General features: G+C 71.5%; 50 protein-coding genes and 1 pseudogene (2 of these 51 only partly in view). 24 read left to right on the top strand and 27 right to left on the bottom strand.

What is annotated here, in order from left to right; translation table 11 throughout:
* Together KU893_RS14455 and KU893_RS14450 are read left to right on the top strand one after the other, a co-directional pair.
* Positions 1 to 227, top strand: the final stretch of a protein-coding gene (locus KU893_RS14455; RefSeq protein WP_218235062.1) for a DUF4194 domain-containing protein. 493 nt of this gene lie to the left of the window's left edge; only the last 227 of its 720 coding nucleotides appear in the window; its start codon lies off the left edge, out of view; its stop codon occupies positions 225 to 227.
* Positions 227 to 3,730, top strand: coding sequence for an ATP-binding protein (locus tag KU893_RS14450; protein ID WP_218235061.1), 3,504 nt, complete (start codon positions 227 to 229; stop codon positions 3,728 to 3,730). Before KU893_RS14455 ends, KU893_RS14450 begins: the two co-directional genes overlap by 1 nt.
* A gap of 12 nt (positions 3,731 to 3,742) precedes the next feature.
* Here KU893_RS14450 and KU893_RS14445 read toward each other — a convergent pair whose 3' ends face one another.
* Entirely contained in the window at positions 3,743 to 4,375 is a 633-nt protein-coding gene (locus KU893_RS14445) for a hypothetical protein (protein ID WP_218235060.1), read from the bottom strand.
* A gap of 124 nt (positions 4,376 to 4,499) precedes the next feature.
* Positions 4,500 to 5,945 (bottom strand): aminobutyraldehyde dehydrogenase, encoded by a 1,446-nt coding sequence (locus KU893_RS14440; protein ID WP_218235059.1) that lies wholly within the window; start codon positions 5,943 to 5,945, stop codon positions 4,500 to 4,502.
* A gap of 124 nt (positions 5,946 to 6,069) precedes the next feature.
* Between KU893_RS14440 and KU893_RS14435 the strand changes: the two genes are divergently transcribed.
* A complete protein-coding gene (locus KU893_RS14435) occupies positions 6,070 to 7,464 on the top strand; it encodes an aspartate aminotransferase family protein (protein ID WP_372449707.1) in 1,395 nt (464 codons plus the stop codon).
* Between the two features lie 244 nt (positions 7,465 to 7,708).
* Here the strand turns inward: KU893_RS14435 and KU893_RS14430 are convergent, their stop codons facing one another.
* Genes KU893_RS14430 through KU893_RS14415 form a run of 4 tightly spaced genes read right to left on the bottom strand, consistent with a single transcriptional unit; the run spans position 7,709 to position 11,651 of the window.
* Positions 7,709 to 8,524 carry an ABC transporter permease gene (locus KU893_RS14430; RefSeq protein ID WP_246592647.1) on the bottom strand — a complete coding sequence of 272 codons (816 nt, stop codon included), beginning with the start codon at positions 8,522 to 8,524 and terminating at the stop codon, positions 7,709 to 7,711.
* A complete protein-coding gene (locus KU893_RS14425) occupies positions 8,521 to 9,369 on the bottom strand; it encodes an ABC transporter permease (RefSeq protein WP_218235057.1) in 849 nt (282 codons plus the stop codon). Before KU893_RS14425 ends, KU893_RS14430 begins: the two co-directional genes overlap by 4 nt.
* 4 nt (positions 9,370 to 9,373) lie before the next feature.
* On the bottom strand, positions 9,374 to 10,516 hold the full coding sequence (locus KU893_RS14420) for an ABC transporter ATP-binding protein (RefSeq protein ID WP_218235056.1): 1,143 nt from the start codon (positions 10,514 to 10,516) through the stop codon (positions 9,374 to 9,376).
* Positions 10,500 to 11,651, bottom strand: coding sequence for a polyamine ABC transporter substrate-binding protein (locus tag KU893_RS14415; protein WP_218235055.1), 1,152 nt, complete (start codon positions 11,649 to 11,651; stop codon positions 10,500 to 10,502). The genes KU893_RS14420 and KU893_RS14415 overlap by 17 nt, the downstream gene beginning before the upstream one ends.
* 159 nt (positions 11,652 to 11,810) lie before the next feature.
* On the opposite strand from KU893_RS14415, the gene KU893_RS14410 reads away from it, so the two are divergent.
* Positions 11,811 to 12,275 (top strand): Lrp/AsnC family transcriptional regulator, encoded by a 465-nt coding sequence (locus KU893_RS14410; protein WP_257441250.1) that lies wholly within the window; start codon positions 11,811 to 11,813, stop codon positions 12,273 to 12,275.
* Between the two features lie 89 nt (positions 12,276 to 12,364).
* Entirely contained in the window at positions 12,365 to 13,549 is a 1,185-nt protein-coding gene (locus KU893_RS14405; RefSeq protein WP_218235054.1) for an Ig-like domain repeat protein, read from the top strand.
* Here KU893_RS14405 and KU893_RS14400 read toward each other — a convergent pair.
* Complete coding sequence (locus KU893_RS14400; protein WP_218235053.1) at positions 13,440 to 14,096, bottom strand: hypothetical protein; 657 nt, start codon at positions 14,094 to 14,096, stop codon at positions 13,440 to 13,442. The two genes, KU893_RS14405 and KU893_RS14400, sit on opposite strands and share 110 nt — an antisense overlap.
* Positions 14,097 to 14,168: 72 nt before the next feature.
* On the opposite strand from KU893_RS14400, the gene KU893_RS14395 reads away from it, so the two are divergent.
* The 3 genes from KU893_RS14395 to KU893_RS14385 are packed head-to-tail and all read left to right on the top strand — an operon-like array spanning position 14,169 to position 16,988.
* The gene (locus KU893_RS14395; protein ID WP_218235052.1) at positions 14,169 to 14,510 is read left to right on the top strand and encodes a DUF1801 domain-containing protein; all 342 of its coding nucleotides are present in this window, start codon (positions 14,169 to 14,171) and stop codon (positions 14,508 to 14,510) included.
* 2 nt (positions 14,511 to 14,512) lie between these two features.
* Positions 14,513 to 16,264, top strand: a complete 1,752-nt coding sequence (locus tag KU893_RS14390; protein WP_218235051.1) for a DUF429 domain-containing protein — start codon at positions 14,513 to 14,515, stop codon at positions 16,262 to 16,264.
* A 1-nt stretch (position 16,265) separates the two neighbouring features.
* Positions 16,266 to 16,988 carry a spermidine synthase gene (locus KU893_RS14385; RefSeq protein WP_218235050.1) on the top strand — a complete coding sequence of 241 codons (723 nt, stop codon included), beginning with the start codon at positions 16,266 to 16,268 and terminating at the stop codon, positions 16,986 to 16,988.
* On the opposite strand, the gene KU893_RS14380 is transcribed toward KU893_RS14385, so the two are convergent.
* From KU893_RS14380 to KU893_RS14370, 3 genes are all read right to left on the bottom strand, one after another.
* Positions 16,966 to 17,520 (bottom strand): hemerythrin domain-containing protein, encoded by a 555-nt coding sequence (locus KU893_RS14380; RefSeq protein WP_218235049.1) that lies wholly within the window; start codon positions 17,518 to 17,520, stop codon positions 16,966 to 16,968. The genes KU893_RS14385 and KU893_RS14380 overlap by 23 nt on opposite strands.
* Positions 17,521 to 17,652: 132 nt before the next feature.
* Positions 17,653 to 18,255, bottom strand: coding sequence for a hypothetical protein (locus KU893_RS14375; RefSeq protein WP_218235048.1), 603 nt, complete (start codon positions 18,253 to 18,255; stop codon positions 17,653 to 17,655).
* Positions 18,256 to 18,358: 103 nt separating this feature from the next.
* On the bottom strand, positions 18,359 to 19,027 hold the full coding sequence (locus tag KU893_RS14370) for a lysophospholipid acyltransferase family protein (RefSeq protein ID WP_218235047.1): 669 nt from the start codon (positions 19,025 to 19,027) through the stop codon (positions 18,359 to 18,361).
* A gap of 176 nt (positions 19,028 to 19,203) precedes the next feature.
* Here KU893_RS14370 and KU893_RS14365 point away from each other — a divergent pair, with 176 nt between their 5' ends.
* Entirely contained in the window at positions 19,204 to 20,544 is a 1,341-nt protein-coding gene (locus KU893_RS14365) for an FAD-binding oxidoreductase (protein WP_218235046.1), read from the top strand.
* 16 nt (positions 20,545 to 20,560) lie between these two features.
* Complete coding sequence (locus KU893_RS14360) at positions 20,561 to 20,914, top strand: cupin domain-containing protein (RefSeq protein WP_218235045.1); 354 nt, start codon at positions 20,561 to 20,563, stop codon at positions 20,912 to 20,914.
* A gap of 17 nt (positions 20,915 to 20,931) precedes the next feature.
* Here KU893_RS14360 and KU893_RS14355 read toward each other — a convergent pair whose 3' ends face one another.
* From KU893_RS14355 to KU893_RS14340, 4 genes are read right to left on the bottom strand one after another with little or no spacing between them, the layout of a single operon-like run.
* The gene (locus KU893_RS14355) at positions 20,932 to 22,182 is read right to left on the bottom strand and encodes an NRAMP family divalent metal transporter (protein ID WP_218235044.1); all 1,251 of its coding nucleotides are present in this window, start codon (positions 22,180 to 22,182) and stop codon (positions 20,932 to 20,934) included.
* Between the two features lie 12 nt (positions 22,183 to 22,194).
* Positions 22,195 to 23,043 carry a hypothetical protein gene (locus tag KU893_RS14350; protein ID WP_218235043.1) on the bottom strand — a complete coding sequence of 283 codons (849 nt, stop codon included), beginning with the start codon at positions 23,041 to 23,043 and terminating at the stop codon, positions 22,195 to 22,197.
* A complete protein-coding gene (locus KU893_RS14345) occupies positions 23,040 to 24,155 on the bottom strand; it encodes an acetate/propionate family kinase (protein ID WP_218235042.1) in 1,116 nt (371 codons plus the stop codon). The genes KU893_RS14350 and KU893_RS14345 overlap by 4 nt, the downstream gene beginning before the upstream one ends.
* Before the next feature lie 4 nt (positions 24,156 to 24,159).
* Positions 24,160 to 26,598: a phosphoketolase family protein gene (locus tag KU893_RS14340; RefSeq protein ID WP_218235041.1), complete on the bottom strand. Its 2,439-nt coding sequence runs from the start codon at positions 26,596 to 26,598 to the stop codon at positions 24,160 to 24,162.
* Between the two features lie 227 nt (positions 26,599 to 26,825).
* Here KU893_RS14340 and KU893_RS14335 point away from each other — a divergent pair, with 227 nt between their 5' ends.
* Entirely contained in the window at positions 26,826 to 27,356 is a 531-nt protein-coding gene (locus KU893_RS14335; RefSeq protein ID WP_218235040.1) for a hypothetical protein, read from the top strand.
* Here KU893_RS14335 and arsA read toward each other — a convergent pair.
* The 4 genes from arsA to KU893_RS14315 form a co-directional block, all read right to left on the bottom strand.
* Complete coding sequence (gene arsA / locus KU893_RS14330; protein WP_218235039.1) at positions 27,340 to 29,139, bottom strand: arsenical pump-driving ATPase; 1,800 nt, start codon at positions 29,137 to 29,139, stop codon at positions 27,340 to 27,342. The genes KU893_RS14335 and arsA overlap by 17 nt on opposite strands.
* Positions 29,140 to 29,284: 145 nt before the next feature.
* The gene (locus KU893_RS14325) at positions 29,285 to 31,612 is read right to left on the bottom strand and encodes a heavy metal translocating P-type ATPase (protein ID WP_218235038.1); all 2,328 of its coding nucleotides are present in this window, start codon (positions 31,610 to 31,612) and stop codon (positions 29,285 to 29,287) included.
* 90 nt (positions 31,613 to 31,702) lie between these two features.
* A complete protein-coding gene (locus KU893_RS14320) occupies positions 31,703 to 33,706 on the bottom strand; it encodes a fatty acid desaturase (RefSeq protein WP_218235037.1) in 2,004 nt (667 codons plus the stop codon).
* A 79-nt stretch (positions 33,707 to 33,785) separates the two neighbouring features.
* The gene (locus tag KU893_RS14315) at positions 33,786 to 35,030 is read right to left on the bottom strand and encodes an RsbRD N-terminal domain-containing protein (protein WP_218235036.1); all 1,245 of its coding nucleotides are present in this window, start codon (positions 35,028 to 35,030) and stop codon (positions 33,786 to 33,788) included.
* 169 nt (positions 35,031 to 35,199) lie between these two features.
* Here KU893_RS14315 and KU893_RS14310 point away from each other — a divergent pair, with 169 nt between their 5' ends.
* The gene (locus KU893_RS14310) at positions 35,200 to 35,478 is read left to right on the top strand and encodes a hypothetical protein (RefSeq protein ID WP_218235035.1); all 279 of its coding nucleotides are present in this window, start codon (positions 35,200 to 35,202) and stop codon (positions 35,476 to 35,478) included.
* A 10-nt stretch (positions 35,479 to 35,488) separates the two neighbouring features.
* On the top strand, positions 35,489 to 36,553 hold the full coding sequence (locus KU893_RS14305) for a class I fructose-bisphosphate aldolase (RefSeq protein WP_257441240.1): 1,065 nt from the start codon (positions 35,489 to 35,491) through the stop codon (positions 36,551 to 36,553).
* 41 nt (positions 36,554 to 36,594) lie between these two features.
* Here the strand turns inward: KU893_RS14305 and KU893_RS23640 are convergent, their stop codons facing one another.
* Positions 36,595 to 37,791, bottom strand: coding sequence for a helix-turn-helix domain-containing protein (locus KU893_RS23640; protein WP_218235034.1), 1,197 nt, complete (start codon positions 37,789 to 37,791; stop codon positions 36,595 to 36,597).
* Between the two features lie 147 nt (positions 37,792 to 37,938).
* Between KU893_RS23640 and KU893_RS14295 the strand changes: the two genes are divergently transcribed.
* From KU893_RS14295 to KU893_RS14270, 6 genes are all read left to right on the top strand, one after another.
* Complete coding sequence (locus KU893_RS14295; RefSeq protein ID WP_218235033.1) at positions 37,939 to 39,336, top strand: flavin-containing monooxygenase; 1,398 nt, start codon at positions 37,939 to 37,941, stop codon at positions 39,334 to 39,336.
* Entirely contained in the window at positions 39,333 to 40,187 is an 855-nt protein-coding gene (locus KU893_RS14290) for an SDR family NAD(P)-dependent oxidoreductase (RefSeq protein ID WP_218235032.1), read from the top strand. The genes KU893_RS14295 and KU893_RS14290 overlap by 4 nt, the downstream gene beginning before the upstream one ends.
* A complete protein-coding gene (locus KU893_RS14285) occupies positions 40,184 to 41,581 on the top strand; it encodes an MFS transporter (protein WP_218235031.1) in 1,398 nt (465 codons plus the stop codon). Before KU893_RS14290 ends, KU893_RS14285 begins: the two co-directional genes overlap by 4 nt.
* Positions 41,571 to 42,287, top strand: a complete 717-nt coding sequence (locus KU893_RS14280) for a TSUP family transporter (RefSeq protein WP_218235030.1) — start codon at positions 41,571 to 41,573, stop codon at positions 42,285 to 42,287. Before KU893_RS14285 ends, KU893_RS14280 begins: the two co-directional genes overlap by 11 nt.
* A 337-nt stretch (positions 42,288 to 42,624) precedes the next feature.
* On the top strand, positions 42,625 to 43,830 hold the full coding sequence (locus tag KU893_RS14275) for a cytochrome P450 (RefSeq protein ID WP_246592646.1): 1,206 nt from the start codon (positions 42,625 to 42,627) through the stop codon (positions 43,828 to 43,830).
* A 177-nt stretch (positions 43,831 to 44,007) separates the two neighbouring features.
* Positions 44,008 to 45,096, top strand: a complete 1,089-nt coding sequence (locus KU893_RS14270) for a tellurite resistance/C4-dicarboxylate transporter family protein (protein ID WP_257441236.1) — start codon at positions 44,008 to 44,010, stop codon at positions 45,094 to 45,096.
* On the opposite strand, the gene KU893_RS14265 is transcribed toward KU893_RS14270, so the two are convergent.
* From KU893_RS14265 to KU893_RS14255, 3 genes are read right to left on the bottom strand one after another with little or no spacing between them, the layout of a single operon-like run.
* Positions 45,086 to 47,794: a multicopper oxidase domain-containing protein gene (locus KU893_RS14265; RefSeq protein WP_218235029.1), complete on the bottom strand. Its 2,709-nt coding sequence runs from the start codon at positions 47,792 to 47,794 to the stop codon at positions 45,086 to 45,088. The two genes, KU893_RS14270 and KU893_RS14265, sit on opposite strands and share 11 nt — an antisense overlap.
* Complete coding sequence (locus tag KU893_RS14260; RefSeq protein ID WP_246592645.1) at positions 47,791 to 48,936, bottom strand: DUF8744 domain-containing protein; 1,146 nt, start codon at positions 48,934 to 48,936, stop codon at positions 47,791 to 47,793. Before KU893_RS14260 ends, KU893_RS14265 begins: the two co-directional genes overlap by 4 nt.
* Entirely contained in the window at positions 48,933 to 49,655 is a 723-nt protein-coding gene (locus tag KU893_RS14255) for a helix-turn-helix transcriptional regulator (protein WP_257441233.1), read from the bottom strand. Before KU893_RS14255 ends, KU893_RS14260 begins: the two co-directional genes overlap by 4 nt.
* A gap of 56 nt (positions 49,656 to 49,711) precedes the next feature.
* On the opposite strand from KU893_RS14255, the pseudogene KU893_RS23805 reads away from it, so the two are divergent.
* Together KU893_RS23805 and KU893_RS23800 are read left to right on the top strand one after the other, a co-directional pair.
* Positions 49,712 to 50,125 (top strand): annotated as a pseudogene (locus KU893_RS23805) (hemerythrin domain-containing protein); the annotation flags it as partial.
* Positions 50,126 to 50,188: 63 nt separating this feature from the next.
* Positions 50,189 to 50,512 (top strand): DUF2249 domain-containing protein, encoded by a 324-nt coding sequence (locus KU893_RS23800; RefSeq protein ID WP_372449710.1) that lies wholly within the window; start codon positions 50,189 to 50,191, stop codon positions 50,510 to 50,512.
* Positions 50,513 to 50,624: 112 nt separating this feature from the next.
* On the opposite strand, the gene KU893_RS14245 is transcribed toward KU893_RS23800, so the two are convergent.
* A complete protein-coding gene (locus tag KU893_RS14245; protein ID WP_257441230.1) occupies positions 50,625 to 51,113 on the bottom strand; it encodes a PaaI family thioesterase in 489 nt (162 codons plus the stop codon).
* 431 nt (positions 51,114 to 51,544) lie between these two features.
* Between KU893_RS14245 and KU893_RS14240 the strand changes: the two genes are divergently transcribed.
* Together KU893_RS14240 and KU893_RS14235 are read left to right on the top strand one after the other, a co-directional pair.
* Positions 51,545 to 52,153: a TetR/AcrR family transcriptional regulator gene (locus tag KU893_RS14240; RefSeq protein WP_218235027.1), complete on the top strand. Its 609-nt coding sequence runs from the start codon at positions 51,545 to 51,547 to the stop codon at positions 52,151 to 52,153.
* Between the two features lie 38 nt (positions 52,154 to 52,191).
* Positions 52,192 to 54,537 (top strand): MMPL family transporter, encoded by a 2,346-nt coding sequence (locus KU893_RS14235; RefSeq protein WP_218235026.1) that lies wholly within the window; start codon positions 52,192 to 52,194, stop codon positions 54,535 to 54,537.
* A gap of 191 nt (positions 54,538 to 54,728) precedes the next feature.
* Here the strand turns inward: KU893_RS14235 and KU893_RS14230 are convergent, their stop codons facing one another.
* Entirely contained in the window at positions 54,729 to 54,941 is a 213-nt protein-coding gene (locus KU893_RS14230) for an MMPL family transporter (protein WP_257441226.1), read from the bottom strand.
* 20 nt (positions 54,942 to 54,961) lie between these two features.
* Between KU893_RS14230 and KU893_RS14225 the strand changes: the two genes are divergently transcribed.
* The gene (locus KU893_RS14225; RefSeq protein WP_218235025.1) at positions 54,962 to 55,246 is read left to right on the top strand and encodes a hypothetical protein; all 285 of its coding nucleotides are present in this window, start codon (positions 54,962 to 54,964) and stop codon (positions 55,244 to 55,246) included.
* Positions 55,247 to 55,294: 48 nt separating this feature from the next.
* On the opposite strand, the gene KU893_RS14220 is transcribed toward KU893_RS14225, so the two are convergent.
* The 3 genes from KU893_RS14220 to KU893_RS14210 form a co-directional block, all read right to left on the bottom strand.
* The gene (locus KU893_RS14220; RefSeq protein WP_218235024.1) at positions 55,295 to 55,435 is read right to left on the bottom strand and encodes a hypothetical protein; all 141 of its coding nucleotides are present in this window, start codon (positions 55,433 to 55,435) and stop codon (positions 55,295 to 55,297) included.
* 114 nt (positions 55,436 to 55,549) lie between these two features.
* Complete coding sequence (locus KU893_RS14215) at positions 55,550 to 56,116, bottom strand: hypothetical protein (protein ID WP_218235023.1); 567 nt, start codon at positions 56,114 to 56,116, stop codon at positions 55,550 to 55,552.
* Positions 56,117 to 56,127: 11 nt separating this feature from the next.
* Positions 56,128 to 56,764 carry the 3' portion of a cytochrome P450 gene (locus tag KU893_RS14210; protein ID WP_218235022.1) on the bottom strand. It continues 572 nt past the right edge of the window, so the window shows 637 of its 1,209 coding nt (coding positions 573-1,209); its start codon lies beyond the right edge, outside the window; its stop codon occupies positions 56,128 to 56,130.

Here is a 56,764-nt window from a genome sequence, read left to right as displayed (position 1 = left end):
GCGACGAGAAGCGGGCCCGCAATGCCGTGGTCAGCATCGTGAAGGCCGGCCTGCTCATCGGCTCGGCCGCCGACGACCGCTACGAGATCAGCGAGGCCGTCGAGCCGCTGCTGCCGCTCGAGCTGCTCCAGGAGCTGCTCGAGGCGCTGCAGAAGGCCAACGGCTCCGAGGCGGAGCCCGCCGCGACCGAGACGCAGGACGACCTGTTCGAGGAGGAGGACGCCTGATGTCCGTCGACGAGCGTCTCGATACGCCCTCGCCCGGGGGCTCGGGCTACTCGACGAGCGAGGAGACCGCCGACGGCCTCTTCGACAAGCAGGTCGTCGCGACCCCCGCCGACGACACCGTCCAGTGGCGCGCGGCGCTGCTGCAGCTGGTCAACTGGGGCGGCTTCGGCGGCCTCACCACGGTCCCGCTGCGCGGCGACGCGACGATGATCTCCGGCGCCTCGGGTGTCGGCAAGAGCACCATCCTCGACGCCTACACGGCGCTGATGATGCCGTCCGACACCAAGTTCAACGGCGCCTCCAACGACGCCGTCGCGGGCCGCGCCCGCAGCGCCGGGCAGCGCAACCTGCTGTCCTACCTGCGCGGCGCCGTCGACGTCGTCGACAACCCGAAGACCGGCCGGCCCGAGGAGAAGCTCCTGCGCGGCAAGGGCTCCGACACCTGGGGCGCGGTCGCGATGACCTTCGTCAACGACCAGGGCGGCCGGTTCACCGCGCTGCGCACCTACTACGTCCCGCGCCGGGCCGCGCGCTCCGGCGACGTGCAGATGCAGCTCGCCACCCACGAGGGTGCCCTGTCGCTCGAGACGCTCGAGGTCGCCGTACCCGAGCGCTTCCACGCCAACACCCTCAAGAAGCTGTACCCCGGCATCCGGGTGCATCGCACGTACGCCGAGTTCGCCGCCGTGCTGCACGCCCGGCTCGGCATCGGCGCCAACGGTGACGGGTCCAAGGCGCTGCGCCTGCTGGCCCGGATCCAGGCGGGCAACCAGGTCCGCAGTGTCGACGACCTCTACAAGGACATGGTCCTCGAGCGGCCCGCCACCTACGCCGCTGCCGACCGGGCGATCGAGCACTTCGACGACCTCGACGCCTCCTACACCGCGATGCGCACCGAGGAGCAGAAGCTCGAGCTGCTCGAGCCGATCACCGAGCTCCAGGAGCGCAAGGTGGCCGCGGCGAAGCGGCTCGCCGAGCTCGACTCGTACGGCGTCACGCTGCCCGGCGACACCCCGCTGCGGCTGTGGCTGCTGCGCACCCACCTGCGGCTGATCGAGACCGCCGTCGCCGGCAACCGCGACTCGCGGCAGGGCACGGTCGAGGCGCTCACCGCCACCCGGTCCGCGGAGACCACGCTCGCCGGCGACCTGGAGGCGGCCAAGGAGGCGCACCGCGCCGCCGGCGGTGGCGACCTGCAGGCGCTCGCCGCGCAGGCCGAGCACGAGCGGGTGATCCGTGAGGAGCGGGCCAACCGGCTCGCCGAGCTCGAGGAGCGCGTCTACCCGCTGGTGGGGCTGACCGACGCCGACGCCCCCGACCTCGAGTCCGCGCTCGACTCGGCGACCGCGTTCGCCGAGCTGCAGCTGCTGGCCCGCAAGCGGCTCTCGGCCGGCGAGGCCGAGCAGGCCACGCTGCGCGCCGAGCGCGACCGGGTCCGCGACGGGCTGGTGCCGCTGAAGAACGAGCAGGCGGTGCTCAAGCGCGAGCGGGCCTCGATGGAGAACCGCAACGGCCGGGTGCCGTCGTACCTCCACGACCTGCGGGCCGCCGTCGCCGACGCGAGCGGCCTGTCCGTCGAGGCGCTGCCGTTCGTCGCCGAGCTGATCGACATCGCCCCGGAGGAGGCGCGCTGGCGCACGGCGATCGAGACCGTCCTCGGCGGCACGGCCCGGATGATGCTCGTCCCGCTCGACCGCCTGGCGGAGTTCTCCGGCGCCATCGACGGGCTCAAGCTGCCCGGCCGGCTGACCTTCCAGGGCGTCGAGCTCGACCTGCCCGAGACCGGTCCGGCCGACCCCGAGCGGGTCGCCGGCAAGCTGCTGTTCAAGGACTCGCCGTTCTCCGGCTGGGTCCAGCAGCACGTCGAGGAGCCGTCGCGCAACGCGTTCTGCGTCGAGAGCGCGGCCGAGCTCGACGGACCCGGGTTCCGGGTGACCGCCGCGGGCCAGACCCGCAACGGCGACCGCGGCACCCACGGGCGCGGCGACCACCGCAACATCATCGGCTTCTCCAACGAGGACGCGATCGCCGAGATCGACGGCCAGCTCGAGGAGCTCGAGCGCCGTCTCGAACAGGTCGACGCCCAGCTCGCCGACCTCGACCGCCGCGGCCGGCTGCTGGAGCAGCAGCGCAAGGCGTACGACGCGATCGCGATGGTCCGCTTCGACGACGTCGACGTCGCCGGCAGCGACCGCCGGATCACCGAGCTCGAGCAGCGCCGTACCGACATCCTCACCTCCGACGACCAGCTCAAGGTCCTCCAGGCCCAGATCGACGACCTCGTCCACCGGCTCGACGACGCCCGCCAGGAGCGGTTCGCCCTCGAGCAGAAGCAGCGCGAGCTCAACTCCGGGCACAGCGAGCTCGTCGACTCCGAGGACCTGGTCAAGGACCGCCTCGAGGCGATGGAGAAGAGCGGTGCCGTCGAGCTCAGCGAGGAGCAGGAGGCCGCGCTGGCCGCCGACTTCGCCGCGGCCGCCGCGCCCGCCGACCCCGAGGACCTCGACCGGTTCGCCGACAACTCCCACCGGCTGGGGGAGCGGCTGCGCACCGCCGTCGCCGACGCCGACTCCGAGATCCGGCGCTGCGACGACGACCTGGCGCTCATCTTCAAGCACTACAAGTTCCAGTGGGACTCGCCCAACCTGGGCGCGACCGCCGACTCGTACGCCGACTATGCCCGGATCCTCGAGGAGATCCGCGGCACCGGCCTCGCCGAGCGGCGCGCGGAGTGGCGCCGCCGGCTCACCGAGTGGAGCGGCCAGGACCTGGTGCCCCTGCTCGGCGCGATGTCGTCCTCGGTCGAGGAGATCGAGGACCGGCTCGAGCCGATCAACGCCATCCTGCGGCGCCTGGAGTTCGGTGGCGCCTCGGGCGACCGGCTCCGGATCCGGCTGCGCCGGCTCGCGCCCGCCCACGTGCAGGTCTTCCTCAAGGACCTGCGCACCCTGTCCTCCGGTGCCAGCGGCGAGCTCGACGAGGCCGCGCTCGAGAAGAGGTTCACCGACCTCAGCCGGTTCATGCAGCAGCTGCGCAAGCCCGCCCAGTCGGGCGACGGGCCGGCCGTCACGACCGACCGCGACCGCCTGCTCGACGTACGCCGGCACGTCGAGATCAGCGCCGAGCGCTACGACCACCTCACCGGCGAGCTGCGGGCGACGTACCGGACCCTGGGGGAGAAGTCCGGTGGCGAGAGCCAGGAGCTGGTGGCGTTCATCGTCGGCTCCGCGCTGCGCTTCCGGCTCGGCGACGAGATGCGCTCGCGACCGCGGTTCGCCCCGGTGTTCCTCGACGAGGGCTTCGTGAAGGCCGACTCGGAGTTCGCCGGGCGTGCCGTGCAGGCGTGGAAGGGCCTCGGGTTCCAGCTGATCATCGGCGTCCCGCTCGACAAGGTGACCGGCCTCGAGCCCCACATGGACGAGCTGCTGGCGATCACCAAGAACACCACGACCCACCAGTCGTGGATCACTCCGATCACCAACGCCGAGACCGCCGACGCCTGACCTCGGCCACTCTCAGGGCTCGTTGCCCTGCAGGTCGGTGGCGTGGACGCCGTCCGCCGCGGTGACGGTGATCCACGCGCCGTGGTCGCCGGGCAGCGGGCGGCCGACGACGGCGGTGCACAGGGCGGGCTGGCTGCCGCACAGACGCCCGACCACGGCACCGTCGAGGTCGCCGAGGTCGAACGGCCTGCGGGCGGACCCCGCCTTCCCGGCGGGCGTCATCGACTCGCCGTCCCACAGCAGGTGGTGCGAGCCGTGGTCGCCGCGAACGGTGAGCAGCGCGTGGGACGCGAACAGGATCACCTCGAGCACCTGCGGCGAACCGGTCTCCGCGACCAGCGCGTCGGTCATCGCCGTCGTACCGGCCGTCGTGAACAGCTCGCTGCCCGTGCCGTCGACCCGGATCTCGGTGTGGGTCGTGGTCGTGGTGGTGGTCGTCGTCGTCGAGGTGGCGTTGCCGTTGTCGGAGATCGCGTCGATCACGGTCGCCACGCCCCCGAGGAGCACGATCGCGCCGACCAGCAGCCCGAACCGGCCGCGCCGCCACGCGCCGCCGGCGTCGTACTCGGGGTAGGTGGTCGCCTCGTCGGGCGCGGGCGGCGGATCGTCCCCGGGGGCGTCGTACGGACGCCACTGCTCCGTCACGGCGCGGCGCCCACCGCCAGGCGCCGGGCGAGCATCGTCATGCGCAGAGTCCCCTCTTTGCTGGGACGCTACGGCTCCCCGACCGGACGCGGGCCTCGTTCGCGGGAACCTTTACCTTGTCGGCTCACGTGCCGGTGTAGGACATCACGTGCTTGATCCGGGTGTAGTCCTCGAGCCCGTACATCGACAGGTCCTTGCCGTAGCCGGAGTGCTTGAAGCCGCCGTGCGGCATCTCGGAGACGAACGGGATGTGGGTGTTGATCCACACGACCCCGAAGTCGAGGTGCTTGGACATCCGCATCGCGCGGCCGTGGTCCTTGGTCCACACCGAGGAGGAGAGGCCGTACTGCACGTCGTTGGCGAAGTGCACCGCCTCGGCCTCGTCGGCGAACGACTGCACGGTGATGACCGGGCCGAAGATCTCGTTCTGGACCACCTCGTCGTCCTGGCGCAGGCCGGAGACGACGGTGGCGTCGTAGAAGTAGCCGCCCTCGCCGCCCGCGACCGTGGGCCGCGTGCCGCCGGCCTCGATCCGCGCGTGGTCGGGGAGCCGGTCGACCATGCCGGCGACCCGGGCGAGCTGGTCGGGGTTGTTGAGGGCGCCGTACGCGACCTCCGGGTCGTCGGGCAGGCCGGTGCGCGTCCTGCGGGCGTGCTCGGCGAGCGCGGCGACCAGCTCGTCGTGGATGCCGGCCCCGGCGAGGACCCGGGTGGCGGCGGTGCAGTCCTGGCCGGCGTTGAAGTAGCCCGCACCGGCGATCGCCTCGGCGGCGGCCTCGACGTCGGCGTCGTCGAAGACCACGACCGGCGCCTTGCCGCCGAGCTCGAGGTGGACCCGCTTGAGGTCGGTCGCCGCGGAGGCGGCGACCTCCATGCCGGCGCGCACCGAACCGGTGATCGCCACGAGCTGCGGCGTCTTGTGCTCGACCAGGGCGCGGCCGGTGGTGCGGTCGCCGCAGACGACGTTGAGCACGCCCGCGGGCAGGAACTCGGCGGCGACCTCGGCGAGCAGCACCGTGCTGGCCGGCGTCGTGTCACTCGGCTTGAGCACGATGGTGTTGCCGGCCGCGAGGGCGGGGGCGATCTTCCAGATCGCCATCATCAGCGGGTAGTTCCACGGCGTCACCTGGGCGACGACACCGATCGGCTCGCGGCGGATCCACGAGGTGTGGTCCTTGAGGTACTCGCCGGCGCTGCGGCCCTCGAGGACCCGGGCGGCGCCGGCGAAGAAGCGGAACTCGTCGACGCTGGGCGGCATCTCCTCCTCGGCGGTCACGCCGATCGGCTTGCCGGTGTTCTCGCACTCGGCGCGGACGAACTCGTCGGCCCGGTCCTCGATCGCCTGCGCGATGCGCAGCAGCGCCTCCTGCCGCTCCTTCGGGGTGGTCTCGCCCCAGGCCTCGGCCTCGAAGGCCCGCTCGGCGGCCCGCATCGCGCGGTCGACGTCCTCGGCGTCGCTGGCCGGGGCGGTGGTGTACGCCTGGCCGGTGGCGGGGTTGACGACGTCGTAGGTGGCTCCGGAGGCGGCGTCGACGCTGGCGCCGTCGATGAAGTTGCGCAGGGCGGTCATGAGGCGCGAGCGTAGCCAGCATCTCCGTCGTACGGAAGCCTCGTGCCTACGAAATCCGTTGCGAACGAACCAAATGGCCACGGATTCACTTGCCGTTTTCGATGGTGAGAGTCAAGATGGTCGAGTGGTAGACGTAACGGCGCACGACGCCCTCCAGAAGTCCGCGCGGGATCACCTGTGGATGCACTTCACCCGCATGTCCTCCTACGACACGGCCGACGTGCCGATCATCGTCCGCGGTGACGGCGCCTACGTGTGGGACGCCCAGGGCCGCAAGTACCTCGACGCCCTCGGCGGGCTGTTCGTGAGCCAGCTCGGCCACGGGCGCACCGACCTCGCCGAGGTGGCGGCCAAGCAGGCCTCCGAGCTCGCCTTCTTCCCGCTGTGGTCCTACGCCCACCCGACCGCGATCGAGCTCGCCGCGAAGATCGCGAGCTACGCGCCGGGCGACCTCAACCGGGTGTTCTTCACCTCCGGCGGCGGCGAGGCCGTCGAGTCGGCCTGGAAGCTCGCCAAGAACTACTTCAAGCTCGTCGGCAAGCCGATGAAGCACAAGGTGATCAGCCGCGCCATCGCCTATCACGGCACCACCCAGGGCGCCCTGTCGATCACCGGCCTGCCGGGCCTCAAGGCCCCGTTCGAGCCGCTGGTCCCGTCGACCTTCCGGGTGCCCAACACCAACGCCTACCGCGCCTCGGAGATCACCGGCGGCTTCCTCGACGGCTCCGACCCGGAGGCCTTCGGGCGCTGGGCCGCCGACCAGATCGCCGTCGCCATCGAGAACGAGGGCGCCGAGACGGTCGCCGCGGTGTTCCTCGAGCCGGTCCAGAACGCCGGCGGCTGCTTCCCGCCGCCCCCGGGCTACTTCCAGCGGGTGCGCGAGATCTGCGACCAGTACGACGTCCTGCTGGTCTCCGACGAGGTGATCTGCGCCTACGGCCGGCTGGGCCACATGTTCGGTGCCGAGCGCTACGGCTACCAGCCCGACATCATCACCTCCGCCAAGGGGCTGACCTCCGGCTACTCGCCGCTCGGCGCGATGATCGCCAGCGACCGGATCTACGAGCCGTTCGCCCACGGCACCGAGACCTTCCTGCACGGCTACACCTTCGGCGGCCACCCGGTCTCCACCGCGGTCGCGCTGAAGAACCTGGAGATCTTCGAGGACGAGAAGATCAACGAGGGCGTCCGGGACCGCGAGGGCGCCTTCCGCGCCACCCTGGAGAAGCTGCTCGACCTGCCGATCGTCGGCGACGTCCGCGGCGACGGCTTCTTCTACGGCATCGAGCTGGTCAAGGACAAGGCCACCAAGGAGACCTTCGACGAGGACGAGTCGGAGCGCCTGCTGCGCGGCTTCCTCTCCAAGGCCCTCTACGACGCCGGGCTCTACTGCCGCGCCGACGACCGCGGCGACCCGGTCATCCAGCTCTCGCCCCCGCTCATCTGCGGCCAGGAGCACTTCGACGAGATCGAGCAGAAGCTCCGCGCGGTCCTCACCGAGGCGGCCGACCTGCTGTAGCCACCCGGGGACGCACAGCAGCACTGCCACCGACGAAGCGGCGGTCGGGACGATGAGTCCGGGCCGCCGCTTCGTCGTTGAGTCGTCACGAACTTCGGTTGACTCGTCACGAACTCCGGTTGAGTCGTCACGAACTCCGGCTGACTCGCCGGATCCTCGATTCAGAGCTCGTCGTCGGCGATGAGGAGGTGACGACTCGACTGGAGAAAGTGACGACTCAACCGGAGAAAGTGACGACTCAACGTCAGACGGCAGCCTTCTTGCGGGTGACGAGCATGTTGGTGAGCACCAGGAACAGCGAGATCAGGAACATGACGGTTCCGACGACGTTGACCTGCATCGGGATGCCACGCTGCGCGACGCCCCACACGAACATCGGGAAGGTGACGGTCTGGCCGGCGTTGAGGTTCGTGATGATGAAGTCGTCGAAGGACAGCGAGAAGCTCAGCAGGGCGGCGGCCGCGATGCCGGGGAAGACGAGCGGGAAGGTGACCCGCCAGAACGTCGTCCACTCGCTGGCGTAGAGGTCCATCGCGGCCTGCTCGAGGTTCCCGTCGAGCCCGGACAGACGTGCCTTCACGGTGACGATCACGAAGGACAGGCAGAACATCACGTGGGCGATGAAGATCGTCACGAAGCCGAGCTGGCCGCCGAAGCCACCCGCGACAAAGAGCGCGAGCAGCGAGGAGCCCATTACGATCTCGGGGGAGGCCATCGGCAAGAAGATCACCGTGTTGGCGACCGAGCGGCCGACGAAGTCGTGACGGACCAGGGCGAAGGCGGCCAGGGTGCCGAGCAGCGTGGCCACGAGGGTGGCGAGCAGGCCGATCTCGATGCTGCGGACCACGGCGTCGCACATGCCGTCGGGGCGACACGGGTGGGCCCAGTTGCTCCAGGTGAAGTCGCGGAACGCGTAGACGTTGCGGGACTTGCTGTTGTCGTTGAAGCTCATCAGCATCACGACGGCGATCGGCACGAACATGTAGACCAGGACGAGCAGTCCGGCGGCCATCACCAGGTGGTCGCCGATCCAGCGTCCGGCTCGCTGCAGGCCCGTCATACGAGCTCCTCCGTCCCGGCGGTGCGGATGTAGACCATGACCATCGCGACGATGATGGCCATCAGGATCACCGACAGGGCGCCCGCGGTCGCGTAGTCGCCGGTGCTGGTGAACAGGTTCTGGATGACGTTGCCGACCATGCGCTGGTTGGGGCTGCCGAGCAGCGAGGCGTTGATGTAGTCACCGGCCGCCGGGATGAAGGTGAGCAGCGTGCCCGCCACGACGCCCGGCTTGGACAGCGGCAGGGTCACCTTGAGGAAGCCGCGCGTGGGGGAGGCGTAGAGGTCGCTGGCCGCCTCGACCAGTCGGGTGTCGATCTTCTCGAGGCTGGCGTAGAGCGGCAGCACCATGAACGGCAGGAAGTTGTAGACCAGGCCCGCGATCACCGCCACGGGCGTCGCGAGCAGCCGGCCGTCCTCGCCGAGCAGGTGCAGGAACTGCAGCGTGTCCACGACGAACCCGTCGTCAGCCAGGATCAGCTTCCAGGACAGGGTGCGCACCAGGAAGCTGGTGAAGAACGGCGCGATGACCAGCACCAGCAGGAAGTTGCGCCACCGGCCGCCCTTGAACGCGATCGCGTAGGCCAGCACGTAGCCGAGCACCAGGCAGATCGCGGTCGCCACGGCGGCGTACCACAGCGAGCGGAACAGCGGCTCCCAGAACTGGTCGAGGGCGTCGACGAAGTTCGCGAAGCGGTAGTCGACGTCGTAGCCGGTGAGGACCGAGCCCTCCGGATCGAACAGGCTGGTCGCGAGCAGCGAGTAGAACGGGATGACGAAGAAGAGCGCGAGCCACAGGGCGGCCGGCGCCATCAGCCAGTAGCCGGTGAAGCGTCCCCGGCGCATCGCCCTAGACCTCCTCGTGGACGCCGGCGTTGACGTCCTGGCTCGAGGGCAGCAGGAACGCGAACTCGGGTCGCCACGACACGTCGACCTTGGTTCCCTTGTCCAGTACGGCGCGCCGCCCGGTGTTCTGCTCGAAGGACATCAGCTCCTGGCCCCAGGGCATCATCACCAGGTACTGCGTGCTGACGCCGACGAAGCTGACGTCGGTGATGATGCCGCCGGTCATGTGGTTGCCGGGGGCGTCGATCGGCTCGCCCGCGGGGGCGATGAGCACCTTCTCGGGCCGGATGCCGACCCAGCCGTCGCCGCTGCGGGTGTGGGAGCGGTCGATCGGGATGGAGACCTGGGTGCCGTGCATGTCGACCCGGACGACGTCGGCGTCCACAGCGGCGACGGAGCCGGCGATCAGGTTGGACTGGCCGAGGAAGTTGGCGACGAAGGTGGTGCGCGGGTTCTCGTAGAGCTCGGCGGGGGAGCCCATCTGCTCGATGACGCCCCCGTTCATGACCGCGATCGTGTCGGCCATCGTCATCGCCTCCTCCTGGTCGTGCGTGACGTGCACGAAGGTGAGGCCGACCTCGGTCTGGATCCGCTTCAGCTCGATCTGCATCGAGCGGCGCAGCTTGAGGTCGAGGGCGCCGAGCGGCTCGTCGAGCAGCAGCACCTCGGGCCGGTTGATCAGTGCCCGGGCGAGGGCGACGCGCTGCTGCTGGCCGCCCGACATCTGCGGCGGCTTCTTGCTCGCCTGCGACTCGAGCTCGACCAGCGCGAGCATCTCCTTGACCTGCTGGTCGACGTCCTTGACCTTGCGGCGGCGCAGGCCGAAGGCGACGTTCTCGTGGATGTCGAGGTGCGGGAAGAGCGCGTAGTTCTGGAAGACCGTGTTGACCGGTCGCCGGTACGGCTTCTCGTAGGTGATCTCGTCGTCGCCGAGGTGGATGGTGCCCGAGGTCGGCACCTCCAGCCCGGCGACCATCCGCAGGGTCGTCGTCTTGCCGCAGCCGGAGGGGCCGAGCAGGGCGAAGAAGCTGCCGGCGGGCACTTCGAGGTCGAGGGAGCGCACGGCGGTGAAGGTCGTGAACTCCTTGGTGAGCGCGGTGAGCCGGAGACTCCGGGCCTCGGATGCGCGGTCAGCCGCCAATGACATCGGCGAAATCTCCTTCGTAGGCACGGATCTGGAACTCCTCGAGGGCCATGAACGAGTGCATCGTCTTCAGGGACTCGGCGGACGGGAAGATCAGCTGGTTCTCGACGAGGCTCGGGTCGACCTTCTCCATCGCCTCCTGGGCGCCCTTGACCGGGCAGATGTACCAGACGTACGCCGCGAGCTTCGCGGCCACCTCGGGCTCGTAGTAGTAGTTGATCCACTCCTCGGCGTTGCCCTGGTGGGTGGCGAGGTTGGGCACGAGCATGTTGTCGGACCAGATCATCTGGCCCTCCTCGGGCGAGACGAACACGAGGTTCTCGTCCTCGGCCGCGGCCACGTCGCCCGACCACGCCTCGCAGGCCAAGATGTTGCCGGCGGAGAGGTCCTGGATGTAGTCGTTGCCGGTGAAGGCCCGGACCTGGCCGTCGTTGCGGGCCTTGCGCAGCCGCTCGATCGCGTTGTCCCAGTCGCCCTGGGTGAAGTTCGCGGGGTCCTTGCCCTGGCTGAGCATGATCAGGCCCATGGTGTCGCGCATCTCGGTGAGCAGCGAGATCCGGCCGCGCAGGTCGGAGCGGGTGAGCAGCTCCTCGAAGGAGCGCACCTCCTTGACCTTCGACTTGTTGTAGGCGATGCCGGTCAGGCCGCTCTGCCACGGGGCGGAGTAGGTGCGGTCCGGGTCCCAGCCGACGCCCCGGAGCGAGTCGATCAGGTTGGCGTCGACGTTGGGGATCTTCGCCTTGTCCAGCGGCTGGATCCAGCCGACCTGGATCATCCGGGCGGCCATCCAGTCGGTGAGCATGAACATGTCGCGCTTGGAGGACTGGCACGAGCCGAGCTGGTTGACGACCTTCGCGAAGAACTCGAGGTTGTCGTTGACGTCGGCGGTGTAGCTGACCTTGATGCCGGTGCGCTTCTCGAACTCGGTGAGCGTCGAGACGTAGTCGCCGTCGTCCTCGTCGATGTAGCCGGGCCAGTTCGACACGACCAGCCGACGGTCGGAGGCGGACACGTCCTGCACCCGGCACTCGGCCGGATCCTGCTTGCGATCCGGCGTCCCGAACAGCGGGAGCACGCCGAGGCTGGCGCCGCCGAGCAGGAGTCCGGCACCCCCACGCAGCGCCGTCCTGCGACTCATACGGGCATTGACCAACGGTTGCCACCTCCCCAGAACACGTGCCGATCGTGGCATGACCCGCGTCACATGACAAGGGATTCCGTAGCCAGTTCACGTGATTGCAACGGAATCCGTACTTCACTGTTGCATCGCGGGGCCGTGGCCTGTGAGGATCGGGGGGTGTCCAAGCCCAAGCCGATGCCGCTCGACGAGGTCTCGAAGGCGATCATCGCCGAGCTCCAGGAGGACGGCCGGCGCTCGTACGCCGCCATCGGCAAGGCGGTGGGCCTCTCCGAGGCGGCGGTCCGCCAGCGGGTCCAGCGCCTGGTCGACAGCGGGGTGATGCAGGTCGTCGCGGTCACCGACCCGACCGAGATCGGCTTCGCTCGCCAGGCGATGATCGGGATCCGTGCCACCGGCGAGCTCGAGCCGGTCGCCGACGCCCTCGCCGAGCTGGAGGAGGTCGACTACGTCGTCATCACGGCCGGCTCCTTCGACCTCCTCGCGGAGGTCGTGGCCGAGAGCGACGAGCACCTGCTCGAGATCATCTCCCGCCGGATCCGCACCATCCCCGGCGTGACCAGCACCGAGACGCTGCTCTACCTCAAGCTGCGCAAGCAGACGTACTCGTGGGGCGTGCGCTGAGCCTCCTGGTGTGAGCCGCGAGAGGGCCGGATGAACCGATCCGGCCCCTCGCCGGCACAACCCGACCGACACCACGGAAGGGATGCACCATGCGTCAGCACATCAGGGCCGGCCTCCTCTGCGCCGCGCTCGCCGGATCCACCCTCGCGCTCACCCCGGCGGCCCACGCCGAGGGCGCCGCCCGCGACTACACGCTCACCGACTGCGACATCCAGGTCGAGGTGACGCAGTGGACCCCGGACCGCACCGTCACGAAGTCCACCGCTGAGATCGCGAGCTGGACCACGCGGATCTCGCTCGACCTGCCGAACCCGCTGCCGGCCGGCGAGTGGGCGGAGGTCGACTACGACCTCGGCCCGATCGAGACCGACTTCCTGCCCTTCGACCTCGCCAGCAGCGTCACGGCCGAGTACGGCATCGCCCTGGTCGACCACGACGGCGCGGCCGTGCTGCCCCTGGCGGGCGACGACGAGTACGCCGCGATCGCCGACGACTCCACGCTGGACTTCGCGCCGCACGCCTCCACCGTCCAGGCTCAGGCAGGCGCCCGGGAGCTGCGGCCCCGCGAGGTCACCTTCGCCTTCGCGGGCGCCGACGAGACCGGCCAGAAGTGGGCCGAGGTGCGCGGTGCCTGCGACCCGCTCGTCAGCGCGCCGGCCCTGATGACCCAGTACGTCTACGACCTCGACGCGCCCACCGACCTCGTCACGAGCACCCCCACCCCCGTGCCGGGCCGCGAGCTGGCCTTCACCGCCTACAACCTGCTCCAGGCCGCGCCGTCGACGGCCGGGGAGAGGATCCCCGCGACGGTCACGCTCGGCGGTCGGCCGATGGGCACCTTCCCGCTCGACGCCTCCGGCACGGTGACGGGTGCGTTCACCGTCCCCTGCTGCCTGTACGGCGCCCAGGAGCTGCGCGTCGTCAACGGCTCGCGGGTCGCGTCGACGAGCGTCGTCCTCCCCGAGAGCGACGCCAGCGGCCCGACGGGGCCCCAGGTCAGCCTGCGCGAGACGTTCCCCGCGCGGGTCGCGAAGGGCAAGCGGGCCACCGGCACCGTCAAGGTGAGCACCCCGCGGGGCTTCAGTGGCACCGTGCAGGTCCTCGAGGGCACGAAGCTGCTCGGCACCGCCAAGGTCGTCGCCGGCACGTCGCGACGGGTCACGCTCAAGAAGCTGGCGCGCGGACGGCACCGGCTGACCCTGGTGTGGACCGGCTCCGACCGCTACCCCGGCTACCAGCCGACGACCCGCTCGTTCGTCGTCCTCCAGCGGTGAGCCGCACCGGCAGCGGGTCGCGGCGCCGGCCGAGCCGGTAGAGCGCGAACCCGGTCGCCAGGAGCAGGCCGAGCAGGACCGCGATCCGCTGGCCGAACTGTGCCGGGTGGGCGGCGTCGAGGGCGGCGTAGACAGCCAGGTCGTCGCCGACGTACCAGAGCAGGTACGCCGTCGGCGGGACCAGCCACGACAGCGGGTGCCACCAGCGCACGTGGTGGTGGTTGCGGCCGACGAGCACGAAGTCGAGCACCACCAGCGACGGCGTGACGACGTGCTCGAGCAGCGACCAGGCGTGCCACAGGTTGCCGTTCTGCATCGGCACGTAGGCCAGGCCGACCAGCACCATGAGCGTGGTCAGCGCGCCGCGCAGCCAGGGGGAGCGGGGCTCACGGACGGCCACGACGAGGAAGCAGGCCGCCACGGCCAGGTTGGAGAGCTGGGAGAGCGCGGTCCACCACACGTCGTACTCCCGCGCGGCGAGGACCACCCCGGTCGCGGCGCTGGCCGCGACGAGGAGGCGCCAGAGCGCGACGGGGACCGTGTTCACCGGGGCATGGTCCCACGTTCACCTCCCGTTCACCCAGCGAACGCGGGCGGCCCGGATCGGTAGGGTCGTCGCATGAGCGCTGACTGGCGGGCCGACACCGTCGAGAAGATCCGGTCCCTGATCGTGGCGGCGGAGCCGGCCGTCGTCGAGGAGGCCAAGTGGAAGAAGGCGTCCAACCCCGCTGGTGTGCCGACCTTCTCCGCCGACGGCCTGGTCGCCACCGTCGAGACCTACAAGGACAAGGTGAAGGTCACCTTCGCGAAGGGTGCCTCGCTCGAGGACCCGACCGGCATCTTCAACGCCAGCCTCGACGCCGGCACCCGCCGCGCGGTCGACGTCGCCGAGGGCGAGACCCTCGACGACGACGCCTTCGTCGCGCTGGTCCGGGAAGCCGTCGCGCTCAACCGCGCCTGAGCATGCACTTCGTCGGGATCGACCTCGCCTGGGGCGATCGCAGCCCCACCGGTCTCGCCGTCATCGACGGCGACGGCGCCCTGGTGGCGGTCACCGCGGTCCAGGACGACGACGCGATCGTGGCCGCGCTCGCGCCGTACGTCGAGGGGGAGTGCCTGGTCGCGATCGACGCGCCGATCGTCGTCCCCAACGCCACTGGCAACCGCCGCGCGGAGGCTGCGCTCAACAAGGACTTCGCCCGCTTCGACGCCGGCGCCCACCCCGCCAACACGGGCAAGCCGGAGTTCCGCGAGCAGCCGCGTGCGGCCCGGGTGGCCGCCCGGCTCGGGCTGGACATCAACCCGCGCTCGCGCCGGCCGCGCCGGGCGATCGAGGTCTACCCGCACCCCGCGACCGTCGTGCTGTTCCGGCTCGGCCGGACCCTGAAGTACAAGGACAAGGCGGGCCGCGACCTCGAGCAGCTGCGCGCCGAGCTGGTCGTGCTGATCGGTCTGGTCGAGGGGCTGGCCGCGGCCGAGCCGCCGCTGCGTGTCGCCTCTCTTCCGGCCTGGCAGGAGCTGCGCGCGGCCGCGGAGACCGCGACCCGCAAGAGCGAGCTGCGCGTCGTCGAGGACCAGGTCGACGCCGTCGTGTGCGCCTACGTCGCGCTGTTCGCCGAGTGCCGCCCGGAGGCCACCACGACGTACGGCGACCTGGAGTCCGGCTACATCGTGACGCCCACGCTGCCTGCGGACCTCGAGCCCACGCCGCGTGCGCGCCGCGGCGCCCCGCCGCTCGACGTCGGCTCCGCCGTACGCCGCTACGCCGAGCTGCAGCCGGGCCTGCGGGCGGTGACCGACGGCTTCGTGGCGCTGGTGACCTCGATCCTCGACGAGGCCGGCATCAACTACCTGACCGTCACCGGCCGCACGAAGTCGGTGACCTCCTTCGCCGCCAAGGCTGCCGCGCGCACCGTCGAGGGCCGCCCCGTCTACACCGACCCGCTCAACGAGATCACCGACCAGGTCGGCGTCCGCGTGATCACCTACGTGCACAGCGACGTGCAGGCCGTGGTCGACCTCCTCGACGACCAGGTCGTCGTCCACGACGACCGCGACCTCGGGCAGGAGACCGCCAGCGAGGGCAGGTTCGGCTACTCCAGTCGACATCTGCTCGTCGGTCTCGAGCCGGGCGCCGACAGCGTGCTGCAGGGGCACCAGGCCGCCATCCAGATCCGTACCGTCCTGCAGCACGCCTGGGCGGAGTTCGAGCACGACATCCGCTACAAGGGCAGCGTCCCGCCCGAGCACGTCCTCGAGCTCGACCGGCGCTTCACCCTCGCCGCCGGCCTCCTCGAGCTCGCCGACCGCGAGTTCTCGACCATCCGCGACCTGCTGCAGGGGCCGGTCGCCCCGGCCGGCGCCGGGGATGAGGACCTCGACGAGGACGATCCGCGGATCAGCCCGCGCGAGCTCGCGGCCTTCCTCGCCGGCCAGTACGCCGACGCCGGCTGGTCGCGCACCGACCACTACGCGTGGATCTCGGCGCTCGTGCTCGAGCTCGGCATCACCTCGCTCGGCGCGCTCGGCGAGGCCCTGCGCTCGGTCGACGACGAGGCGCTGCGCGCGCGGATGGGCTACCGCTACCCGCCGGGCGCCGTACGCCGTCTCGACGACGCGCTCCTGTGGGTGTACGGCGAGCGGTACGTCGAGCTGCGCGGCAACGCCCACCGGGCCCCGGCCCTGCGCGCGCGGTGGGCCAGGATGCAGGACTGAGATGGCCGCGGAGCTCTACGTCCTCGAGATGGACGACATGCAGCAGTCGGCCGTGGACCTCGCCGACCCGACGCGGTTGGTCTTCGACTACGTCCGTCGCATCGGCGACCTGGTCGACGCGATGCCGGAGGGGCCGCTGCGGGTGCTGCACGTCGGCGGCGCCGCGATGACCCTGCCCCGCTACGTGGCCGCGACCCGGCCCCGTTCGCCCCAGATCGTCCTGGAGCCGGCGGCCGAGGTCGTCGAGCGGGTGCGCGCGGAGGCGCCGCTGCCGCCGCGCAGCGGGATCAAGGTGCGACCGGTCCCCGGTGAGAGCGGCATCCTCGCCGTGCGCGACGCCTCCCAGGACGTCGTCATCCTCGACGCGTTCGACGGCGGACGGGTGCCGTCGTCCCTGACCTCGCCCGCATTCGTCGCGCAGGTGCGTCGGGTGCTGACGCCGTCGGGGATGTTCGTCGCCAACCTGGTCGACCGGCCGCCCTATCCGCTGGTACGCGCGTTCGTCGCCGCGGCCCGCGACCTCGGGTCGCTCGTGGTCGGTGCGGAGCCGGCCACCGTGAAGGGTCGTCGGTCCGGCAACCTGGTGATCGCCTGCGGCGCGGTCCCAGCCGGTGCCTTCGGGGATCCCTCGCCGCTGGAGTACCGCGTGTTCCGGGGGCAGGCGGTGGCCGACAGCTTCGGCGCAGCCCGGGCGGGCCGCGTCAGGACTCCGCCGCGTCCTTGAGCGTCTGCTTCAGCTCGTCCTTGCCCATCGACGACGCGCCGGTGACCCCGGCGTTCGCCGCCTGCTGGTCGAGCTCGGCCTTGGTGATGTCGGCCGGTTGGTCGCCGAGGTGCTCCTGGCGAGCTGCGAGGAACGCCTCGCCGAGCTCGGCGCGCCGGGCCTCGTCGATCCGCTCCCGCATGCCGGGCAGGACCGTCGTCTCCTCCTCCTCGACGTGGTGGCGGACCGCGTCGACCAGCTGCTGCAGTGCGGTGGTGAAGTCGGGCGAAGCGGGATCGGTCCGGGAGAGGGCGAGCGCGAGCTGGTCGGCCTCGAGGTGCTCCTTCTGGCTGTGCTCGACGTCGTCCTCACCGCCCGCCTCCCGCGCCGCCGGGTAGACCTCGGACTCCTCCGCGCGGCTGTGGGCGGTCAGGAGCGTGGTCATCACCGGGACCAGCGCGGCGCGCTTGTCCGGCTCGTTGAGGAGCGAGTCGAAGAGACGCTCCAGCTCGCGGTGGTCGCCCATGATGAGGTCGACGACGTCATTTCCCATGTGGCCTGCTCCTCGCCTGTGTCTGCGTGCCGGGCCCGGGACCGGACCCGGGGGAGCCGTACCCAGGCGCGGGGCGGGGATACGGCTCCCGGGGCCGGCTGCTTCGCGTCCGGCCGCGCGCCTCCGGCGTCCTCAGGCCATCTCGGGGACGTGCAGGTGGGCGTAGGCCAGATCGAACTCGTGGACCTCGACGACCTCGCCCGACGCCTCCTGCGCCGTCCGGTCGCGCATCTGCTCGGCCGCCGCCCGGCTGGCGAGCATCGCCTCACGCGACGCCCAGGTCGTCGTCGCGCAGCCCAGTCCGGTCGACCGGTCCACGAGCAGGCTCGCGCTGCAGAAGCCCTCCATCTCGTCGAGCTGGGGCAGCAGCGCGACCCGGAACGTCTCGGACATCGTGTCGAGGTCGCCCTCCAGCCAGCTGACCCGACAGCATGCGCCGTGCTCGTTGCGGTGCATGGCGACGATCTCCCAGGTGTCGACCTGCATCGTGGCGCCGAGGACGTCGCGACCGCGGTCACGGATCGGCCGCAGCATCAGGTCGCTGGCGATCATGGCCTCCTCGCTCTCCCAGGCACTGGTGGCGATGCAGTAGCCGGTCTCGCGATCGACGAGCAGGGAGAGCCCGACGCACCCCTCGGTGCTGTCGAGCATCGGACCTGCTTCCTCCTCGACGAACCTGATCCCCGCGTCGATGTTGGCGGGCTTGCCGTGGAACGTGCTCGAGCGTGCGTACACGACCCACTCCTCTCAGGGGCAGGGCGACGCCCGACCGGCATCGCCGGTAGACACCTGCCTACTCCTCCGGCGTCGTCGACGCCATCCCCCAGAAGGGAGGTGCTCAGGCCTCGACGGGGAGCTCGTTGTAGGTGTCGGCGGCCTCCTGGCCGCTGAGCGCCCGGATCGCCGCCATGATCTCGTCGGTGGCCTCCCGGCGTGCCCGGCCGGGGGCGGTCCCCTCGAAGCGGCCGGTGAAGTCGATCGGCCTGCCGAACCGCACGCTCACCTTCGCCCGCCGGGGGAAGCGGGCATCGACCGGCTGCAGCTCGTCGGTTCCGGTCAGCCCGACCGGCACCACGGGTACGCCGGCCGTCAGGGCCAGCTGCGCCACACCGGTCCGGCCGCGGTACAGCCGCCCGTCGCGGGACCGGGTGCCCTCGGGGTAGATGCCGAACGCCTCGCCCCGCCCGAGCACCTCCAGCGCGACGTCGAGGGAGTTGAGCGCCGCGCGGGTGTCGTTGCGGTCGACCGGCACCATGCCGAGGCCCTCGAACCACGCCTTGCTGAGCCGCCCCTTGATCCCGGGGCCGGTGAAGTACTCCGCCTTCGCCAGGAACACCACCTTGCGGGGCGCCACGATCGGGATCACGACGCTGTCGGCGAAGCTGAGGTGGTTGCTCGCGAACAGCACCGGACCGGTCGCCGGCACGTTCTCCACGCCCTCGATCGTCGGACGCCACACCGCGCGAGCCAGCGGCGGGACGACGGCGTGGAGGACCTCGTAGAGCACGGCACCAGCCTAGAGCCGCTCCGATCCGGCCCGGCCCCGTCCCCACTCCGCGGGATGCCGCGGACGCCCCCGGCGCGCCTGCCGCTGATGGGGTTTTCCCCCGTTCACGGGATGCCGCCGCCGCGGGTACCGGCCATCGTGGAGGCGATGGGGAGGGGCCAGGAGGCCAGGAGCACATGACGACGTGGATCGGACCCGACACCGAGGGGTACGACGACCAGCGCGCGCTGTTCAACGCGATGATCGACAAGCGGCCGCGGTTGATCGCAGGCTGCGCGAGCGCCGCCGACGTCCGGGAGGCGCTCGACCGCGCGGCGCGTGACGGGCTCGCCGTCGCCGTGCGCTCGGCCGGGCACTCGGTCGCCGGACAGTCCAGCAACGACGACGGCCTCGTGGTCGACGTACGCCCGATGACGGGGATCGAGGTCGACGTGGCCGCCCGCCGGGCACGGGTCGGGGGCGGCTGCACCTGGGGCGAGCTCGACGCCGCCACCCAGCAGCACGGCCTCGCCACCACCGGCGGCCGGGTCTCCAGCACCGGCGTCACCGGGCTCACCCTCGGCGGCGGCTCCGGATGGCTGGAGCGCCAGCACGGCCTCGCCTGCGACAACCTGCTCGCCGTCGAGCTGGTGACCGCCGACGGCCGGGAGATCCGCGCCGACGAGTCCCAGCACCAGGACCTGCTGTGGGCGAGCCGGGGCGGGGGCGGCAACTTCGGCGTCGTCACCGCGCTCGAGCTGCGGCTGCACCCGGTCGGCCCGACCATCCTGGGCGGCCTCCTGCTGTGGCCCTTCGACCGCGGCGCCGAGGTGGCCCGCGCCTTCCGGGACTGGGCGGACGCCGCACCCGACGAGCTCGGCACCGGGCTCGTCGTGATCAGCGGTCCGCCGGAGGAGTTCGTCCCGGCGCACCTGCAGGGGCAGCCCGTGGTGGCGGTCGTGGTGTGCTGGAACGGCGACCACGCCAAGGGGCAGGAGCTGGTCCAGGTCATGCGTGACCTGGCGCCGGAGGTTGACCTGGTCGGCCCGATGCCGTACGTCCAGCTGCAGTCCATGCTCGACGACCCGCCCGGCCTGCGCCAGTACTGGAGTGCCGACTACCACGACAGCTTCCCGGACGGGGCCCTCGACGTCTTCCTCGAAGCGGGCGCCCGTCGTCCCTCGCCGATGACCCAGCACCTGCTCCTCCCGTGGGGCGGCGCGCTCGCGCGCGTCGACGTCGACGCCACCCCGCTGAGCCAACGGTCCGCCCGGTGGGTCAGCCACCCCTTCGCCACCTGGGAGGACGCCGCCGCCGACGACGCCAACATCGCCTGGGTCCGCGAGTACCGCCGGGCGAATGCTCCCTTCACCACCGGCGGCGTCTACCTCAACTTCATCGGCGACGAGGGCGACGAGCGGATCAAGGCCGCCTTCGGCGCCGAGAAGTACGAGCGCCTCAGCCAGATCAAGGGCGAGTACGACCCGGGCAACGTGTTCGTCGGCAACCAGAACATCCGCCCCCGTGCCACCGTCTGACCCCAGGAGAACAGCCATGTCCGACAAGCAGAGCATCGACAGCCCCCACGAGCGTCGCCCGTTCCAGGCCCACGGCCACATGGACGTCGTCACCCTCGGCGGCTTCACCCTCGGCCGCGGCACCTTCGAGCCCGGCTGGCGCTGGTCCGACGACGTCAGGCCCATCGCCGGCACCGACTCCTGCCAGGTGCACCACACGGGCCTGTGCCTGTCCGGACGGATGACGATCAAGCCCGACGACGGCGACGAGTTCGAGATCGGGCCCGGCGACGTCATCGACCTCGACCCCGGCCACGACGCCTGGACCGTCGGCGACGAGGCGTGCATCATCCTCGACACCGGCGTGGCGGCGTACGCCAAGCCGAGCTGAGCTGCTGCCGGCGCGGGTCAAGCGACCGTGAGCACCAGGAGGGCCGCGACGCACAAGGTGATCAGGCCGATCGCGACGAGGTAGACGACCGCCTCGGTCCGGCTGGCCCGGTGCTCACCCATCTGCTCAGGGTCGCGGGCCAGGCCGTACATGAAGAACAGCAGCGGGACCAGGAGCACCGCGTTGAGGACCTGGGTCAGCACCAGCAGCGGGACCAGCGGCACGCTCGGGATCAGCACCAGCGCCGCGGCGGCCGCGGTGACCAGCAGGAAGGTCGAGTAGAAGAGCGGGGCACCGCGGAAGCCGTCGTCCAGGGCGCCTTCGTGGCCGGTGAACTCGCACACCGAGTAGGCCGTGGAGAGCGGCAGGATCGCCGCCGCCAGCAGTGCCGCGCCGATCAGCCCGATGCCGAACAGGGCGCTGGCTCCCTGTCCGGCCAGCGGCTCCAGGGCGCCGGCGGCGTCGGCGGCGGAGTCGATGCTCACGCCGCTCGCGTGCAGGGTCTCGGCGCAGGTCACGACGACGAACAGCCCGATCACGCCGGTGAGCACCGATCCGGTGATGACGTCGATGCGCTCGTAGGGCAGCTGGGCGGCGGTGAGCTTCTTGTCGACCGCGTAGGACTGGATGAAGCTCAGCCCCCAGGGGGCCAGCGTCGTGCCGACGGTCGCGACGATGACGACCAGGGCGTCGCGGTTCAGGGGAGCGGAGGGGACGACCAGGCCCGCCGCCACCTCGCCCCAGTCGGGGCCGACGACGAAGCCGGCGGCGAGATAGGCGACGAAGACGGCGGCGAGCGCCATCAACAGGTGCTCGACGCGGTGGAAGCTGCCGCGCAGGACCAGCACGGAGACGAGACCGGCGGCGAGGGGCACCGACACCTCCCGGGAGACCCCGAACAGCTCGAAGCCGGCCGCGACGCCCGCGAACTCGGCGCACGCGGTGCCGAGGTTCGCGGCCAGCAGCAGGACCAGCGCCAGGCTGCCGAGCCGTACGCCGTACCGGTCCCGGACCAGACCGATCAGGCCCTGGCCGGTGGCGACGCCCATCCGGGCGCCCAGGCTGTGGAAGAGCACGAGGGCGACCGTCGAGAGCAGCAGGACCCACAGCAGCTGGTAGCCGTAGTCGGCGCCGACGACGGAGTAGGTCGTGATGCCGGCCGGATCGTCGTCGGAGAGCCCGGCGAGCAGCCCCGGGCCGAGCACGGCGACGAGCACCGCGAGCCGGGTCCGTCGTGCTGCGGGCGCGGGGGCGGTCTGGGAATCCATGGCGGCCACGGCTCAGCCCTTCGGTGGTCGGCGCAGCCGCCAGCCGGCGGTGCGCAGGAAACGGCGGCGCTGGATCGCCGAGGTGGGGCGACCGAGCTCCTCGATCGTCGCGGCGTCGGTGGCGGCCGCCTCCCGCATCAGTCGTTGCCGCTCGTCGCTGCCCAGGGCGCGCACGAGGCGGCGGCCGGTGTGGGGGTGACTGCGGCGCAGGGCGGCGGCGGCGCGGGCCGGGGCGACCGCGTGCAGGACGTCGGCGGCCTTGCGGGTGCTCAGCCGGGCGAGCAGCTCGGCCAGGCCGCGGGCGTCGAGTCGGCGGAAGCTCGCCGCATCGGTGCTGAGCTGGACCAGGTGTCCACGTCGGGACGTCAGGTGGAGGTCGGTCCAGGCGACGGCGACCGGTGGGTAGCGGAGCATCAGGCGGCCCGGACCGATGCGTCGCAGCAACGCGGCGGTGCCCAGGTCGACGGCCACCACCTCGGGGGTGAGACCTTCCTCGCCCAGGAGCACCTCGGAGACCCGGGAGAGGCGCTGTCCGTGCAGGTCGACGACCTGGGTGTCCATCACGTCGCGTGCCAGCAGGAGCTCGTCGGTCTCCAGGGGCGGCCGCGCCGGGTGCACGGGGAGGAGGTGGGCGTCGGCGCGCAGCACGACCTCGGTGGGCGTGCTCCGCGCGACGTCGGCCCACCCGACCAGGTAGCCCGTCGAGCGCCCGGACCGGACGAGCAGGTGGTCGACCTGGGGCCGGGCCGGGCCGAGGCGCACGGTCAGGTCCGCGACGCGGCCCAGGCGCCGCCCGGACGCCGAGCGGACCGGACGTCCCAGCTGGTCGGACAGCAGCGGGGGCACGGGTGCGCGCCTCATCCCGGCCTCCTCAGGTCATCGAGCCGCTCGCGCGTCTGGCGGGCGATCTCGACGTCCTCCGCGGCGGTGACCACGACCGTGCGGACGGCGGCCCCCGGTGCGGACAGCTCGCCCTCGACGACGGCGTCGTTGCGGTCCGCCCGGATCGCGACCCCGAGGTGCCCGAGCCGGGCGGCGACGCCCGCGCGAACGTCGGGGGAGTGCTCGCCGACGCCCCCGGTGAACACGAGCACGTCGAGCCCGCCCGCGCTGGCAGCCATCGCGCCGATCTCACGGACCAGACGGTGCACGTACACGTCGAAGGCCAGCGCCGCGTCCGGGTCGCCCGCCGCGCGGGCGGCGAGGACCTCGCGCAGGTCGCCGGAGGTGCCGGACAGGCCCTTGAGCCCGGACTCGTGCTCGAGGACCCGGGTCAGGTCGGCGAGGTCGGCGCCCGCGTGCTGCAGCAGCCACAGCAGGAGACCCGGGTCGATGCTGCCCGATCGGGTCTGCATCACCAGGCCTGCGAGAGGGGTGAAGCCCATCGTGGTGTCGACCGAACGTCCCTCGCGCACCGCCGCCAGCGAGCCGCCGGCTCCGAGGTGGCAGGAGACGATCCGCAGGTCCTCGACGGGGCGGCCGACGAGAGCGGCGGCACGGCGTACGGCGTAGCCGTGGGACAGGCCGTGGAAGCCGTAGCGGCGCAGTGCGAACCGGGTGTTCCACTCGCGGGGCAGCGCGTAGGTGCGGGCGGCGGCGGGCAGGCCGGCGTGGAAGGCGGTGTCGAAGGCCGCCACGGCCGGCAGGTCCGGCAGCAGCCGGCGCACGGCCCGGATGCCGGCGACGGCGCGGGGGTTGTGCAGCGGAGCGAGGTCGCTGATCGACTCGAGGTCGGTGACCACGTCGTCGTCGATCAGCGTCGCGCCGGCGTACCGCGGCCCACCGTGGACGACGCGGTGGCCGATCGCCTCGATGTCGGCGACGCCGTCGAGATCGGCGAGGAACTCCTCGATCGGCTCGAGGTGGTCGGCGCCCGTCCAGGCCTCGACCGTGCGGGTGGCGAGGCGGTGCTCGGGGTCGAGCAGGGCGAGCTTCAGGCTGCTGGAGCCGGCGTTGACGACGAGGACGCGCACCCGCTCAGCCCTCGGGGGTCCGGGTGCTGGGCTGCTCGGTCGTCAGACGGGGGCCGGCCCCCTGCTGCCACTGCCAGTGCCGCACCTCCGGGAGGTCCTCGCCGTGCTCGCGGATGTAGCGGCGGTGCTCGATGAGCCGGTTGCGCAGCCACTCGCGGGCCTGGCCGGCGTGCGCCTGCAGCCCCGGCACCCGGTCGATGACGTCGATGGCCAGGTCGAAGCGATCGACCTGGTTGAGCACCGTCATGTCGAACGGCGTGGTGGTGGTGCCCTCCTCCTTGTAGCCGCGCACGTGCATGTTGTCGTGGTTGGTGCGGCGATAGGTCAGCCGGTGGATCAGCCAGGGGTAGCCGTGGTAGGCGAAGATCACGGGCCGGTCGCGGGTAAACAGGGCGTCGAAGTCGGCGTCGGAGAGCCCGTGCGGATGCTCGCGATGGTCCTGCAGCCGCATCAGGTCGACCACGTTGACCACCCTGATCCTCAGGTCGGGGAAGAAGCCATGCAGCAGGTCGACGGCCGCCAGGGTCTCCATCGTGGGCACGTCGCCGGCACAGGCCATCACGACGTCGGGCTCCTCGTTGCCGTCGCTGCTGGCCCAGTCCCAGATCCCGATGCCCTTGGTGCAGTGCTCGACCGCGCTGTCCATGTCGAGGTACTGCAGGGCCGGCTGCTTGCCGGCGACGATCACGTTGACGTACTGGCGGCTGCGCAGGCAGTGGTCGGCCACCGAGAGCAGGCAGTTCGCGTCGGGCGGCAGGTAGACGCGGATGACGTCGGACTTCTTGTTGACCACGTGGTCGATGAAGCCCGGGTCCTGGTGGGAGAAGCCGTTGTGGTCCTGGCGCCACACGTGCGAGGTCAGCAGGTAGTTCAGCGACGCGATCGGGCGGCGCCAGGGAATCTGGTTGGTGGTCTTGAGCCACTTCGCGTGCTGGTTGAACATCGAGTCGATGACGTGGACGAAGGCCTCGTAGCAGGAGAAGAGGCCGTGACGTCCGGTCAGCAGGTAGCCCTCGAGCCATCCCTCGCAGGTGTGCTCCGACAGGATCTCCATCACCCGGCCGTCGGGAGCGAGATGGTCGTCGTACGGCAGCGTCTCGGCGTTCCACGCGCGGTCGGTGACCTCCAGGACGTCCTGGAGCCGGTTCGAGTTGTTCTCGTCGGGTGAGAACAGCCGGAAGCGGTCGGCGTTGCGGGCCATGACGTCGCGCAGGAAGGTGCCGAGCACCCGGGTCGCCTCCACCGCTCCCGTGCCGGGTGTCTCGACCGGTACGGCGTAGGCCGTGAAGTCCGGCAGCTCCAGGTCGCGCAGCAGCAGGCCGCCGTTGGCGTGCGGGATCGCGCTCATCCGGCGCCCGCCGGCCGGGTGCAGGTCCCGGATGGCGGGCACGGGCGCCCCGGCCCCGTCGAAGAGCTCCTCGGGCCGGTAGCCGCGCAGCCAGTCCTCGAGGATGCGTCGATGGCTCTCGTTGCCCCGGGCGTCGGCGAACGGGACCTGGTGGGAGCGCCAGTAGCCCTCGATGCGCTGCCCGTCGACCTCCTGGGGTCCGGTCCACCCCTTGGGGGTGCGGAGCACGATCATCGGCCAGGGGCGGCGCTCGACGCGACCGCCGCCGCGGGCCTCCTGCTGGATGTCGCGGATCTCGTCGAGGCAGCGCTCGAGGGTCGCCGCGAACGCCTGGTGCATCTCGGCGGGGTCGTCCCCCGCCACGACGTACGGCGTGTGCCCGTAGCCGCGCAGCAGGGAGAGCAGCTCGGTCTCGGGGATGCGCGCCAGCACCGTCGGGTTGGCGATCTTGTAGCCGTTGAGGTGCAGCACGGGGAGCACGGCGCCGTCGCGTCGCGGGTCGAGGAACTTGTTGCTGTGCCAGCTGGTCGCCAGGGGGCCGGTCTCGGCCTCGCCGTCGCCGACCACGCAGGCGACCACCAGGTCGGGGTTGTCGAACGCGGCGCCGTATGCGTGCGAGAGGGCGTAGCCGAGCTCCCCGCCCTCGTGGATCGACCCGGGCGTCTCGGGCGCCACGTGGCTCGGGATCCCGCCCGGGAAGGAGAACTGCCGGAACAGGCGACGCAGGCCGTCCTCGTCCTGGGCGATCTCGGGATAGGTCTCGGTGTAGGTGCCGTCGAGATAGGCCGCGGCGACGATGCCGGGTCCGCCGTGGCCCGGCCCGATGACGTACATCATGCTCAGGTCGCGGTCGCGGATGGCCCGGTTGAGGTGGGCGTAGACGAAGGTCAGGCCCGGCGTCGTCCCCCAGTGTCCGAGCAGCCGGGGCTTGACGTGCTCGGGACGCAGCGGCTCGCGCAGCAGCGGGTTGTCCATCAGGTAGATCTGCCCGACCGAGAGGTAGTTGGCGGCGCGCCACCACGCGTCGATGCGGTCGAGCTCGTCCGGGGCCAACGGTCCGAGCACGCGTGTGCCGACGGGCTGTACGGGCTTCATGGTGACCGTCTCCTGCTCGGCTCGACCGACCTGGCAGGTCCCACCCTAGGGGGAGTCGCGTCGCCCGGGTGGGGACCTTCGGCCGGTCCGAGGTGTCTCTCGGCCCTCCCCGGGCCCGCCGGTACGAGCGACGCTGGGGGAGACGGGGGGCGACGCCGGTGCCGGCGAGAGGCATCGACGCCTGGACGAGAAGGCCTGGGAGAAGGCCTCGGACAGAAGGAGGAGCCGTGGAACGGATCATGTGGCTGGTCCTGGGCGGCGTGGTCCTCGTGGCCGCGGTGCGCGCGGGCCGCCATGCCCGTGCCCTCCTCGTGGCCCGATGGGCGCTCGGTCTGCTCTTCGTCGTCTTCGGCGCCCTGGTCAACGCGCTCTACCTCGTGCTCGACCCGGACTACTACACCGACTTCGCCGAGCCGTCGCCGTTCGGCTTCGTCCGGGACACCTGGGACTCGCTGGTCGTGCCCCACCTGGGGCTGTTCATCACGATCCTGATCGTGGCGGAGGCCGTTGCCGGGGCGTTGATCCTCAGCGGGGGCCGACGCGCCCAGGCAGGTCTGATCGCCCTCATCGCCTTCCATGTCGGCCAGCTCGCGTTCGGCGGGGTGCTGTGGGTCTGGGCTCCCCTCATGCTGGTGGCGCTCGGCCTGCTCCTGCGGGCCGAGCGCCGGGCCACGGCCTCCGGAACCCCCACGCGGCGCGACGGGCGGGCTCGGTGGGCCTGGACCGCACGTCGCAGGGTGCTCAGGAGGTCGTCGTGACCGCGCCGTGCACCAGCGAGGCCAGACGGTCGTGCCCGACGGGCTCGCTCGCGAGCATCGGCAGCACCACCACCCGATCGGCGAGCGCCTCGACCCGGTCCAGCTGACGCTGCTCGGCGGCGGCGCGGAGCCGGAGCAGGGGAGAGGCGGGTCGTGCGGCTGCCAGGGAGGCGTTGACCACCCAGGCCCAGGGCGTGATGCCGGCGCGGACCAGGTCGCTGTGCAGGGCGGCGGCCTCGCTGACCGGGGTCTGCTCCGGCGTGGCCACGATGACGGCGTGGGTCAGGGTGGGGTCCTGGAGCATCATCAGCGGGGTCCGGTACCCGGTCTTGTCGGGACCGAGCAGGCGGACCATGTCGCGGTGGTAGGAGCCGGTCGCGTCGAGCAGCAGCAGGGTGTGGCCGGTCGGGGCGGTGTCGAGGACGACGAAGCCCCGGCGAGCCTCTCGGATGACCTGGGCGAACTGGTTGAAGACGGCGACCTCGTCGTTGCACGGCGAGCGGAGGTCCTCGGCCAGCGCGGCGCGCTCCGCGTCGCTGGCGTCCCTTCCCTTGGTCGCCATCACGTGCTCGCGGTAGGTCGCGATCGCCGCGGCCGGATCGATCCGGCTCACCGTGAGCAGCGGCACCGCCTCCGGGAGCGTCGAGGTCAGGTGGGCGGCCGGATCCGTCGTACTCAGGTGGACCGGATGTCCGCGGTCGGCCAGCGCGACCGCGATCGCGGCAGCGACGGTCGTCTTGCCCACCCCTCCCTTGCCCATGCACAGCACCAGCCCGTGGCCGGCCGCCTCGAGGTCGTCGACCAGCGCGGCCAGGTCCGTCGTCCCGCGAGACGTGGCGGTGTCGTCGCCGGCCGGCTCGGGCTCGGTGGACAGTGGTTCGGCCCGGTGCTCGGCCAGCAGGCTGCGCAGGGCGGGAACGCCGACGGGTGCGGGGAAGCAGAAGGCGACCTCGTCGCGCACGAGGGCGTCCAGGGACGACGGCCGGCTCGCCAGCGCTGCCTGCTCCCGCGACCGGGTCGCCTCGTAGAGTGGGTCGCTCTGGTCGGCCGGCGAGGCGGGGAGCAGTCCGTTGACGACCAGGTGGCTCGGCCGGATGCCGGTCTCCTCGAGCTCGGCGGCGGTGCGCGCGGCCTCGGCGAGAGCCGAGGGCTGGGCGCGGGTGACCAGGACGATCCGGGTCCGGGAGGTGTCGCGCAGGGCGGCGACCGCGGCGGCGTACGTCGCCCGGTGCTTGTCCAGGCCGGCCAGGGGGCCCAGGCAGGAGGTGTCGCCCGTGCCTGTGGCCAGGAAGTCCGACCAGGCGCCCGGGAGCTGGAGCAGTCGGATGGTGTGGCCGGTGGGCGCGGTGTCGAACACCACGTGGTCGAAGTCCTCGAGGACCGCCGGGTCGGCCAGGTAGGTGGTGAACTCGTCGAAGGCGGCGACCTCGGTGGTGCACGATCCGGACAGCTGCTCGCGGGCCGCGCTGATCTCGGCCTCGGGAAGCTCGCCGACGAGCGGAGTGAGGATGCGGTCCCGGTAGGCGTCCGCGGAGGCCTCGGGGTCGATCTCGATCGCGCTCAGGCCGGGCGCTGTGGGGATCGCGGTCAGCCGGTGCTCGATCGTCGTGGCCAGCACCTCGGTGAGGTTGGACGCCGGGTCGGTGCTGACCAGCAGGGTCCGTCGGCCCTGCTCGGCGAGCCGGACCGCGGTGGCGCAGGCCAGCGACGTCTTCCCGACCCCGCCCTTGCCGGTGAAGAAGAGGAACCGTGGCGGGTCGGCCAGGAAGTGGGGCAGGGCCATCGGGCTGGGCTCCTTCTCGACGGGACCGGTCCCGTGCCGTGGTCGATCGACAGGCGTGCACGGCCAATCTAGGGGCGCGCCCGAACCCCGGGGTAGGGACCTTCGGACCCCACCGGTGCGGGTCGGTGGTCCTGGGGTCGGGGCCTCACCTGGCGCGCCGGCGAGCGGTGGGCGTGGAGCGGTCCGGTCGCGGAGGCAGCAGGCTGTGGGCCGTCTCGTCCTCCTGCGCGTTGTGGAGGCGGAGCACGCCGTACAGGCCGTAGAGCAGGCGGCGGACCTCGACCACGTCCTCAGGTGCGGCGGCGTCGCCGGGGATCTCGTCGAGCAGGCGGGTCAGCCGGGCGACCTGGTGCTCGATCTCGGCGTGGGTCCGGGTCAGCGCGTACGTCGCGGTCTCGCCGAGGGCCCGGGCCACCAGCGGCACCAGCTGCTCCTGGTCGGCGCGCTCGTGGGCCAGCAGGTCGGTGCGCAACCGCACCAGGAGCCGGCGAACGGGTGCGAGCTGGGGGTCCTGGGTGGTGATCTGGTCCGCGACGGTCCGGATCTCCTCCACGACCGGGAGCGCGGCCTCGTGCTGGTCGCGCAGCTCGTGGCCGATGGTCACGTCCGCCGGCGCCAGCGTCACGGTGTGGGTCCGGCCGGGCAGCACCGCTCGCAGGGCCAGACCGATCGCCAGCACGTCGATGACCTCTTGCAGCACGGCGCCCGCGGCCGGGGGCAGCAGTCCGGCTGCGGCGGCCGCCATCGCGACCAGGGACAGGCCCATGCCGATGCCGACGGCCTGCCGGGCGATGCGTCGGGACCGCTGGGCGATGAGGATCGCGTCGGCGAGGGCGTCGACCCGGTCCACGGTGAGCACCACGTCCGCTGCCTCGGAGGAGGCGGTCGCGCCCCGGGCGGCGAGGGCGACACCGACGTCGGCGGCGGCGAGGGCCGGGGCGTCGTTCACGCCGTCGCCGACCATCATCGCGACGTCGGAGGCGCGTTCGGCCTCGATCACCTCGAGCTTCTCGCCGGGATCGCAGTCGGCGTGGACCGCGTCGACCCCGACGATCCTGCCCACCGTCTCCGCGGTGTCGGACCGGTCGCCGGTGATCAGCACGACGCGCCGGATCCCGGCCTCGCGCAGGCCGTGGATCATCCGCGGCGCGTCGGGGCGGATGACGTCCTCGAGGAGGAAGGCGCCGGCCGGTTCGCCGTCGACGGCGGCGAAGACGGTCATCGAACCGTCCAGGCTCGCGCGCCGCCGTACCCGTTGCGCCCAGGCCGGAGCCGGCTCCGGGACGATCCAGGAGCGCTTGCCGAGGGCGACCTGGTGCGAGCCCACGACGCCACGAAGGCCGTAGCCGTGCTCCTCGGCGACCTCGGCCGGCATCTCCAGCGCCAGCCCCCGTGCCGTGGCGGCCGAAACGATCGACGTGGCGAGCACGTGGGGCGACATCTGGTCCAGCGACGCGGCGAGTCGCAGCAGCTCGTCGGCGGAGAGGTCCTCGCTCGCGGTGACGGTGCCGACCAGCTGGGGCCGACCGCGGGTCAGGGTGCCGGTCTTGTCGAACATCACGACCCGGGCCGCCGCGAGGCGCTCCAGGGTGCCGCCGCCCTTGATGACGACCCCGATCCGGGTGGCCCGGGCGAGTCCGGAGATGTACGCGATGGGCGCGGCGAGCAGGAGCGGGCAGGGGGTGGCGACCACCAGCACCGCCACGGCGCGGACCGGGTCGCCGGACAGCGCCCAGGCCCCGCCGGCGAGGAGGAGCGTCAACGGCACGAAGACCACCGCCAGCCGGTCGGCGAGGCGGACGAAGGGAGCTGACGAGGCCTGCGCCTGCTCGACCAGGCGAACCACGCCGGCGTAGGTGGACTCCGCGGCGGTCGCGGTGGCGAGCAGGTCGAAGGGCGCCCCGGCATTGACCGCCCCACTGCGGACGACGTCGCCCGCCGCCTGCTCCACCGGCAGCGGCTCCCCGGTCAGCGCGGACTCGTCGAGCGTGGCCGCGGTGAGCAGCCGACCGTCCACCGGGACCACCTCGCCGGTGCGTACGACGACCGCGTCCCCGGGCGCGACCCGGTCGACGGGCACCTCGACCATCCCGTCGGCCTCGCGGCGCCGGGCCGTGCGAGGAGAGCGCTCGAGCAGCAGGCGCAGCTCGCGACGTGCGCGTGCCTCGGCCCGGGCCTCGAGGAGCTGACCGGTGGTGAGCATGACGGTGATGACCGCTCCGGCGAAGTACTCGCCGACGGCGAGCGCGCCGCCCAGCGCGAGCAGGGCGATGACGTCGACCGTGGGCCGGTGCCGGCGTACCGCGTCGGCGGTGGCCACGAGAGCGACGACCAGCCCGACCACGGTCCCGGCCAGCCACAGGGCCTCGGCGGCGCCGTCCTCGTCCAGCGCCCACACGACGCCACCGGCGGCCAGGAGCAGGCTCCCGGCGCCGAACAGGTACACCACGAACCGTCCCTGAAGGTCCTCCATGCCCTCAGCCCATCGCATTGCGCGGGGTGCGACAAGGGACTTCTTGCGGGGCTCGGGGGGCCGATCGTCCCTCAGGCCGAGTCCGACTCGTCAGGCGTCGTAGTCGACGACGACGCTCGAGGAGGTCGGGTGGGACTGGCAGGTCAGCACGTACCCGCCGGCGAGGTCGCTCGGTGACAGCGCGAAGTCCTGGTCCATCTCCACGCTGCCCTGGAGGACCTTCGCCCGGCAGGTGCCGCACGCCCCGCCGAGGCACGCGTACGGCGCCTCGACCCCGGCCTTCAGCGCGCTCTCGAGCACGGTGTCCCCGGCGTCGAGTGCCAGCTCGCGCTGCTGCCCCGAGAGCCGGACCGTGACGTTCGCCGGGCGGTAGCCGTCCGTGACCCGCGGCCGGTCGTAGCCGTGGAAGAGCTCGACGTGCAGCCGTTCGGTCGACACCCCGTGGTCGAGGAGGACATCGCGCAGGTCGGTGACCATCTCGACCGGACCGCACAGGAACCACTCGTCGACGGCGGCTGCCGCCAGGTCCGTGGTGAGCCAGGCCGCCAGCCTCGCGCCGTCGACCCGGCCGCGCAGCGGCGCGGGATGCCTGGGGTCGCGGGAGCGGACGTGGATCACCCGGAGGCGGTCGGCGTACAGCGTCTCGAGGTCGGCGAGCTGCTCGCCGAACATGGTGCTGCCCGCGTCGCGGTTGCCGTAGATCAAGGTGAACCGGCTCTCGGCCTCGACCTCGAGCGTCGTGGTCAGGACGGACAGGATGGGCGTGATGCCGCTGCCGGCCGCGATGGCGACGTAGGTCTTGGCGGCGAGCGGGTCCACCGGCGTGCCGAAGGAGCCCGCCGGGGTCATCAGCTCCAGCACGTCGCCGGCGCGCAGCTGCCCCATCGCGAAGGACGAGAACGCACCGCCCGGGATGTGCTTGACGCCGATCGCGAGCTCACCGGAGGCCACCGAGGAGCAGATCGAGTAGCTGCGCCGCACGCCCTCGCCGCCGAGGTCGGTGCGCACCGTGAGGTGCTGTCCGGCCTGGAACGCGAACTGGTCCCGCAGCTGGTCCGGGACCGCGAAGCGGACCAGGACGCTGTCGCCGGTGAGACGTTCGACGCTCGCGACCGGGACCCGGTGGAAGACGGGATGCGAGGCCGAGGACCGCCTGGGTGCGCGGATCGGCAGGATCGGCGCCAGCCTGCCGTTGAGGCGCTTCCACTCGCGGTACTCCTGGGGATCGAGCTGCTGACCGAACACGGTGCCGATCGCCGCGTCCCGCTCCAGGTACGCCTCCTCGTTGCGGCGCCAGGCAGCGACGTAGCGGTGGAAGGGGATCGACGGGTGGAGGTGGTGGACCAGGTGGTAGTTCTGGGACAGCAGCAGCGGGGTGAGGATCCACTCCGCCCCGACCCGGTTGCGGGTCGCGCGATAGCGGTTCTCCTGCTGGGTGTCCTCGAGGTCGTGGTGGGGCAGCCAGTCGAACCACCAGGCGAGGACGAACATGGCGACCCGCTCAGGGATCAGGTAGACCACCGCGAGCGTCCACAGGTGCCCGCTCACCGAGCATCCCACGATGACCGCGGCGCTTGCCGTGATCAGGAATGCCGTCTCCAGCACCTCGGCCCGCGGCCGACGGCCCAGGTTGCGCACCAGGAACGCCAGGTAGGGGACGTCCATCAGGGCGAAGCGGACGGGCACCTGCCAGGTCGGTGCGCCGCTCACGAAGTGGTCGGGGTCGTTCTCGTCGTCGTTGGTGTTGCGGTGGTGCTCGATGTGGATGAACGCGAACGACTTGAACGAGATCAGCGGCGACACGAAGAGCATCGCCACCCGTCCGAAGGCCACGTTGACCCATCGATGGGTGCTGATCGAGTAGTGCGACGCGTCATGGAGGACCGTGAACAGCACGAAGATCGCCGCCGCGGACACCGCGACCGTCACCGGGACGGGCAGGCTCGCTGTGAGTGCTGCCCAGGTCGCCGCGGCGAAGACCGTCAGCGCCGCCGAGAAGATGACGACGATCGGCCACGAGAGCGAGGGCACTCGCACACCCGGATCCGGGAGGGCGTGGCGCGAAGGTGCGGGCTGCACGGTCGAGGCGGTCATGCGGGGAACGTACGGCGGCGTACGGCGCTCGCGACAGCGCTCCTCAGCCCACTGCCATGTGCTGTGAGCACACGGCTCCTCAGGAGGGGTCGGCCGGCCGCGGCCTGAGCACCGTGGTGCCCAGGCGCTGCGTGAGGCGGAGCGCGGCGTGCAGCTCCGCGATGCGCTCCGTCGCCGGCCGCCCGCGGCGTGCCTCGGCGCGGCGCAGCCGCTGCAGGACGGTGTTGCGGTGCAGCCCGAGCGTGAGCGCCGCAGCAGCGAGGCCGCCCTGTGCGTCGAGCACGGCGAGCAGCGCGCGCCGTTCCTCGTGCTCCCGCTCGCCCGGGGCGGCGAGGTCGCCGAGCTCGGCGGCGACGAACGCCCGGGCCAGGGCGAGGTCCTGGCTCAGCACGTCCACCAGGGCGACGTCCTCATAGGCGGTGACCGACGCTGCGCCGTCCGAGAGCTCCGCGGTCCGGCGGGCCCGCAGCGACTGCAGGTGCGTCTCGCGGAAGCCGGGCGTTCCCTTCGCCGATGCGCCGATGGACACCCGGACCGTGGGCGGAAGGATCGGGTTCAACGCCGCGATGCCGGACGCGAGCTGCGGGGCCGTGGTGGTGGCTGCCCAGCCCCAGAGCGCCCGTGCGCCGTCGGGCACCAGCAGGGGGGAGCGGGCACCCAGGTGGGAGGCGACCAGCAGGCCGACCGGCGCGAGGTCGACGTCCTCGCGATCGGTCCAGCACACGAAGCCGGTCTGCCAGTCGGTGAGCCGGTGGGACAGGGTTCGTTCGGCCCGGCCCACGTCCACCCGGTCGCCGGCGATCAGAGCCCGCACGGTGTCGGTCCTCGCGGCGCGCGCCTGGTTGGCCCGCCGGTCGAGCTCCGCGACGTACTCGAGCGCGACCTGACTCGAGATCCGGTCGATGTAGGTGAAGCCGAACGACTGCAGCCCGTCGACGGCAGCGAGTGCGACGGCCGGATCGGTGATGATCCCGCGGATCACGGCCACGAGACGCTCGGTGAAGTAGGCGTGGCCCATCCGGTAGAACCGGAGCATGACGTCGACGCTGTAGCCACGCGCTGCCATGGCGCGAGCGTGCTCCAGGGCGGTCACGGGCGCCGTCGCGGCCGAGACGTCGATGCCGTGCCTGACCATCGACAGTGCCGCCTCGAGGTTGGAGGAGCACGAGCCGAGAGTCAGGCCGCGCAGCTCCGGGTCGGCCCCTGCCTCGGGGATGCGCTGGAGGAGGTAGGCCAGCATGTCCTCGGCGTGCGAGGTGACGTCCTCCAGGAGCTCGGCGGCGGCTCGACGCAGCTCGACGGTGACGTGCTCCAGGGACTCCACGATCAGCGAGTGTCCCATCGTGCTCGAGACCTCGCGCCAGCGCGCCCGAGCGTGCGGCACGAGCTGCTGGACGGGACCCTTGTCTCGACTCCTCGGGACCTTGGGCTCTCGCCCCGCTCCGGCAGCGGGTGGAGGCTGCTGGGAAAGCCAGAACGAGGAGGCACCCTCGATGTCCTCAGAGACGTCCTACGACACCGGCGCCCCGACCATCGAGGTGCGCATCTACCGAGACGACGTGCTCCTGGTCCGGGAGCTGTGCGAGACCGAGGAGGACGCCGCTGCGGTCGTCGAGCAGTGGTCGGACGCCGGGAACGTGTACGTCGTCGTGGACGACCTCTCGGCACACCACGGCCCCGAGGACATCCTCGCCCCCGACGACTTCGTGTTGGACGAGGACGAGGACGTCCCCCTGGCCTCGGCGGTCCTGCCCGGCTACGGGACCGAGTAGGGAGCGCCACGTGAGCACCCTCGAGGCCATGCGGGACACCGCGCTCGCGCTCGTGAGCCGGGGCAGGGGAGTGCTCGCTGCGGACGAGAGCACCCCCACGATGGCGAAGCGCCTGGCCGCGGTGGGCCTGGAGTCGACCGAGCCCCGCCGGCGCAGCTACCGGGAGATGCTGTTCGCCACCGACGGACTGGGCGAGCACGTCAGCGGCGTCATCCTCTTCGACGAGACCGCACGACAGCGCGACCAGGAGGAGACGCCGTTCCCGGAGCTGCTGCGGCGCCGGGGGATCGTGCCCGGGATCAAGGTCGACGGAGGCATCCGGCCGTTGGCCGGCTTCCCCGGCGAGGTCGCGACGCAAGGTCTGGACGGGTTGCGGGAGCGGCTCGAGGAGTACGCCGCGCTCGGACTCCGCTTCGCCAAGTGGCGGGCCGTGATCCGCATCGCCGACACTCTGCCGTCGGCCGGCTGTGTCGAGGCGAACGCGCACGAGCTGGCCCGGTACGCGGCGCTCTCGCAGGAGGCCGGGCTGACGCCCATCGTCGAGCCCGAGGTGCTGATGGACGGAGCCCATGACCTCGACACCTGCGCCGAGGTCACCGAACGGGTGCTCCGTGAGGTGTACCAGCAGCTGGGCCGGCAACGGGTCGTGCTCGAGGCCACCCTGCTCAAGCCCAACATGGTCCTGCCCGGCAGCGAGTCGGACAGCAGGGTCACGGACCAGCAGATCGCACATGCGACGATCGCGGTGCTGCGCCGGACCGTGCCCGCGGCGGTGCCCGGCATCCTGTTCCTCTCCGGTGGTCAGAGCGATGTGGAGGCCACCGCCCGGCTGGACGCGCTCAACCGGCTGGCACCGCAACCGTGGGAGCTGAGCTTCTCGTTCGGACGAGCGCTGCAGGCGCCGGTGCTGAAGGCGTGGGGCGGCCAGGAGGCGAACCGGGCGGAGGCCCAGGCGGCCCTGCTGCGCCGGGCACGGCTGAACGGCGCCGCCCGCAGCGGCGAGTACACGGCAGATCTCGAGCAGTCCGCCTCCGGCGGAGGATCAGGGCACGGCGTCTCGGTGGGCCGCGACTGACCGGCAGACGCGCCGGCCACCACCGGCGAGCCCGGTGTCGATCATCGCGACCGCTCGTCGCCGAGCTCCCGGAGGGCGAGGTCCCTCTGCGCCCCGACGCCCGCGGCTGCTTCGTCGCCCGCCATCCAGGAGTGGCACAGCCACCAGGCGGTGACGCCGCCGAAGGTGCTGGACGGGTCGATGCCGGTGACGGCCGCGAAGCGCTGGACCCGGTTGCGGACGGTGTTCTCGTGCACGTAGAGCGTGCGGGCGACCGCGGTGGCGTCGCGACCGGCCTCCAACCAGGCGCGGACGGTGCCGGCCACGGCGCCTGCCGCCGCTCCGAGCTCGACCTGCGCGGCTCGGTGGTGGGCGCTCACGGTGGCCGCCAGGTCGGTGCGCGCCAGAAGCGCGGCGACGGGTGCGACGTCGCCGATGTGGACCGGTCCGACCAGTCCGGACACCTCCGCCGCCGGGACGGCCGCGACCGCCTGTCGGTGCGCCACGCCGAGCTCCTCGGCCGGGACCGGCCCTGCGATGCCGATGATCTGACGTGGCCCACCCGAGCGGAACGTCGGCTCGCTCGGTACGACGGCGACGAGGGTGTCCCGAACCATGGCGGCGATGGCGGGGCCGCTGCCCTCGGTCAGCCGTCGCAGGGCGGCGGACGCGGCCTCGCTGGGCCGGGTGACGAGCACCCACAACCCGGAGCCTGCGGCGAATCCCCGTTCGGCCGCGGCCAGGGTCGCCGCGGAGCCGCCCTCGAGGAGGCGCCGCATCAGCTCGGTGTCGCGGTCCCACGCGTCCTGCGTGCGCGGTGCGTCGCGATGCGCGCGGATCAAGCGCGCCCGCACCGCGTCGGCCCAGTCGTCGTACAGCTCACGGGCGTCCAGGAGCCGCTCCGCGGGGATCCCCGCCTCCTCGGCCAGGTCGCGGGCCCGCGCCCAGATGGTGCGCTCGGAGATCCGGACCGAGCCGAGCACCACGTCGATCGGGATGCCCTGACGGGCGCGGGTGACGGCGAGCTGCTCGACGACCGTCAGCTCCGCCTCGGTCGGCGCGCGTCGGCCCGCCAGCGCGCGAGCGGCGGCGGTGAGCAGGACCCGGGTGTGGCCGGTGATGTCGGAGACCGGCAACGTGGCCGACTCCTGGACGTGGCTGCGCACCGCGGCGACCACCTGAGGGAGCAGCGTGTCGTCGGCGAGCACCCGCTCGATCAGGTCGACGAAGGCCTGCCAGTCCCGCTCCTCCACGCTCACCCGCCGATTCTCCTCGCTGGTTGTGGCAAACCACAACGCAGCCGCCGAAATCGGTGACCAGGGCCACTCCGAACCCGGCGTCGCGCGCCTAACGTTGTGCCGGGAACCACGAGGCGGCCTCGCCTCGCTACGGAGGGGAACGAATCCATGAGGAAGCCCGCTCGCGTCGCCGTGGTCGGCGCCGGTGCTGCCGGCCTGGCCGCCACGAAGGCGCTGCTCGATGTCGGCGCCGACGTCGTCACCTACGAGAAGGGGGACCGGCCCGGGGGCCTGTGGGACCAGCACAACAGCAGTGGGCTGTCTCCGGCGTACGGCTCGCTCCATCTCAACACCAGTCGGGGGCGCACCGAGTTCGCCGACTTCCCGATGCCGACCGACTGGGTGGACTACCCGTCGGCGGCGCTCGTGGCCGGCTACCTCGCCGACTACGCCGAGACCTTCGGCGTCACCGAGCGGATCCGCTTCGACACCACGGTGACCGGCGTCGAACGAGCAGAGTCGGGACCTCGGCGCGGCGCCTGGACGGTGACCACCGCGGCCGGCGCCACCGACTGGTACGACGCCGTCGTGGTCGCGAACGGCCACAACTGGGACCCCCGCTGGCCCGAGCCCGGCTACCCGGGCACGTTCGACGGCGTCCAGATGCATGCCCACGACTACCGCAGTGCCGAGGTCTTCCGCGACCGCCACGTGCTCGTGGTGGGGATGGGCAACTCGGCCATGGACATCGCTGTCGACGCGTCCTACGTCGCGGCCGCGCCGGTGCTGCTCTCCGCGCGCCACGGCGTCCACATCGTGCCCAAGTACCTCTTCGGTCGCCCGGCCGACGCCACCGGCGGCGCGATCGCCGCGCTCCCGTGGCGGATCCGCCAGCGTCTGGCCGAGACCATGTTGCGGGTGGCCGTCGGCCGTCCCGAGGACTACGGGCTCCCGGCGCCGGCGGGTGGGCTGTTCCAGAACCACCCGACGATCAGCGACACCATTCTCCACCGGCTCACCCACGGCGAGGTCGTGGCGCGGCCCGGCATCGAGCGGCTGGACGGCGGTCGCGTGGTCTTCACCGACGGCCGCAGCGAGCGCGTCGACACGATCGTGTGGGCCACCGGCTACCGCGTCACCATCCCGTTCCTCTCCGAGCAGTGGCTCGGCGCCGAACCGGAGAAGATGCCGTTGCACCACCGCGTCTTCCATCTCGACGACCCGAGCCTGGCGTTCGTCGGGCTGATGCAGTCCACCGGCGCCGCGCTGCCCGTCGTCGAGGCACAGGCCAAGCTCGTCGCGGCCCACCTCAGCGGCAGCTACGCCCTGCCGGCCGACGCCGAGCGCCGCGCCGTCGCCGATCGGACGCTGCGTGAGGCCCGCGCCCGGTGGGGGGAGAAACGGCCTGCGATGCGCATCGACTTCGACGCGTACGTCGCCTCCGTGCCCCGCGAGATCGCGGCCGGGCGGCAGCGCTTGGCCGAGGGCGCCGGCGCGTTCGAACCCCGCTCGACCACGCCCCCCGATGCCACCTCCTCCGACACGACCTGTGAGGTCCCCGCATGAACCTGCGTGACGCCACCGGCCTCCGCGTGCTGATCACCGGCGCCTCAGGCACCTTCGGCCGCGCGCTCGCCGCCGAGCTGACCTCGCGTGGGGCGCGGGTCGTCGGGCTCGACGTCGCGCCCCGCGCCGACGACCCGATCACGGTCATCCGCTGCGACCTGACCGACGACGTCGCCGTGCCGGCCGCCGTCGCGCAGGCTCTCGAGGAGCTCGGCGGGCTCGACATCCTCGTCAACAACGCCGGCATCGGCGGGCCGGCCCCGGCCGAGCTCGCGCCCGGCGAGGAGGTCCGCCGTCAGCTCGACATCAACCTGCTCGGCACCTGGCGGGTCAGCGCGGCCTGCGTGCCGGCGCTGGTCGCCTCCCGCGGGCGGGTCGTCATGGTCGCCTCGCGGATGGCCGTCATGCAGCTGCCCCTCGCCGCGGCGTACGGCGCCTCCAAGCGCGCCATGGTCGCCTACGCCGACGCGCTGCGCCTCGAGCTCGGCACCCACGTCGGCGTCACCTGCGTCTACCCGTCGGCCGTGCGCAGCCCGATCCACGACTCCACTGCGAAGGCGGGCCTCTCCCTGGAGGGGATGAGCTCCTACGAGCCGCTTGAGGGGGTGGTCGCCACCGTGCTGCGCGCCGCTCTCTCGCCGAAGGCCCCGCGTGACCTGCCGACCACTCGGAAGGGGGCGGTCGAGCTCTTCCTCGCCCGCCACCTGCCGCGGCTGACGGACCGGATCGTGGCACGCACCTTCTCGTCCCGGATCCGCTCGGGCGCCTTCGCCGACGCCACGCTGGCCGCCGGCGCGGTGGCCCGCCAGGCCGAGATCGACGCCCGCAACGACGCGGAGGCCCGGGCGTGAGTGCCACCGACGCGGTCCCGCCGAGGGGGACCGCCGCGGCTGCGCCGGATGCCGCGGGTGCGGCCGAGGACTCGACGCGGGCCGGTCGGGGGCCGCTGGTGCAGTACGCCACCGGCTCGCTCGGCATGGGCGCCTGGGTCACCGTGCCCGGACTGCTGCTGCTCTACTTCCTCACCAACACCCTCGGTGTCTCCCCGCTGGTCGCCGGCCTGGCGCTGCTGTTGCCCAAGATCATCGATGCCGTCATCCACCCGCTCTTCGGCACGCTCTCGGACCGCCAGGCCCGCGGGCAGGGTCACCGCCGCGGCATGATGCGGTGGGGCCTGCTGCTGGGCGTCGCGATGATCGCGATGTTCACGGTCCCCGGCGGCCTGCACGGCACGCCGGCCGCGGTGTGGGTCGCCGCCTGGTACGTCGCCGGCAACGTCCTCTTCGCGGCGTTCCAGGTGCCGTACCTGACCACGCCCTCGGACCTGCGGGTCGGCTACCACGAGCGCACCCGAGTCTTCATGGTGCGGATGGTGCTGCTCACCGTCGGTCTCCTCGTGGCCGGTGTCCTGGCTCCCGCCCTGGTGTCCGACGAGCAGCGCGGCAGCTACAGCCGCATGGCACTGGTCTTCGCGGTTCTCATGGCCGCCACGGCCCTGGTCGCGCTCCGCGGCGTACGTCGGCTCAACGCGACCTGCGGCTTCCGCGAGCCTGCCGTCCACTCGCAGTCCGCGGTCGCCGACCTGCGGCTGGCCTTGGGTGATCGACACTTCCGCACGCTCGTGCTGTCGTACCTGTTCACCGGCGCGACCACCCACCTGGTGCTCGCCGCCGTGCCGTTCTACGCCGAGCACGTGCTCGGGCGGTCCGGACTGACCGCCGTGCTCATGGGTGCCTTTCTCGGCCCGGCCCTGGTGGCCTCGCCGTTGTGGCTGCGGGTCTCCGGGCGGATCGGCAAGCAACGCGGCCTCCTGCTCGCGCAGTTGTTGTTCGTGCTCGGTGCCCTGATGCTGGTCGTCGGTGACTACGTGCCGGTGGCGTTCACGGTCGCGGTCGTCGTCCTGCTCGGCACTGCCTTCGCAGGTCTGCAGCTGTTGGCCTTCGCCATGGTGCCCGACGCGGTGGCCGCGGCCGAGCGTCGCGGGCAGTCGCGTGCCGGCGCCTACACCGGGGTCTGGACCGCCACCGAGGCCGTCGGCACCGCAGTCGGGCCCTACGTCTACTCGGCGGTGCTCGCCGTCGGCGGCTTCGCCTCGGCGGTGGACGGCGAGAGCGTGCCGCAGACCGCGGGCGCGGTGCACGCCATCCTGATCGGGTTCACCGCCGTGCCTGCCGTGCTCATGTCGGTCGCCTGGCTCATCCAGCGCCGGTGCGGCCTCGACGGTCTCGCGGCCAGTGAGCGCTGACCTCTACTCGTTGGGGTCGCTGGTCGGTCTCCTCGCCATCGCGGTCGGGGCCGTCGCCCAGGCCGCGACGGGCATGGGGTTCTCCTTGGTCGCCGCCCCCTTCCTGGCGGCGGTCATGGGACCGCGTGACGGGGTCGCGGTCACGATCCTGCTCGCCGCGCTGTCGTCGGTGGCGCCACTGTGGGGCAACCGCGCGCACGTCGATCCGCGGGCCGTCGGTCGCCTGCTGGTTCCCACGTTGGCGTTCACCCCGCTGGTCGCGTGGGCAGTTCACGACGTCGAGACCCGCTGGCTCGCGCTCGGCGGCGGGGTCGGGGTCATCGTTGCCACCCTGTTGCTCGCCAGTGGCCTGCGCTCGCCGTGGCTGCGGCGCCGCGAGGCCGTCGTCGCTGTGGGGGCTGCCAGTGCGACCCTCAACGTCGTCGGGGGAGTCGGCGGGCCGCCCGTCGGCCTCTACGTCGCCAACGCCGGCTGGGAGGCCCAGCGGGCGCGAGGCACCCTGCAGGCCTTCTTCGGCATCCAGAATCTCGTGACTGCCGTCATCGTGGGCGTCGTCCTCCCGGATCCGGCCCAGCTGGCGGCACTCGTCGCCGGCACGACGGCCGGGTTGCTGCTGGCCAACCGGATGGGGCTGGCGACCGTGCGCGCCGGGATCCTCGCGGTGTCGCTGTTCGGCGGCGCGTGGCTGGTGTGGGGAACGGTGTAGTCGGCCGGCGCCGAGGCGCGGGAGAACCCTCAGAAGCGAGCCTCGCTCGCGATGTTGCCGGACTTCATGCCCCCGTTCTGCGGGGCGACCTGCTAGACGTCGTAGTTTTGACTGACTGACTCGTGCTGACCTGCACCAGCGGGGCGGGTATGCCGCGGCTGCCGGCGAGCCAGACGGCAGTCCCGGCTCGGCCAGCTTGGAGACGTCGACCTCGCCACGCGGCCCGTAGCGGGAGATGCTGCACGGGGAGCGAGCGTCGCTGTCGCGGAGGACGCGCTGGGCCTGGCGGGAGCCGACCATGCCCGAGGTTCCTAGCCCGGCGGCCCCTGCTGTGGCCATGCTGGACCTGATCCGTCTGGTTGAAGAAGAGACGAAGAGGAGTGTTCTCGTGGGCGATCCGATCGAGATCGAGGTCGAGCGTGGGCGGGGCTGGGTCGATGACCAGCGAGTTCAGTTCGATGCGATGCGGGCGCGGTGCCCGGTGGCGCGGCTTGAGGACGCCTGGCTGGTGCTGGGCCATGCCGAGGTGATCGCCGCTGCGACCGATCCGGTTGCGTTCTCCAGCGCGGTGACCGCGCGCCGCGCCATCCCGAACAGCCTCGATGGCCCGGAGCACGCGGCGTACCGGGCGGTCGTCGATCGCTACCTCACGCCCGAGCGGGTCTCACGGGTGGAACCGGCCTGCCGGGAAATCGCCGCCTCGATCGTCGCCGGTCTTCCCCGCGGCGAGACAGTCAAGACCCTCGCGCGCATTGGGATCCCGTACGCGGTGCGCTCGCAGTCGGCCTGGCTGGGTTGGCCGTCGGATCTGCAAGACGAACTGGTCACGTGGATCCGGGACAACCACAACGCCACCAGGTCCGGAGATCGAGCACAAACCAGAGCCGTCGCCGAACGTTTCGATCGGATCATCGGTTCCTTGGTCGAGGCCCGACGCGACGAACCGGCTGGCGACGTCACGGCCGCGTTGATGCGCGAGACCGTGCACGGCCGTGCGCTCGGTGAGGACGAGATCGTCTCCATCCTCCGCAACTGGACCGCCGGAGACCTGGGATCTCTCGCTACGTCGGTCGGCGTCATCGTGCACTTTCTCGCCGCGAGACCAGAGGTGCAGCGACAGGTCCGTCAGCTCGTCGCGGACGGCGAGCAGGCGGGGCTGGAGGCCGCGGTCGAGGAGATCCTGCGCATCGACGACCCGTTCGTCTCCAACCGCCGCCGGACCACTGGTGTGGTCGAACTCGGTGGGGAGTCGATTCCCCAGGGTGCGTTGGTGCTCCTGAACTGGACGGCCGCGAACCGGGATCCGCTGGTCTTCGGCGATCCCGACGCCTTCGAGCCGCAGAGGCATGCCGAAGCGAACCTGGTGTTCGGAATCGGCCCGCACATCTGTCCAGGCCGGGCCTTGACGCTGATGGAGCTGCGGGTGATCACCGAGGCCCTCGTTCGCGAGACCGCGTGGATCGAGCTGTCCACCGAGCGGCCCGCGGTACGCGAGGAGCCGCCGGTCGGCGGCTGGGCACGCGTCCCGGTGGTCCTGCGCTGATCGGCTCTCACCAGCTCGCGTACGTCATGCGCCCAGCCTCCGCACGGGTCGCGCCGGTCGGCAGGGCGCAGAGCCACTTCACCGGCGGCCATCGGTCCGCCACAGCGGTACGACAACGCGGGACGTCCGCGTGGCGTGTCTCGACGGCATCTTCGCGGCACGCGAGAGCATCAGGGCGTGACACGTTTCGGGCGCAGGTTCGGGTTGGCTGTCGAGGGGCTGACCCCCGGCTACTTCGCGTTGGTGATGGCGACCGGCATCCTTTCGGTCGGGACACATCTGGAAGGGGTCGATCTCCTCTCCGAGGTGCTGCTCGGCGTGTGTGTCGCCTCCTTCGTCGTGTTGGGCGCCCTCACCGTGTGGCGGTTCCTGGCCTACCGGAGCGCTGTCGTGGACGACTTCACGGACCCGCGGCGCGCCTTCGGGTTCTTCACGTTCGTCGCCGGCACCAACGTGCTCGGCGTCCGGCTCGGGCTGGAGGGCTGGCACGCGGCGACCGCGGTGCTCCTCGCGGTCGCCGGTCTCGCCTGGCTCGCGCTGGGCTATGTCGTCCCGTGGACCGCGGTGCTCGGCCGGCAGGAGCGTCCGGTGCTGGCCACGGCCAACGGGACCTGGTTCATCTGGGTGGTCGCAAGCCAGTCCGTCGCGGTCGCGGCGGCGACCATCGAACCGGTCTATGAGTCGGTCCGTCGGGAGCTGGCGGTGCTCGCCGTGGTGTCCTGGTCGGTGGGCGTCTTCCTGTATGCAGCGGCCGGGGTGTTCGTCGCGTTGCGGTTGATGCTCTATGAGTTCGGGCCCGAGGATCTGACGCCGCCGTACTGGGTGTCCATGGGTGCGCTGGCGATCACGGTGCTCGCCGGGGCCCGGATCGTGGAGATGGCCGACGCGCCGATGGTGCGGGTGACCCGCGACCTGATCGCCGGGGTGGCAGTGCTGTTCTGGGCGTTCGCGACCTGGCTGATCCCCGTGCTGGTGGCGGCCGGCTGGTGGCGGCACATCAGCCGCCGGGTCCCGCTGCGATACGAGGCCACCTTGTGGAGCATCGTGTTCCCGCTCGGCATGTACGCGGTGGCCGGGATCTACCTGGGCCGCGCCGATGACCTACCGGTGGTCGCGGCGATCGGCCGCATCGAGCTGTGGGTGGCGCTCGCCGTGTGGGCCATCGTGTTCACGGCCATGGCGCGTCACGTCGTGAACACCGTGTTCCGGGTACCGGCGGAGCCGGGCCCCACGCGCGCCGAGTCCGATCTCGGCGTCAGCGGGTAACCCCCGGGGTGACCTGGAACGCGCCGTGGGCGCCCCGCTCGGCGTCGACCATCACGTGTGTGACGAACGGGTAGGAGCCGGCCTCGGGAAACGTCAGCTCGACGAACCCGCCCTGACTCGGACCGAGGCTCAACGACTGCGCGCCACCGCCCCCGTGGTCGCGCCGGTCGAGCAGGTAGGCACCCTCGGCCCAGGCGGTGTCGAACTGGCCGCCGACGACGTGGAAGGACGTGGAGCGGTTCGGGCCTGCGTCGAGCACCCAGACTCGGACTCGCTCGCCGACCCGGGCGGGCAGCGGCCGGTGGTCGTACTGGTTCGCATAGCCGTTGAACACCACCGCGTCCGGGGCATCCGCGGCGACCTTGGCCGCATCGGTCTCGCCGGCCTGGGCACCGAGGTAGAGCTCGGACTGGACGAGCACGTAGCTACGGTCCACGGGCGGCAGACCGCGTGGCTCGATGACCACGGCACCGAAAAGCCCGTTGGCGATGTGGGCAGACATCGGCATCGTCGAGCAGTGGTACATCCAGATGCCCGCTCGGGTGGCGCGGAACCGGTAGACCAGCGACTCGCCGGGGGCAATGGTCCGCATCGGTTGCTGCGGTGCCAGGGCGCCGGCGTGGAAGTCGATCGAGTGCCCGATCGAGCCGCCGTTGACCAGGGTGATGACGAACCGGTCGCCGACCCGACCGTGGAGCACCGGGCCGGGGGCGGTCCCGTCGTAGGTCCACTGGCGCTGGGTGATGCCGGGGGCCACCTCCCGGATCTCGTCTCGCACCGTGATCGTGCGCCGGTGTACCCGTGGGCGGTCCAGCGGCGGTAGCGCGGCATCGCGCGCCTGGAACCCGTCCGGGGGTGCGGCCAGGAAGCTCAACGAGTCGGCGGCCCCCGCGGCATCCTCGGAACCGTCGGCGGGTTCGGCGCGGTCTGTTTCGGTTGCGGTCGAGTCGTGGCTGCCAGAGGGGCCGTGGGAGTGCTGGCTGTGGTCCTCGGTCACCTGGGTCGCGGTGGACGCCGGGCCGGTGACGTCGATATGCAGGACCATGCCCATCTGGCGGTGGCCGACGACCGTGCACCAGCCCTCCACGTCGCGGCCCACCACGCCGACGTCGAGCCGTTCGGTCTCGCCAGGGGAGAGCCGCTCGGTCCGGTCTCCGGTGTCCAGCGCCAGGTCGTGGACGTCCTCGTCGGCGTTGGTGACCACCAGAACGAGCCGGTCGCCGGCCGGGACTCGGATCGTCGACGGGGTGAACCGCATGTCCTGGGCGACCACCTCGACGGTCGTGGTCTGCCCGGTCGCCTGCACGCCCACGGCCGCCGAGGAGCCGACCGACAACGCGGCCGGATCGAGCGCGACCCCGGCCGCCACGGCGAGCACCACGACCGCCACACCGGTCCCTGCGAAACCGGCCGCCCGTCCCCGGGTGGGCGCCTCGGAGGCGACGTGTCGCTGGGCGACCGGGACGGCCTTGGCCCGGCGGGAGGTGCGGACCGCGGCCACCAGCAGGATCGGGGTCGCGCCGAGCGAGGCGAGCACCAGCATCGAGGCCAGCACCCGCACCGTGCTCGGCACCGGCACGGCGCAGAGCAGCAGCCCGGCGTTGGTGACGACCACGCGCAACGGCGCCGCCCGATCCAGCACCCTCGCGGCGGCGCGGACCGGGGTCGGGCCGCCGCCCAGGGCCACCGGGACCAGGTGGCTCAGCGCACCCAGCAGTACCTGGGCGCCGAAACCCGCGGCCAGGAACGGAACCAGCCAGTCGAAGACCCTCGCGGCGTCCGCCAGGGTCGCGGCGGTGGCGAACCCGACCGCGAGAACGACCAGGCAGCCGATCAGCCACGCCAGCGCCGCCGGTATCGACCAGGTGGCGAACGACGCCGGGCGCTTCCGGCGCAGCGGCTCCACCAGCGCGCTTGCGGCCACGGCGAGTCCGCTGAGGTACCCGGCGATCCCCAGCGCCGCCGCCGGCAGAAGACCGAGGGCAGCGGCGACCGCGGTGAACGCCACCGAGCACGCGAGCACCGGCAGCGCCCTGCGGGCGGCGGCTTCGGCGTTCGGCGCCATCCGGGTGCGCAGCATGGTGGGCCACAGCGTGAACAGCGTCCCCACCACGGTGAGGCCGACCCAGCCGAGAAGGTTGACGGTCACGTGCGCGACCAGGATCCGGGTGTGCCAGGGGTCGGCCGGGTCGCGGGCCAGCGCCGTGCCCAGCGTCGCGCCGACCGGCAGGAAGCAGGCCGCGGCGACGTAGTAGCGGACGGTGCCGGCGAACCGGGCGGGCAGGCAGGCACGCAACTGCCGGCCGAGGTCCCAGCCGTGCCACGCCACGGCGGTGGCGACCGCGGCGGCACCCGCCACCGTGACGGACCAAGCGCTGGTCAGCACGCCGGTGATCACGGCGAGGGCGCCGAGGTTGTGCAGGAGCAGGCGGCGCGACTGTGGCGCACGGCCCTCCGGCGGCAGGTGGAGCAGGGCCTCGGCGAAGTGCCGGCTCCAGACCAGGATCGCGTGGGTGAGTGCGCCAAGCAGGAGCAGGTGGAGCATCAGCCACCGCGGGGCCGGGACGAACGGGTGGAGCAGGGCAACCACGCCGGCAGCGAACAGCCACAGCAGCACCGGCAGGTCGCGCAGCGGCCAGAAGCCCCGGCCGCTGCTCACGCCTCCCGCGGCGCCGCGCTCCCGGGTTGCCGAGGTCATGGGTGTGTCCTGACCCGACGCGGGTCAGCCGCCGTCGAGGCTGACCACGCCGCAACCGCGGCGAACGACAGCAGCGCGGCGATGTTCAGGACACCTCCGGTAACCCACGCTGCCTGGCTGCCGAGGGCGTCGCCGACCCACAGCCGCAACGCGAGCGAGCCGTGGAGCAGACAGACCGGGGCGTAGAGAGCCGGGTGGTAGGGGAGCGGGCGGCGCAGCACGGCCGGGAGGATCACCGGGGCGTGCGCCATCACCATCGAGATCGCGAAACCGAGGAAGGTCGCGTGGACCACCGCGTCGTACCGCACCCCCTCCGCGGCGGGCCCGCCCACCAGCCACACGGCCCCGGCCACCGCCAGCCAGGCGTACCCCGCCAGCAGGCACCATGCGGTGTAGCGGGGGAGACCCGTGGTCCGCACCGTGCGCCGGGCGACGTCGTGGGTGGCGAGCCAGCCGGTGAGCCCGACCAGGACGAGCCCGAGCAGCGCGGTGCCGGCCGTCGCCCACAGCAGCGCGGCCACGATGGCGGCCAGCAGAGCAGACGCCAGCGCCACCAGCACGGGCCCGGCAGAGGCGCCCATGCCGATCCTGGCGAGCTCGAGCCGCTCCCCGGCGATCGTCAACACGACGAACCCGACCAGCCAGGGCAGCAGGGTCGCCACCGGCACCCCGCCCAGCCACAACACCGCCGCGCCAACCGCCGCGACGGCGCCGAGGGCCTGCACCAGGACCGCGTCGTCGCGTTGGCGACGCCACAGCGGCACGTAGAGCCCGACCAGCGCCGCGGCCCCGGCGACCAACACGTATCGCCCGACGACCAGCGGCAGCGGGCCGAGCAGGAGCAGGCCGCCGAGGCCGAGCAGTGCCGGCGAGACGTACCCAGCCCTCCGAGCGAGGGCCACCGCCCGCTCCAGCGCGACCAGCGTGCCGAGGAAGCCGAGCACCATCAGCATGCCGTGCACCTCCGGCAGCCGCTCGGCGGTCACCGGGGCGGGCAGCCCGAGCAGGATCAAGGCGGCATCGACCCCGGAGAGGAGGGCCACCCCGGCGGGAGCGAGCAGCATCGCCCGCAGCGGGATCCGCCGGGACCCGGCGACCGACGCCGTGGCCGCAGCCGGGTTCGCGGCTGCGGTCCCGGTCATGCCGGCCTCCCCGGTGCATGGCGTGCCAGGTGAAGTCGGCAGGCGCCGGGTTCGGCGAACGGGAGCAGGTCGGCGCCGTCCGGGTCGGCCCCGTACTCCTCCAGCGCACCCTGGGCGAGACCGAGATGCACCCCGCACACCACGTCGGGGTACTGGTGCGCCGCTTCCAGCAGCGGGCAACGCGTCAGGCGGACCGAGGTGGCCCGGGCGTCGGTCTGCGGCGCGAAGCCCATGTCGTCGAGCAGCTCGACCACGCTGCGTCGCGCGGCGGTCGCACTCGATCCCCGGGCGGCAGGGCGCCGGGACGCCAGGTCACGACCCCAGCCCCTGCCGGCGTCGACCGCGTCGTCGACCGGCGAGGTGCTGCGTCGGTGGATGGACCGGGCCAGGGCGGCGGCCAGGCCGGCGTACTCGCTGGACCCGCCGGGCTCGGGGTCCGTGGCCTCATAGAGCCACGCTGGCCGCCCGCGGCCGGAGGGCTCTGCGGCGAAGCGGGCCGCCAGTCTGTGGTCGATCAGTGCGTCGAGGTGCTCGCGGAGGGTGTTGGGGTGGAGGCCGGTCGAGCTCGCGAGAGCGCCGAGCGTGGTCGGCTCGGTCTGGGCGCGCAGGGTGTCCAGCAGCGCCGCCCGCGATGGAGACAGATGGGGTCCGCCCCGGCCGGATGAGGGAGCCGGGCCGAGAGTGCGGCGGGCAGCCGTTCCGGGCAGACTATTATTCACGGAGTAAACTGTAATAAAATCAGGAGTGGAAAGCGAACCGACCCGAAGGAGACCCGATGTCCGACATCGTCATCGCCACCAGCGAGGCGGACGCCCGCGCCGCCGAGGCCGTCGAGGCCCACCACGCGCAGATGAGCGGCGCCCTCACGATCCATGTCGAGGCGCTCGTGGCGGCGGCTGCCCGCTTGGAGTTCCTCGCGGCCGAGGACGCCCGCCGGCTGCTGGCCGGCTGGTGCAACGAGGAGCTGCTGCCGCACGCACAGGCCGAGGAGCAGGCGCTGTACCCGGCAGCCGGAGCCACCACCGAGGGACGACTCCTGGTGGACGCCATGCTCGAGGAGCACCGGCTCATCGGCGACCTGGTGCACGGCCTGGAGGACGGGACCGGCGGCCCGGTTCGCGCGGCCGCGGCGGCCGTGGCGCTGCGGGTGCTCTTCGAGTCGCACCTGGCCAAGGAGAACCGGCTGGTGCTGCCATTGCTGGCCACCACGCCGGGGGTCTCGGTCGCCGCCCTGCTGGAGGGGATGCACGACCTGCTCGGACACCAGGCGGACCAAGCCGACCAGGCCGGCGAGCCGTCGGGTTGCGGCGGGCACGCCTGCTCGTGCGGCGAACGGCAGGCCGAGGGGTATCCCGAACTGGACGCACGGTCGATCCCGCACGCCATCCGGCACGCGACGATCTTCGGAGCACTCGACACGGTGGCCGCCGGTGGCGGGCTTGTGCTCCTCGCACCGCACGACCCGATCCCGCTGCTCGGCCAGATCGACGAACGCTGGCCCGGGGAGTTCGCGGTCGAGTACCTGGAGAACGGCCCGCAGACCTGGCGTTTGGCGCTGACCAGGAGCGCGGCATGACCCACCGGTCATGCGGATCTCCTGCGGAACGTTTGCGATTCTGGATCAACGCAAAGGGCCCCCGACGCTGCGTTGGCGCAGGTCAAGGGCCCTTTCGGCGTTACGACGTCTGTCAGATGTCGTAGTAGTGACTGACTGACCCATGTTGACCTGCGCAAACGTCGAGATGTCCCGGCCGTTTGTACCGGGCTTGTAACAACATAGTGCCGTCGCCGAGTGGTTGGAGCCCGGCCCGCGACCCGGCCTTGAAGCTGTGGGCGCGCCCCTCCTCGGCCGAATGCGCCTGATCGAAGTGAGCCACCTCGACGGCCACGAAGAGTGCTGTGGCTCGGGCGACGATCCGCTGCTGGGGGTCGGCTACCTCTGCTTCGACAAAGCGTTTGCGTCCCTTCGTCTCCATGGCCTTGCCGGCAAGTTCGTACTGCACACCGAGCAAGACCGGCGACAGGTACTCGATCGTCAGGGAGCGGGTCACGGCAGGCTGGCCCGTCAGGTAGAGCAGGAAGCCGAGCAAGTCATCGAGGACTGTTGCCACGGCGCCACCGTGCGCGATTCCCGGCGCCCCGACGTGGCGGTCATCGAAGACATGTGAGGCAACCACTCCGTCTGCGCCACGAACGGCGCATCGAGAAGGAAACAGCACGCGGCCTGGTCCAGCTGGAGGAGTTCTTGCGAGGTCAGACGCGATCAACGATGGAGGAATCGTCGCTGCCGAAGGCAATCAGGGGAAGCAAGATCCATCGCCGCCGAGCCCCCCACAAGGATCCCCCATAGGAGAGCAACGCTCTCACGCGCGACCATGCCGAGCGGGGGAGCAGGCTCGGACGCGGGTATTCCCCGGTCCCACCCTGAGCGCCGCTCCAGCCAGCCGATTCCGGTGGCCCCTGTCGGCGGCCGTCGTAGCCGGCCAAGCGCTGTCTGATAGCCGCGATTCCGCAGTCCCCGCGCGGTGTCGCTTCCGCAGACGTCCCTGGGGGCATTGCCCAATGGGCAATCTTGCTCAATGGGCACTCGCGCTGGGAAACTCAATCCATGACCGAACCCGGGCTTCGAGAACGCAAGCGAGAGGCGACTGCCCAGGCACTCGCGCAGGCGGCGTTCGAGCTGGCGCGAGAGCACGGAGTCGACGGGTTCGTGATCGATGATGTCGCCCGCCGCGCTGGATACTCGCGTAGGACCTTCGCCAACCACTTCAGCTGCAAGGAAGAGGCCATCGCGATGGTCGCGTTCCGCGGCGTCAGTGAGGCGACAATCGCGCTCGGCGACTTGGCTGCGGACCTGCCCCTCCTGGACGCCTTGCACGAGGTCTTGAAGGCGCAACTGACGACGGAGGCGTTCGTACAGATGCGCGAACTGGTCGTGCTGTCGGGCCGGTATCCCACTCTCGAACCGTACGTGTTTTCCCTTCAACACCGGATGCGTGACGCGGCCCAGGAGACCCTGCGCACAGCGGCCCGGGATCGCCATCCCGGCATCTACGCGCCGTTGCTGTTTGGCGCCGTCTACGGGGCGATCTCAGCGGCCCTGGAGGGAGCCCTGGACGTGCATGTCGCCGACGGTGCCTCAAGCGCCCAACCGGGGTCGATCGACTACGAGGAGTTCCTCGAACTCGCCTTTGGCTACCTGCGGTCAGGCTTCTAGCGGCGCCGTCGCCGCGATGCTCACGGAAAGGGCACCAGATGTCCACGCTTCTCTACCGGCTGGGTCACCGAGCGTTCGACCGACCTTGGTTCGTTTTGGCGGGCTGGCTCGTCGCGATCGGCATCGTCATCGCGGGTATCGCCCTCAACGGTGTCAGCGTGAGTTCGGGCTTCAAGGTGGACGGGACCGAGGCGCAGACAGTGCTCGACCGCGTCACGGCTGAACTGCCGGAGGTGTCGGGTGGTCAAGCCAGTGTGGTGTTTGTCGTGCCCGAGGGACAGCGTATTGATACCCCAGATCGGGTCGAGGCGATGGCCCGGGCCATTGATGCCGTCTTTGGGTTGGATCAGGTCGCCGCTCCCCCGAAACTGGAACCCGCCGCCGGCGATCCGAGCCGCGTACCGGAGAACGCCCAGCCCTTCCGGCCACTGATGTACGACGGGGCCCCGGTGCCCGGGGCGCTCCTCTCCGCCCGCGGTGACACGGTCTTGTTCCAGTTCCAGTTCAAGGTCCCCACCACGTCACTGGCGAACAGTGACGTGACCGCGGTCCTGGACGCGGTGGAACGCAGCGAGACCGGTACCGGGATCACGGCCTTGCCCAGCGACTCGCTCAAAGCGCTCGAGGTACCCGTCGGCGCAGGGGAAGTCATCGGTCTCACGGTGGCCGGGATCGTGCTCGTGCTGACACTGGGCTCGGTGGTCGCTGCTGGGCTGCCTTTGGTCAACGCGCTTGTCGGGGTCGGTATCGGTGTGGGCGGCGCCTATGCTCTCTCGACGGTTCTATCGATGAGTTCAGCAACCCCGGTTCTCGGACTCATGGTTGGCCTCGCGGTCGGGATCGACTACTCGCTGTTCATCGTGAACCGGCAGCGGCGCTTGATCCTGGATCAGGGCCTGGCCGCGCACGAGGCGGCCAGCCGTGCCGTCGGCACCGCTGGAAGCGCCGTGTTCTTCGCCGGTCTCACTGTGATCGTCGCGCTCACAGCCCTGACCATCATCGGCATCACCATGCTGACCGTCATGGCGCTGGTCGCGGCATCGACTGTGGCGCTGGCCGTCCTCATCGCGCTCACTATGCTGCCCGCGCTGCTGGGTCTCGTTGGCGAGCGAATCTGCTCCGTCAAAGCTCGCCACACCCGCCGCGAGCGCCTTGCCGATGAAGCGCACAGCGTCGCAGACCACTGGGTGAAGCGTGTCATCAAGTATCGATGGCCGGTCATCGCGATCGTCGCGACGCTGCTGGGAGTTGCAGCCATCCCCGCGGCCAGCATGGAGCTCGGCATCCCTACCGCCGCTACCGCGAGTAGCGACTCCAGTGCTCGGCAAGGGTACGACGCGATTTCGCGTGGATTCGGAGAAGGGTTCAACGGCCCCCTGCTTGTCACCGCCGAGCCGACACACCCCGGCCCTCCGATCACCCCCGCGGTCACCGCCAAGCTCATTCAGGCTCTCCAGCAACAGCACAATGTCGCTGCGGTTGTGCCTCTCGGGGCAGGCAGGTCAGGTCAACTGGTCGTCCTCAGCGTGATCCCGAAGTCCGGTCCCTCCGACCAAGCCACCACGGATCTGGTCAGGGCGCTGCGCCAACCCGATCTCGACCTTGCCAAGGACAACCAAGTGACGCTGGGCGTGACCGGTTACACCGCGATCAGCATCGACATGTCCGACAAGCTCGCCGGCGTGATCCCGCAGTACCTCGGGGTCATCGTGCTGCTATCGCTACTGATCCTGATGTTGGTCTTCCGGTCCGTCATCGTTCCACTCGTCGCGACTGCCGGGTTCCTGCTCAGCATCCTGGCCACCTTCGGCGTCACTACAGCCGTCTTCACCTGGGGATGGTTCGGCAGCCTGTTTGCAGTGGAGGGAGGTGGCCCGATCATGAGCTTCATACCGATCATCGCCACAGGCATCCTCTACGGACTCGCCATGGACTACCAGGTCTTCCTCGTCTCCTCGATGCGAGACGCCTACGTCCACGGCCACCACGGCATGCGCAGTGTCGTCCACGGCTTCGACCAAGCAAGCCGCGTAGTCGTAGCAGCGGCCCTGATCATGATCGCCGTCTTCTCCGGCTTTATCTTCAGCCACGACATCGTGGTCAAACAGGTCGGCCTTGCGCTCGCCGTTGGCATCCTCATCGACGCCTTCTTCGTCCGCGTGACACTCATGCCAGCAGTAATGGCGATCGTCGACGACAGGGCGTGGTGGCTGCCGCGCTGGCTCGATCGCTTGATCCCGAACCTCGACGTCGAAGGCGACCGGCTCGCCACCCTGCTCAGCCAGCGGTCGAGCGCACAAGCGACCGTCAACGACGAGCTGAGCGCCCTGTCAGGCAACGGCTCCACCGCCTCGATCCAGGAGCCCGGCCGCCCCCAGCGATAGGAGGCCGGAAGCCTCAATGCGGAGGCTCAACGCGGACGCCGGCGCATCGGGCCAGTGGCGCGCGCCGACCCGCGTTCCCCGGTGGCTGGCCCGAGCATCAGGGCGCCGGACAGAAGACGTTGGCGCCCGATACTCCAGCGGCCGTCGACCGAGGAGTGGTCCCGTCCAGGGACTGGCAATCGGCCGGTCGATCACCCGATCCCGTGGCGCCGCATCCGAGTCGGCCACCAATTGTGATCCTCGAGCAGGGCGGCACACGCGGGCACGATGAGGCTGCGGACCACGAAGGTGTCGAGCAGCAGTCCTGCTGCCACGGTGAAGCCGGTCTCCGCGAGGGTGACCACTGGTGAAGAGAGGAGGGCGACGAAGGTGCTGGCGAAGATGATGCCTGCGGAGATGATCACGGGGCGGCGTCCTGGTTGCCATGACGCTTTACGCCCGCAGGGTCGCCCACCTCACCGACACCCACCGCGAGCTCGTCGAGAGCGCAGACGGGACCGTCGCGGCGGTCTACACGGTCACCGGCGAGCTGTTCTTCGCCTCCAGCAACGACCTATACACGCAGTACGAGTACGCCGACGACCCCAACCGCGTCGTCATCGACCTGTCCCAGTCACACATCTGGGACGCCTTGACCGTCGCCTCGCTCGACGCCATCACCCAAGTACGAACGCAAGGGCAAGACCGTCGAGATCGTCGGTCTCAATGACGCCAGCGCCGAACGGCACGGTCGGCTCGCCGGAGAGCTGCCCTCGCACTAGTTCTGGGCTATGGGGGGGTCGACGGTGTGTCCGGCCTCGGCCCGCTCGGTCAGGTACGCGGCCAACGCCTCGGGCGGGGCCTCCTCCACCAGGCGCCCAAGGTCGTCGACCACCACCCGCAGCAGGAGGGACTGCACCAGTGGTCTCGGCTGCGGTCACCGCGTGACACCTGGGCGGCTTGCACCCGATCGAAGCCCTTTTCGTCCTGCTGCTGGCCTTCGTTCGTGATCGTGATGCGGGGTTCACCGACGTCAGGGTCGAGGGCGCTCGACTCCTGCGGTGACGGATCGACCGATGAGGATCGTCTTGAACTTGCTGAACAGCTTTCGCGGTCGCGGCTCGCGTACCGCGGTGTCTTCTGCGAGGTTGTTGCGCCGTCGCGCTTCGAGCTCGAGGCGATGCCCCACTCGAATCGCTGGTTCGTCGAAGCCACTGGCCAGTCCCGCTGCGATAGCCATGGCTGCCCAGTCGTTGCGCGCGGTCGTGCGGACAGCGTGCGCGATGCCGTCGGTTGTCGGGTTCTCAGCCAGCTCGTCGATGACCATCCGCACGCCCCGGTAGGTCTCGCTGGCGTGCCGCCATGCCTCGATGACCATTTCCTTGCGGTCTTCGGGGTCGCCGACGAGTCCGCGTTCTAGTGAAGCAGTCAGGAGCGTGTGCCAGCGAAGCAGCAGGGCGTCCGCGAGGTCTTCGGGGTCGTGGAAGAAGGTGTCGATGGCGTCGATGTCGGTGGGGATCTGCCCGTCTTTGCGGGCCAGGATCTCCTCGGTCACGGCGTGGAGGACGCTGGCGCGGGTCGGCTTCGGGTGGTTCTTCACGAGGCGCTCCCTTACTTTGATGAGGGCGGCGCGGCGCTCGCCCACTGCACGGGCAGCGAGACGTAGCCGCGGATCGGACCGGAGCGAAGTCGGACCGCTGAGTTGAGGTCGACATCCCAGTCACGACGTCGGGCTAGGAGTGCCTGGAGAGCGATCTGTGCTTCGAGGCGTGCCAGGGCTGCGCCGAGGCAGAAGTGGATGCCCCGGCCGAAGGCGATCTGTCGTTCGGGGCGGCGGTTGATGTCGAAGTTGTCGGGGGCGGGGAAGGCGTGGTCGTCGCGGTTCGCGGATCCGAACAACAGCAGCACGGTGTCGCCGGTCTTCATGCGTTGGCCGTGTAGGTCCACCTGTCGGGTCAGGGTGCGCGCGAGGCCCTGGACCGGGGAGTCGTAGCGGAGCAGCTCCTCGACCGCGGCGGGAACGAGATGGGGATGATCCGCCAGCTGTCGACGGCTCTCGGGATGCTGGGCGAGTATGACGGCGCTGTTGGAGAGGAGGTTGGTGGTGGTTTCGTGCCCGGCGACGAGTAGCAGAAGGCAGAAGCCGAGGAGCTCCTCCTCGCTGAGGTAGGCACCGTCCACCTCGGCGTGGACGAGTGCTGTCATGAGGTCGTCTTGGGGGTGGGCACGTCGCTCGGCGAGGAACGCC

The sequence above is a fragment of the Nocardioides daeguensis genome, assembly GCF_019192965.1.
In the GTDB taxonomy this organism is placed as follows: Bacteria; Actinomycetota; Actinomycetes; order Propionibacteriales; family Nocardioidaceae; genus Nocardioides; species Nocardioides daeguensis.
Note: the sequence above shows the minus strand (reverse complement) of the source record. Positions and strands in the feature narration are given on the sequence as shown.

Excerpts from the sequence above, each read along its gene's own strand:
- KU893_RS14450 (WP_218235061.1), top strand. The coding sequence starts at position 227 with ATGTCCGTCGACGAGCGTCTCGATACGCCCTCGCCCGGGGGCTCGGGC.
- KU893_RS14440 (WP_218235059.1), bottom strand. The coding sequence starts at position 5,945 with ATGACCGCCCTGCGCAACTTCATCGACGGCGCCAGCGTCGACGCCGCC.
- KU893_RS14430 (WP_246592647.1), bottom strand. The coding sequence starts at position 8,524 with ATGACGGGCCTGCAGCGAGCCGGACGCTGGATCGGCGACCACCTGGTG.
- KU893_RS14425 (WP_218235057.1), bottom strand. The coding sequence starts at position 9,369 with ATGCGCCGGGGACGCTTCACCGGCTACTGGCTGATGGCGCCGGCCGCC.
- KU893_RS14420 (WP_218235056.1), bottom strand. The coding sequence starts at position 10,516 with ATGTCATTGGCGGCTGACCGCGCATCCGAGGCCCGGAGTCTCCGGCTC.
- KU893_RS14415 (WP_218235055.1), bottom strand. The coding sequence starts at position 11,651 with ATGAGTCGCAGGACGGCGCTGCGTGGGGGTGCCGGACTCCTGCTCGGC.
- KU893_RS14405 (WP_218235054.1), top strand. The coding sequence starts at position 12,365 with ATGCGTCAGCACATCAGGGCCGGCCTCCTCTGCGCCGCGCTCGCCGGA.
- KU893_RS14395 (WP_218235052.1), top strand. The coding sequence starts at position 14,169 with ATGAGCGCTGACTGGCGGGCCGACACCGTCGAGAAGATCCGGTCCCTG.
- KU893_RS14390 (WP_218235051.1), top strand. The coding sequence starts at position 14,513 with ATGCACTTCGTCGGGATCGACCTCGCCTGGGGCGATCGCAGCCCCACC.
- KU893_RS14385 (WP_218235050.1), top strand. The coding sequence starts at position 16,266 with ATGGCCGCGGAGCTCTACGTCCTCGAGATGGACGACATGCAGCAGTCG.
- KU893_RS14380 (WP_218235049.1), bottom strand. The coding sequence starts at position 17,520 with ATGGGAAATGACGTCGTCGACCTCATCATGGGCGACCACCGCGAGCTG.
- KU893_RS14365 (WP_218235046.1), top strand. The coding sequence starts at position 19,204 with ATGACGACGTGGATCGGACCCGACACCGAGGGGTACGACGACCAGCGC.
- KU893_RS14360 (WP_218235045.1), top strand. The coding sequence starts at position 20,561 with ATGTCCGACAAGCAGAGCATCGACAGCCCCCACGAGCGTCGCCCGTTC.
- KU893_RS14355 (WP_218235044.1), bottom strand. The coding sequence starts at position 22,182 with ATGGATTCCCAGACCGCCCCCGCGCCCGCAGCACGACGGACCCGGCTC.
- KU893_RS14350 (WP_218235043.1), bottom strand. The coding sequence starts at position 23,043 with ATGAGGCGCGCACCCGTGCCCCCGCTGCTGTCCGACCAGCTGGGACGT.
- KU893_RS14340 (WP_218235041.1), bottom strand. The coding sequence starts at position 26,598 with ATGAAGCCCGTACAGCCCGTCGGCACACGCGTGCTCGGACCGTTGGCC.
- arsA (WP_218235039.1), bottom strand. The coding sequence starts at position 29,139 with ATGGCCCTGCCCCACTTCCTGGCCGACCCGCCACGGTTCCTCTTCTTC.
- KU893_RS14325 (WP_218235038.1), bottom strand. The coding sequence starts at position 31,612 with ATGGAGGACCTTCAGGGACGGTTCGTGGTGTACCTGTTCGGCGCCGGG.
- KU893_RS14320 (WP_218235037.1), bottom strand. The coding sequence starts at position 33,706 with ATGACCGCCTCGACCGTGCAGCCCGCACCTTCGCGCCACGCCCTCCCG.
- KU893_RS14310 (WP_218235035.1), top strand. The coding sequence starts at position 35,200 with ATGTCCTCAGAGACGTCCTACGACACCGGCGCCCCGACCATCGAGGTG.
- KU893_RS14295 (WP_218235033.1), top strand. The coding sequence starts at position 37,939 with ATGAGGAAGCCCGCTCGCGTCGCCGTGGTCGGCGCCGGTGCTGCCGGC.
- KU893_RS14290 (WP_218235032.1), top strand. The coding sequence starts at position 39,333 with ATGAACCTGCGTGACGCCACCGGCCTCCGCGTGCTGATCACCGGCGCC.
- KU893_RS14275 (WP_246592646.1), top strand. The coding sequence starts at position 42,625 with ATGCTGGACCTGATCCGTCTGGTTGAAGAAGAGACGAAGAGGAGTGTT.
- KU893_RS14265 (WP_218235029.1), bottom strand. The coding sequence starts at position 47,794 with ATGACCTCGGCAACCCGGGAGCGCGGCGCCGCGGGAGGCGTGAGCAGC.
- KU893_RS14260 (WP_246592645.1), bottom strand. The coding sequence starts at position 48,936 with ATGACCGGGACCGCAGCCGCGAACCCGGCTGCGGCCACGGCGTCGGTC.
- KU893_RS14240 (WP_218235027.1), top strand. The coding sequence starts at position 51,545 with ATGACCGAACCCGGGCTTCGAGAACGCAAGCGAGAGGCGACTGCCCAG.
- KU893_RS14235 (WP_218235026.1), top strand. The coding sequence starts at position 52,192 with ATGTCCACGCTTCTCTACCGGCTGGGTCACCGAGCGTTCGACCGACCT.
- KU893_RS14225 (WP_218235025.1), top strand. The coding sequence starts at position 54,962 with ATGACGCTTTACGCCCGCAGGGTCGCCCACCTCACCGACACCCACCGC.